This is a genomic window from Herbaspirillum sp. C7C8 (assembly GCF_022627875.1).
In the GTDB taxonomy this organism is placed as follows: Bacteria; Pseudomonadota; Gammaproteobacteria; order Burkholderiales; family Burkholderiaceae_D; genus Herbaspirillum.
In genome coordinates, this window is record NZ_JABXGG010000003.1 from 222,481 (window position 1) to 280,151 (window position 57,671).

At 57.2% G+C, this 57,671-nt stretch carries 44 protein-coding genes, 1 tRNA gene and 2 pseudogenes (1 of these 47 running past the window's edge); 18 read left to right on the forward strand and 29 right to left on the reverse strand.

What is annotated here, in order from left to right:
- The first annotated feature begins 100 nt into the window (after positions 1-100).
- The 6 genes and pseudogenes from HWE01_RS05610 (at position 101) to HWE01_RS05635 (ending at position 4,485) form a co-directional block, all read left to right on the forward strand.
- Entirely contained in the window at positions 101-844 is a 744-nt protein-coding gene (locus HWE01_RS05610) for an amino acid ABC transporter permease (RefSeq protein WP_008332909.1), read from the forward strand.
- A gap of 58 nt (positions 845-902) precedes the next feature.
- A complete protein-coding gene (locus tag HWE01_RS05615; RefSeq protein WP_241821276.1) occupies positions 903-2,201 on the forward strand; it encodes a TIGR03862 family flavoprotein in 1,299 nt (432 codons plus the stop codon).
- A complete protein-coding gene (locus HWE01_RS05620; RefSeq protein WP_008332911.1) occupies positions 2,198-2,407 on the forward strand; it encodes a SlyX family protein in 210 nt (69 codons plus the stop codon). Before HWE01_RS05615 ends, HWE01_RS05620 begins: the two co-directional genes overlap by 4 nt.
- A 45-nt stretch (positions 2,408-2,452) precedes the next feature.
- Positions 2,453-2,959: pseudogene (locus HWE01_RS05625) on the forward strand (DNA polymerase Y family protein); the annotation flags it as partial.
- Between the two features lie 204 nt (positions 2,960-3,163).
- Positions 3,164-4,309 carry a DNA polymerase IV gene (gene dinB / locus HWE01_RS05630; protein ID WP_241821354.1) on the forward strand — a complete coding sequence of 382 codons (1,146 nt, stop codon included), beginning with the start codon at positions 3,164-3,166 and terminating at the stop codon, positions 4,307-4,309.
- Between the two features lie 32 nt (positions 4,310-4,341).
- Complete coding sequence (locus HWE01_RS05635; RefSeq protein WP_241821277.1) at positions 4,342-4,485, forward strand: hypothetical protein; 144 nt, start codon at positions 4,342-4,344, stop codon at positions 4,483-4,485.
- Between the two features lie 269 nt (positions 4,486-4,754).
- Here HWE01_RS05635 and HWE01_RS05640 read toward each other — a convergent pair whose 3' ends face one another.
- The 5 genes from HWE01_RS05640 to HWE01_RS05660 form a co-directional block, all read right to left on the reverse strand.
- The gene (locus tag HWE01_RS05640) at positions 4,755-8,207 is read right to left on the reverse strand and encodes a hypothetical protein (RefSeq protein WP_241821278.1); all 3,453 of its coding nucleotides are present in this window, start codon (positions 8,205-8,207) and stop codon (positions 4,755-4,757) included.
- Between the two features lie 307 nt (positions 8,208-8,514).
- Positions 8,515-10,257, reverse strand: a complete 1,743-nt coding sequence (locus HWE01_RS05645; protein WP_241821279.1) for a hypothetical protein — start codon at positions 10,255-10,257, stop codon at positions 8,515-8,517.
- Entirely contained in the window at positions 10,254-11,411 is a 1,158-nt protein-coding gene (locus HWE01_RS05650) for a dsDNA nuclease domain-containing protein (RefSeq protein ID WP_241821280.1), read from the reverse strand. Before HWE01_RS05650 ends, HWE01_RS05645 begins: the two co-directional genes overlap by 4 nt.
- 325 nt (positions 11,412-11,736) lie before the next feature.
- The gene (locus HWE01_RS05655) at positions 11,737-15,468 is read right to left on the reverse strand and encodes an SIR2 family protein (RefSeq protein ID WP_241821281.1); all 3,732 of its coding nucleotides are present in this window, start codon (positions 15,466-15,468) and stop codon (positions 11,737-11,739) included.
- Between the two features lie 65 nt (positions 15,469-15,533).
- A complete protein-coding gene (locus tag HWE01_RS05660) occupies positions 15,534-16,229 on the reverse strand; it encodes a DUF4145 domain-containing protein (RefSeq protein ID WP_241821282.1) in 696 nt (231 codons plus the stop codon).
- 381 nt (positions 16,230-16,610) lie between these two features.
- Here HWE01_RS05660 and HWE01_RS05665 point away from each other — a divergent pair, with 381 nt between their 5' ends.
- Positions 16,611-17,183 (forward strand): hypothetical protein, encoded by a 573-nt coding sequence (locus HWE01_RS05665; RefSeq protein ID WP_241821283.1) that lies wholly within the window; start codon positions 16,611-16,613, stop codon positions 17,181-17,183.
- Positions 17,184-17,592: 409 nt separating this feature from the next.
- Here the strand turns inward: HWE01_RS05665 and HWE01_RS05670 are convergent, their stop codons facing one another.
- Positions 17,593-17,940 carry a helix-turn-helix domain-containing protein gene (locus HWE01_RS05670; protein WP_241821284.1) on the reverse strand — a complete coding sequence of 116 codons (348 nt, stop codon included), beginning with the start codon at positions 17,938-17,940 and terminating at the stop codon, positions 17,593-17,595.
- 629 nt (positions 17,941-18,569) lie between these two features.
- Between HWE01_RS05670 and HWE01_RS05675 the strand changes: the two genes are divergently transcribed.
- Together HWE01_RS05675 and HWE01_RS22955 are read left to right on the forward strand one after the other, a co-directional pair.
- Complete coding sequence (locus HWE01_RS05675; RefSeq protein WP_349640992.1) at positions 18,570-19,013, forward strand: HAD family hydrolase; 444 nt, start codon at positions 18,570-18,572, stop codon at positions 19,011-19,013.
- A 10-nt stretch (positions 19,014-19,023) separates the two neighbouring features.
- Positions 19,024-19,398, forward strand: a complete 375-nt coding sequence (locus tag HWE01_RS22955) for a HipA N-terminal domain-containing protein (protein ID WP_502798419.1) — start codon at positions 19,024-19,026, stop codon at positions 19,396-19,398.
- Between the two features lie 602 nt (positions 19,399-20,000).
- Here HWE01_RS22955 and HWE01_RS05680 read toward each other — a convergent pair.
- The 3 genes from HWE01_RS05680 to HWE01_RS05690 all read right to left on the reverse strand — a co-directional run bounded on the left by HWE01_RS05680 (position 20,001) and on the right by HWE01_RS05690 (position 24,384).
- Positions 20,001-21,494: a site-specific integrase gene (locus HWE01_RS05680; RefSeq protein WP_241821286.1), complete on the reverse strand. Its 1,494-nt coding sequence runs from the start codon at positions 21,492-21,494 to the stop codon at positions 20,001-20,003.
- A 176-nt stretch (positions 21,495-21,670) separates the two neighbouring features.
- On the reverse strand, positions 21,671-23,029 hold the full coding sequence (locus HWE01_RS05685) for a hypothetical protein (protein WP_241821287.1): 1,359 nt from the start codon (positions 23,027-23,029) through the stop codon (positions 21,671-21,673).
- Positions 23,026-24,384, reverse strand: a complete 1,359-nt coding sequence (locus HWE01_RS05690; protein WP_241821288.1) for a site-specific integrase — start codon at positions 24,382-24,384, stop codon at positions 23,026-23,028. Before HWE01_RS05690 ends, HWE01_RS05685 begins: the two co-directional genes overlap by 4 nt.
- A gap of 89 nt (positions 24,385-24,473) precedes the next feature.
- Between HWE01_RS05690 and HWE01_RS05695 the strand changes: the two are divergent.
- Both HWE01_RS05695 and HWE01_RS05700 read left to right on the forward strand, forming a co-directional pair.
- Positions 24,474-25,124, forward strand: a pseudogene (locus HWE01_RS05695) (DinB/UmuC family translesion DNA polymerase); the annotation flags it as partial.
- Between the two features lie 160 nt (positions 25,125-25,284).
- Positions 25,285-26,211, forward strand: a complete 927-nt coding sequence (locus HWE01_RS05700) for a recombination-associated protein RdgC (RefSeq protein WP_175345121.1) — start codon at positions 25,285-25,287, stop codon at positions 26,209-26,211.
- A gap of 54 nt (positions 26,212-26,265) precedes the next feature.
- Here HWE01_RS05700 and HWE01_RS05705 read toward each other — a convergent pair whose 3' ends face one another.
- On the reverse strand, positions 26,266-26,928 hold the full coding sequence (locus tag HWE01_RS05705) for a TetR/AcrR family transcriptional regulator (RefSeq protein ID WP_008332915.1): 663 nt from the start codon (positions 26,926-26,928) through the stop codon (positions 26,266-26,268).
- 231 nt (positions 26,929-27,159) lie between these two features.
- On the opposite strand from HWE01_RS05705, the gene fusA reads away from it, so the two are divergent.
- Entirely contained in the window at positions 27,160-29,265 is a 2,106-nt protein-coding gene (gene fusA / locus HWE01_RS05710) for an elongation factor G (RefSeq protein ID WP_241821289.1), read from the forward strand.
- A 302-nt stretch (positions 29,266-29,567) separates the two neighbouring features.
- Here fusA and HWE01_RS05715 read toward each other — a convergent pair.
- From HWE01_RS05715 to rpmH, 7 genes are all read right to left on the reverse strand, one after another.
- Positions 29,568-29,644 (reverse strand) — tRNA-Asp (locus HWE01_RS05715).
- Between the two features lie 110 nt (positions 29,645-29,754).
- Positions 29,755-30,348, reverse strand: coding sequence for a nitroreductase family protein (locus tag HWE01_RS05720; RefSeq protein WP_008332918.1), 594 nt, complete (start codon positions 30,346-30,348; stop codon positions 29,755-29,757).
- A 322-nt stretch (positions 30,349-30,670) separates the two neighbouring features.
- On the reverse strand, positions 30,671-32,071 hold the full coding sequence (gene mnmE / locus HWE01_RS05725; RefSeq protein ID WP_241821290.1) for a tRNA uridine-5-carboxymethylaminomethyl(34) synthesis GTPase MnmE: 1,401 nt from the start codon (positions 32,069-32,071) through the stop codon (positions 30,671-30,673).
- Positions 32,072-32,224: 153 nt separating this feature from the next.
- Positions 32,225-33,925, reverse strand: coding sequence for a membrane protein insertase YidC (yidC, locus tag HWE01_RS05730; protein WP_008332923.1), 1,701 nt, complete (start codon positions 33,923-33,925; stop codon positions 32,225-32,227).
- 16 nt (positions 33,926-33,941) lie between these two features.
- On the reverse strand, positions 33,942-34,298 hold the full coding sequence (gene yidD, locus HWE01_RS05735; protein WP_241821291.1) for a membrane protein insertion efficiency factor YidD: 357 nt from the start codon (positions 34,296-34,298) through the stop codon (positions 33,942-33,944).
- Between the two features lie 18 nt (positions 34,299-34,316).
- Complete coding sequence (gene rnpA / locus HWE01_RS05740; protein ID WP_175343975.1) at positions 34,317-34,730, reverse strand: ribonuclease P protein component; 414 nt, start codon at positions 34,728-34,730, stop codon at positions 34,317-34,319.
- A 26-nt stretch (positions 34,731-34,756) separates the two neighbouring features.
- On the reverse strand, positions 34,757-34,894 hold the full coding sequence (gene rpmH / locus HWE01_RS05745; RefSeq protein WP_006461360.1) for a 50S ribosomal protein L34: 138 nt from the start codon (positions 34,892-34,894) through the stop codon (positions 34,757-34,759).
- Positions 34,895-35,396: 502 nt separating this feature from the next.
- On the opposite strand from rpmH, the gene HWE01_RS05750 reads away from it, so the two are divergent.
- From HWE01_RS05750 to HWE01_RS05770, 5 genes are all read left to right on the forward strand, one after another.
- A complete protein-coding gene (locus tag HWE01_RS05750; protein WP_157174279.1) occupies positions 35,397-35,615 on the forward strand; it encodes a hypothetical protein in 219 nt (72 codons plus the stop codon).
- A gap of 539 nt (positions 35,616-36,154) precedes the next feature.
- A complete protein-coding gene (locus HWE01_RS05755; RefSeq protein WP_008332931.1) occupies positions 36,155-38,077 on the forward strand; it encodes a PrkA family serine protein kinase in 1,923 nt (640 codons plus the stop codon).
- A 102-nt stretch (positions 38,078-38,179) separates the two neighbouring features.
- Complete coding sequence (locus HWE01_RS05760; protein WP_008332932.1) at positions 38,180-39,448, forward strand: YeaH/YhbH family protein; 1,269 nt, start codon at positions 38,180-38,182, stop codon at positions 39,446-39,448.
- Positions 39,445-40,974: a SpoVR family protein gene (locus HWE01_RS05765; RefSeq protein ID WP_008332933.1), complete on the forward strand. Its 1,530-nt coding sequence runs from the start codon at positions 39,445-39,447 to the stop codon at positions 40,972-40,974. Before HWE01_RS05760 ends, HWE01_RS05765 begins: the two co-directional genes overlap by 4 nt.
- 22 nt (positions 40,975-40,996) lie before the next feature.
- Complete coding sequence (locus HWE01_RS05770; protein ID WP_008332938.1) at positions 40,997-41,650, forward strand: LON peptidase substrate-binding domain-containing protein; 654 nt, start codon at positions 40,997-40,999, stop codon at positions 41,648-41,650.
- Positions 41,651-41,714: 64 nt separating this feature from the next.
- Here HWE01_RS05770 and HWE01_RS05775 read toward each other — a convergent pair whose 3' ends face one another.
- The 4 genes from HWE01_RS05775 to metH form a co-directional block, all read right to left on the reverse strand.
- Positions 41,715-42,404, reverse strand: a complete 690-nt coding sequence (locus HWE01_RS05775) for a MarC family protein (protein WP_034351390.1) — start codon at positions 42,402-42,404, stop codon at positions 41,715-41,717.
- Positions 42,405-42,513: 109 nt separating this feature from the next.
- Positions 42,514-43,668 (reverse strand): MFS transporter, encoded by a 1,155-nt coding sequence (locus HWE01_RS05780; protein WP_241821355.1) that lies wholly within the window; start codon positions 43,666-43,668, stop codon positions 42,514-42,516.
- 308 nt (positions 43,669-43,976) lie between these two features.
- Positions 43,977-44,261: a WGR domain-containing protein gene (locus tag HWE01_RS05785; protein ID WP_008332962.1), complete on the reverse strand. Its 285-nt coding sequence runs from the start codon at positions 44,259-44,261 to the stop codon at positions 43,977-43,979.
- 140 nt (positions 44,262-44,401) lie between these two features.
- Positions 44,402-48,145, reverse strand: a complete 3,744-nt coding sequence (metH, locus tag HWE01_RS05790; protein ID WP_008332965.1) for a methionine synthase — start codon at positions 48,143-48,145, stop codon at positions 44,402-44,404.
- Positions 48,146-48,345: 200 nt separating this feature from the next.
- Here metH and HWE01_RS05795 point away from each other — a divergent pair, with 200 nt between their 5' ends.
- The gene (locus tag HWE01_RS05795) at positions 48,346-48,945 is read left to right on the forward strand and encodes a 5'-methylthioadenosine/S-adenosylhomocysteine nucleosidase (protein ID WP_241821292.1); all 600 of its coding nucleotides are present in this window, start codon (positions 48,346-48,348) and stop codon (positions 48,943-48,945) included.
- A gap of 89 nt (positions 48,946-49,034) precedes the next feature.
- Here the strand turns inward: HWE01_RS05795 and fmt are convergent, their stop codons facing one another.
- The 8 genes from fmt to hemE form a co-directional block, all read right to left on the reverse strand.
- Entirely contained in the window at positions 49,035-49,988 is a 954-nt protein-coding gene (gene fmt, locus HWE01_RS05800; protein WP_175343971.1) for a methionyl-tRNA formyltransferase, read from the reverse strand.
- Between the two features lie 33 nt (positions 49,989-50,021).
- Entirely contained in the window at positions 50,022-50,828 is an 807-nt protein-coding gene (locus HWE01_RS05805; RefSeq protein ID WP_241821293.1) for an SDR family oxidoreductase, read from the reverse strand.
- Between the two features lie 100 nt (positions 50,829-50,928).
- Positions 50,929-51,636, reverse strand: a complete 708-nt coding sequence (locus HWE01_RS05810) for a thiol:disulfide interchange protein DsbA/DsbL (RefSeq protein ID WP_241821294.1) — start codon at positions 51,634-51,636, stop codon at positions 50,929-50,931.
- A 108-nt stretch (positions 51,637-51,744) separates the two neighbouring features.
- Complete coding sequence (locus tag HWE01_RS05815) at positions 51,745-52,383, reverse strand: SPOR domain-containing protein (protein WP_241821295.1); 639 nt, start codon at positions 52,381-52,383, stop codon at positions 51,745-51,747.
- A 31-nt stretch (positions 52,384-52,414) separates the two neighbouring features.
- Positions 52,415-54,148: an arginine--tRNA ligase gene (gene argS / locus HWE01_RS05820; RefSeq protein WP_034351406.1), complete on the reverse strand. Its 1,734-nt coding sequence runs from the start codon at positions 54,146-54,148 to the stop codon at positions 52,415-52,417.
- Positions 54,149-54,415: 267 nt separating this feature from the next.
- The gene (locus HWE01_RS05825; RefSeq protein ID WP_241821296.1) at positions 54,416-56,578 is read right to left on the reverse strand and encodes a primosomal protein N'; all 2,163 of its coding nucleotides are present in this window, start codon (positions 56,576-56,578) and stop codon (positions 54,416-54,418) included.
- Between the two features lie 301 nt (positions 56,579-56,879).
- Positions 56,880-57,140, reverse strand: a complete 261-nt coding sequence (locus HWE01_RS05830) for a hypothetical protein (RefSeq protein ID WP_241821297.1) — start codon at positions 57,138-57,140, stop codon at positions 56,880-56,882.
- A gap of 155 nt (positions 57,141-57,295) precedes the next feature.
- Positions 57,296-57,671, reverse strand: the end of a protein-coding gene (gene hemE / locus HWE01_RS05835; RefSeq protein ID WP_008332974.1) for a uroporphyrinogen decarboxylase. Its footprint extends 722 nt past the window's final position; 376 of the gene's 1,098 nt are visible here — the last part of the coding sequence; its start codon lies beyond the right edge, outside the window; the stop codon is at positions 57,296-57,298.

Genomic DNA, 57,671 nt, shown 5'->3' on the forward strand with positions numbered 1-57,671 from the left:
GTCCGCAGACTGTCGGCAGCACCTCCCCGGCGACGGCGGCAGTTTGCCGCCGTCCTGTCCTTCCAGAAACTGATTTTTCCAATCACCAATCGAGTCCGACATGGATTTCCGCTGGAGCATCATCCAAGGCTACGCGCCGCTGTTCGCCAAGGGCGTTCTCATGACCTTGCAGGTGTCGCTGATCAGTATCCTGATCGGTACCGTGATCGGCTTGCTGGTGGGCATGCTGCGCCTGGCCGAGATGCCGCACGGCCCCTGGAAGTGGCCGCTGAAGGTGCTGCGCTGGCTGGCCGGCTTCTACGTCGCCTTCTTCCGGGGCACGCCGCTGTTCGTGCAGATCATGCTGATCCACTTCGCGGTGATGCCACTGCTGGTGCAACAGGAACACGGCCTGCTCATCACCGGGGAACTGGCACGCACCATCAAGCAGGACTACGGTGCCTTCCTCTCGGGCACGGTGGCGCTGTCGCTCAATGCCGGCGCCTACATCTCCGAGATCTTCCGCGCCGGCATCCAGTCCATCGAGCGCGGCCAGTCCTATGCTGCGGCCAGCCTGGGCATGAACTATGGCCTGACCATGCGCTACGTGGTGCTGCCGCAGGCGTTTCGCCGCATGCTGCCGCCGCTGGGCAACGAAGCCATCACGCTGCTCAAGGATTCCTCGCTGGTCTCGGCCATCGGCCTGGCCGAACTGGCCTATGCCGCGCGCACGGTGGCGGGCACCTATGCCCGTTACTGGGAACCGTACATCACCATTTCCATCCTGTATTTCTCCATGACCATCTGCCTGGCACTGGTGGTGGCGCGACTGGAAAACAAATACAGCACCCCGCATCGCCGCTGAACGCAGGGATGACGTGCGCTAGTGGCAAGCGGGCGGTATCATGCCGCGCATGACATCGATGCACACTCTTCCCCAACTCGCTCCCGGCAGTCGCCGCGTGGCCGTGATCGGCGCCGGTCCGGCCGGCCTGATGGCCGCCGAAGTCCTGGCCGCACAAGGCGCCGCCGTGGACGTCTACGACGCCATGCCCTCGGCCGGTCGCAAATTCCTGCTGGCCGGACGCGGCGGCATGAACATCACGCACTCCGAACCGCAACCCGACTTCCTGCCTCGCTACGGCAATCGCCGTGAACAGGTGGCGCCCTTCGTGCGCCGCTTCGATGCCGACCAGTTGCGCGCATGGATACACGCCCTGGGCATAGAGACCTTCGTGGGCAGCTCCGGCCGCGTCTTCCCGCGCGAGATGAAAGCCGCACCGCTCTTGCGCGCCTGGCTGCATCGCCTGCGCGAGGCCGGCGTGCGCTTCCACATGCGCCATCGCTGGCTGGGCTGGCAGGAAGACGGCGCATTGCGCTTTGCCCATCCTGATGGCCACACCGATGTCCAGGCCGATGCCGTGGTGCTGGCACTGGGCGGGGCCAGCTGGCCGCGCCTGGGCTCGGATGGCAGCTGGGTGCCGCTGCTGCAAACCCGTCAGGTGGAAGTCGCCCCGCTGCTGCCGTCCAACTGCGGCTTCGAGCTGGACTGGAGCGAACATTTCCGCAGCCGCTTCGCGGGCGAACCGGTCAAGCCGGTGGTGGCCAGCACGGCGCTGCCCAGCGGCGGCGTGCAGAATCGCCGCGGCGAATTCATCATCACCGCCGACGGCATCGAAGGCAGCCTGGTCTACGCGATGTCCTCGGCCTTGCGCGACACCATCACCGCAGAAGGCTCGGCGCGCCTGTACCTGGACCTGCTGCCCGACTGGCCGCTGGAAAAAGTGGAAGCCGAACTGGCCCACCCGCGCGGTGCGCGTTCGCTCTCCAGCCACCTGCAAAGCCGCCTGCATCTCAAGGGCGTGAAGGCCGGACTGTTGCGCGAGCTGGTCAGCAAGGACGACTTCGCCGACATGGGCAAGCTGGCGCGCACCATCAAGGCTCTACCGCTGACGGTGCTACGCCCGCGCCCCATCGCCGAAGCCATCAGCAGCGCCGGGGGCGTGAGCTTCGAGGCGCTCGATGATGCGCTGATGCTGCGCGCCCTGCCGGGCGTATTCTGCGCCGGCGAGATGCTGGACTGGGAAGCGCCCACCGGCGGCTACCTGCTCACCGCCTGCTTTGCCACCGGCCGCGCCGCGGCGGCTGGTGTCCTGCACTGGCTCATCAGCGACGACCGTGCCGCCAGTCTGAGCAACACCTCCAAGGAAGAACACAAGTGACCCAAGACGACCGCCTCATCGACCTGGAAATGAAGATTGCCCATCAGGAACACCTGCTGGACGAACTGAACCAGACCGTCTATCGCCAGGAAAAGAAGATCGAGGAACTGGACATGCTGCTGCATGCCCTGGCCAAGCGCTTCAAGGAATTGTCCGACACCAGCCAGGACCGCGCGGCCGCCAACGAGAAGCCGCCGCATTACTGATCGCACCGCTTACGCTTACGCTTTCTCTTCGCTGCCCGCACCACCATGGCCCACGAACGCCGCATCGCCCACCTCGACATGGATGCTTTCTATGCCTCGGTGGAACTGCTGCGCTATCCGGACCTGCGTGGCCAGGCCGTGGTCATCGGCGGCGGCTCGGCCACGCGGCCGGTGGAATTGCCCGACGGCACGCGCCAGTATTTCCGCATGCGCGATTACGCCGGGCGCGGGGTGGTCACCACCTCCACCTATGAGGCGCGCGCGCTGGGCGTGTTCTCGGCCATGGGCATCATGAAGGCGGCCCAGTTGGCACCGGACGCGATCCTGCTGCCGACCGACTTCGAGGCCTATCGCAAGTATTCGCGCCTGTTCAAGGAAGCGGTGCGCAGCATCGCCCCGCTGATCGAGGATCGCGGCATCGATGAGATCTACATCGATCTTTCTGCGTGGCCCGATACCGCGCATGAGGTCGCGCGCCAGATCAAGGATGCGGTGCATGCGGCTACCGCCCTGACCTGCTCCGTCGGTGTGGCCCCTAACAAAATGCTGGCCTTTTACAAAGTAAAGTAATCCTAGCAGCGTAACAATAATAATAAGGTATTTAACTTACGCTACCAGCATAAACTAAACACCTGAAATGTTGTCACTATAGAAATGCAATGCAAATACATTTCCATGACGAATCACATTTTGTGTACCGCCGATTCTTAAAGGTGACTCTGTACTGCATTTCGACCAATTGGAATAATGAAGATCATGTCTACTGCGCGGCGCATAGCTCATATCGATATGGATGCTTTTTTTGCGTCCTGCGAACTTTCTCGCTATCCAGAACTACGTGGTCTCCCAATGGTTGTGGCTGGCCGGCAAACACATGCTCCCAAACTGCGTGAAGATGGTGCACGTGAATTCGCACGACTGAAGGATTACGTCGGACGAGGTGTTCTAACGACTGCAACTTATGAAGCACGGGCACTGGGTGTGCATTCTGGTATGCCAACAATGAAAGCTGCGCGCTTGGCTCCAGAGGCAATTTTGCTCCCTGTCAACTTTGATCTTTATCGGCAATATTCGCGACAATTCAAAGATGCGATAAGAGCCATAAGTCCCATCATCCAGGATGTAGGTATCGATGAAATCTACTCGGACATTTCCGCACTTGAAGCGAGTTCGGAGGAAATTGCTGATGTGTTTAGAGCATCGGTCTTCGATAAGACCCAACTCACATGCTCAGTGGGAATCGCCCCGAACAAACTTCTCGCGAAACTTTGTTCCGATATTCAAAAGCCAAATGGATTTACCATCATTACGATGGCGGATATCCCCAATCGAATTTGGCCGATGTCCGTTAGGAAAATCAACGGCATCGGCCCCAAATCGGCCGAAAAGCTTGACTCATTAAATATACAAACAATTGGTCAGCTGGCCGCTTGCCGTGAAGAGTGGCTCCTCGAGAATTTTGGCCGAAGCTACGGCGCATGGCTACATCGGGTAGCCCATGGCCTCGATGATCGACCAGTTGTCACAGAGACTGAGCCGGTATCAATGAGCCGGGAGACAACATTCGAACGTGATCTACACCCATCCCGTGATAAGAACGAACTAGGGCGATTTTTTACAAGGCTTTGTGAACAAGTTGCGGCAGATCTCCAGCGTAAAGGCTATGTCTGCAAGAAAATAGGCGTCAAATTACGCTTCAAAGACTTTTCCACTGTGACCCGAGACACCACACTTAAAGCAGCAACCGCAGATGCTTTAGAGATTAGACGAGCCGCCGGTAACTGCCTTAAGAGAATCGTTCTCGATCAATCTATTCGACTTTTGGGTGTGAAAACTAGCGGCCTGCTGAAGTTAGGCTCATCCTCCCTCGAAGAGCCAATACAGTTTCTGTTAGATATTTAGCTAACTACTCGGAGATCTCGCGTGACTTCTCCATGCGTGGCGCCGAGTTGATAGTGCGCCGCCACGGCGACATGTATTCAGCTCGCGAGCAGAAAATGATGGTGCTCATGGGCCATCATTTGGCAGCATGGTATCCGAGTGTTGATTTAACCGCAGATTTGACCTTCTCCATTTGACCCACCTTCCACTCTCGTCCGAATGCCGCCACGCGCCGGAAATTTCCACTTTAGACCGCTACTAATTCTGGGGTACGGTCACAGCCAAAGCGGGTGAGCAAGCAGAGGAAGGAATAATTCCAGGTGGCTGAAAATGACAGCTAGAAAATTGATTTCATCTGTGCCCGGTGCATCTACAAGTGGAGAAATAGAAATCGCCCCTGATGGGCGATTTCTATCTTCATGGGCATCTAAATAGTCTGTGGTGCGAGAAGGCGTGGTGGATATAACTAAAATGAAGCCACGATGGAAAACTCAATGTTGAGAGTCTCAGGGTCGGGAACTTCGCGGTAGGACATAGCCACCGCAGAGTTTGCGTCATGGCCGTAGACCTTCAGCGTTGCTACCATGTCTTCGGGGACGACATAGTATTTATCGAAGTCTGCGTTAAATTCGATAACGGGAGTGTCATTCAGAGAGTAGACCTGGAATTTTCCATTATGCACGGGAATGGTTGATAAGGTCAGATGCTCTGGAAGCTGGGATATCCCATCATTCCATGACCAAGGACTCAAGTAAGTATGTGCGGACGATATTCCGCCGATGATGATGGGTGTCCGCCCTTGGTTTCTGATGCGACGACTTTGCTCCTCAAGAGCGACGACGAAGGCGACACGGTCGTCGTAGCTGGGATTAATTTCGTCATAGACCGTATTCGGTCCGACCGGCGCGATGCATTCACTTTCCAGTTTGCATTTCAGGACATGGTTGATGACAAAATCACGCATGTACCCGGCAAATGTCTCGACCGTGTCTAAGTTGACACCACTACCTATCTCTTCAAGCAGATAGCGCTTAGTTTCGGGATATGTGAATTCAGAAGGCGCAATGCCAGTGAGACTTGAGTATTCAATGCGCGTGATGAATATAGGTAGATTTTCCGCAGCTAGAAGAGCTGTGCAAAACTGGTTTTTATACGTTCGCATCAGATTAACACTGACGGCCAGCGACTGAATCTTCTCAACCCATGTGTCGTGCGCTGTCGTAGCTAACAGATGAAGAGCAGCTTTTGTCCGCGTGATTGCTAGTTTTCGTGAATGGTGAGTGTTAAAGAGACTCCTCAGGCGCCCCCAAATAGAGAAGTTTTCCACGAGGAATTCGCGCGAAGAAATTGCCTCATGCAGACGCTTAAGATGATGTTCAATCATCTGTAGCCGGTCAACATTGTCCCTCCACAATTTGATGAAGGCAGCAGATTCACGAGTTCCGCCGCCACGGTCTGGCGAGACTATCAGGAGCAGGAGGACTTGTGCTGTGAGCATGGTCTCTATCGTGGCGTGTATCCCCGTCCAGGAATAGGTCCATCCTGGAATGAGCGTTTCATTATTTTGATTATTACTCTCCCACTCTGCAAAAGTGTCGATTCTCGAACTGCCGCGGTCGGAGCTGTAAATCTCGCTCAGAATGGAACTGAGTGCTTGGTCAAAAGAAAGTAGTCTTTTGGCATCAATTTTTCCTCCAACGAAAAAGCCCTTGCCTTCAATTAAGCCTACGGCAAGCTTTAGTCGGTGCTCGTCAATGTTAGTGCCATTTTTTGCATTATGTATGAACTGCAGGAGCAAGTAGAGTCGCATCGACTCCCAATATCGCTTGATAACAATAGTAAGCGCGGTGCAGCTTGCCTCCACTGGAAGAACTTTTCCAGTCTGGCTCAAAGTGATTTGAACCTCTTCCCAAGACTGATTGGCGATTTGAATTGTCAAATTCTGATTTTGAGTTATTGGTTGAGTACCTGGAACTTGTAGAGAATACGCACGTGTTCCCCACCATTTCATGAAGCAGTCGGCGTAGCGTAGAGATGCTGTAACGTCGCGTCTCGATACCGAGGCGATGAGAACTGATGCAAGATTCTCGACGTGCTTTGCATAGAAAAGTGCACGACTGCTGTGAGCCAGCCACATCTCGGCATCCGATGTTGATGGGTCCCGAGTTTTATCCCAGCGAATAGTTCGATTGCCCCAGCGGCCAATTAAGACGCGTAGTGCTCTATCATAGATTTTGTCGAAAAGAGGAGGAAGGACTCCTGTGAAACTTTGAGCGCCGTTCAAAGATGTTTCATCAATTTTTTGTGCCCACCACTTACCAATGTTAGTTGCAAGCATAGTCCCAATAAATTGAGCATCGATGTGGGGCTGAGGCGGGCTCATAGGTAGGTCGTCTGTAATAGCGCCATCTGCGCCTGAGAGCTCAGTAAAGACGCTAAGGTCTTCGCTGATTCTGCTAATTGCTTGGATGCCGACATCGCGATAGAGCCGTAACCACTGCATGCTCAAAGTTTCACTCCAGAAGGACCCAGGATTTGTCCCAAGAATGGTTGCGTTTGAGCTTTCGCCATCTATATGTATCGAACTGGCATTGAGAAGTAAGTTATGAGTGCTAATCAGGCGCTTAAGGGCTGCTAAAGCCATTTCGGAACGGTTTTCATCCATCAACGCACGAATCTCAGATGACACTTCCGAGAGCATTTCGGTTGTCGTTAGCTTAGATGAAGAATTCCGAGATGAGCGAAGAATAAATGCGTACCAAACGAGGCATTTCTCATACCATCTTAGTGAAGGGCCGTCCGAAACGCGGCAGAGGTGAATTTTCCCGCTATAAGAGTTGTGTAGCGAAAGATTGAATACAAGTGCAGGCTTCGCCGCACCTGCGACTGGATTTGCGCGTTTAAGCCACTGTCTTGCGACGAAAATTAGCACTCGTCCGCGTACGTCGTGTACCGTCTTTTTCTTTTTCAGTGTTCTGGCAACCTGTGGCAAGCCACCCATCGGGAAGCCGATTATAACTAGCGGCGCATTGTCTGGTGCATCGTCGGCGTTTCTGAACTCAAATAGTGTGCTTGCGTAGTGACGGCGATGGCTTATCGCTTTTAGCTCTTGACTCAGCGCAATTCCAACTGCCGCGCGTCGGAAAGCATTATCGCGCTCGCTATCGCGAAGGAAGTGAACGGTTCTTGTGAGATAGTATCCTGTCAGGAGAACATTGATAGTGAGCCAGAAGAAATCGATGAGGATGGTCGAGGCGAATAGAATAGGATGGCTATCGGCTTCGAAGTATGGAGTCAAGAAATACTGAAGTCCGAGAAAAACAAGAAGAGCAATCGAGCTCGCTCCTGAAGGCATCACTCCCGACTCGATAATGTATACACGCATCATCCCGCCAAACTGCGAATTTCGCTGCAGTAGAACTCCCACAAACGAAAGAACAATTGGATAGACCAATGCAATCAGAGTAGCTTGGACTGTCCAGGGGACACCGGTGAAGGCAGCGATATCAAAGTCGTCCTTTTTCAGTTGCGGGAAGCTCCATTGAATTGATTGAAGCCACGCGCGAGAGGAAAGCCATTCTGGGATAAAGGGCCCTTTACTGGAAACGCTAAGGCCCAGCAGATTCGCGATATTGTCGGTGCACTCGCTGCCAGTTATTTTGCTGAAGAAAAGCGTCAGTTCCAGAGATTGAGTGGGAAGTAGTACGAGTATGGCCAGCGTTGCTGAGAGTAAGAAGACCTGGAATGCGAACCGAAGAGGATGGTCTGTGCCGGCGTTAAGGATGCGCTGGCGCCGTCCATATTGTATTTCCTGCCGATGCGCATTTTTCTTTTCCCAGCTACCTGCTTCCTGACTGGCATGTGGCAGCGAGCGACCCGATACATTGGTGAGGTAGCTCCAGATATTTGTCTTTGACACTCGACCTCCATATAATTTTTGGCATGTTTTTGTATCTCATTCGCCGTCCCACGGGCGAAATGTGCGCGGTTTGCTTGGTCGCCTTGCTTGCATGTCGCGAATGCAAATTTACCTCAAGCACTCTAGTCATTGGTAATGAGGTCGCAGAAACTGATTTTTGTGCGTCTTCGCACGCCAAAAGGAGAAATCGCCCCATCAGGGGGCGAGTTCTCCTTTTGGCGGCAATCTAGGATGAATCCTTAATCAGGAGCTATCAATGTGGATGCGATGACGAGCAGGACCATCAAGAGATGTCCAGCTCGTCGCATCAATCTTCCGTCAGTTCGTCTGCTTCGTCATCTTGGTTGATGGCTTTCTTGAGTGTTCCCATCATTTCAGCCAAAAATCCGACATTCTTGAAGTCGTCCGGATTGAGTAGCGCGCGGTCTTCGGTAAGATTCACCACGTTGAAATTGGATATATCAACGGTCGGCGGTAGCATTTCTACTGCTAAGATGATTTGCTGGTTGATGCCCACGTTACCATTCAATATTTCAACCATTGATGACAAATTCTTCAAATCTTGCCCTGACTGTTGAAGCGTATCGATTACCAAGGGAAAGAGTGGTGTGTCGCCATAGGCGGCATTAGACTTCACCATTGCTAGGTGAACGGCTAACAGAGAGCGAGGGCCTGAGCTACCACCAGAATTACCTCGGTCGCCGGGCTTGGTCTTTTTGATTTGCTCCTCGGCTGGAACATTCAACTTATTTGAGAACCAAGTTACGCTGGTGCTGAAATAATCCCCGACTTCAGTGGTGCGTGCACGGTCTTCAAAAATTTTGTAGCCGCCTTTTAAGGTTTCGACTTTCGCTGCGTAGGCGGAAATCTCTTCTGACAGCTCAGAAGTAACTGCCTCGAATGCGTTATCCAACGTTTGGGCACTGTGTGCTGCCAGAAGCAGTTCCTTGGCTTGAAGGCCGGCTTGTTCTTCACGAATCGTAGATGTTATTTCACGGCTTTGCTTGCCAATATCTGCCAGTTCTGCGAGGAGCTGTTCGTGGCGAGCAACGGCCTGTGCTTTTTCAGCTCGAAGCTCAGCAACCAGTAGTGCAAAAGCATGGGCGTCCTGCGTCAGCTGCAGTCGAGCGTGGAAGGAGTTCTCATGCAACGTCCCGCATGTCGGGCACTCGATGTTCTCTTCGTTACGCTCGCTTATAAATCCTAGGTCGTCTGTCAGATTGCGATGGTTTTCAACCGCCAACCTCAATGACGATGAAATCTGCTCTTTGCGATTGACCGCCGAAACGAGCTTTGCCCTCAACTCATTTTGACGCTGCTGCAGGTCTCGCGCCTTCTCGCCAAGGTCGACTAGCTCATTCTCGAATTGTGCGTCGCTAAGCACAGGCACATTCTTCGGCAGTATTTCCCGCACGCGTTTGAATGCAGATTTCTGCGTATCAAACTTTTCCTGCATTCCCTTGAGAACATCGGAAGCTTCCTGCCAAAGTTGCTTGGCGGCGAAATATGCATTCGGCCTGAGGCCAATATATGCCTCAAAGACAGGCTTCTTCCAGGCCTTGAACTGAGATAGATTTTTAAATGAGCTCCAGGTTGCTCCCCAGCCACCGTCCTGGTCGATGTAGGTCGGCAGCGTAAGGTACTCAACGCCAAGACGAGATGCGGTCGTGCTCTGCGGTCGTTGGAGCATCAACTTGTAGCCAAACTTATCGGCCATGATGCGATTCCATGTGCCCATGTTGTTAGCACAAGCAATAAGTGCACCGTTCTCAGCAAACAGGCCGAGGTTCTTACGTTGGCGAACCACGGTGTACGTCTTGCTTTCATATTCAAACTCCAACACGCCGATGAAATCAGGGTCCCAGCCAGCGGAGAGTTGCTTTTCTGGCGTGCATCCCAAGGTCCAGAACAGGTTTTTGGTGATACGTGATTTACCCGTCCCGTTTGTTCCGAACAGAATCGTACGCTGCGTCGGGAAGGTCTGTTTCCTTGCCTTTTGCTCGGTCTCCGAGACGAGCCAGAGCGTCTTGAAGGTTACGTTGCGGTTCATTCTTCACCCTTAGGTTGCGAATTAGCCGCAACAGTGAATACGTTGACGTCGATTCCATTCCGAATCACCATGAGAGAAAGTGCATGAATAAAAGGCATTTCAACCGCCACGAAGTCTTGTTTGTTTTTCTTGAGGGATTCCGCTGTAAGGCGTTCCATGAAGCTGCCCAGTTTTTGGGTATCAGGTCCACGCTCCACTTTGAGCGCTTTGTAGCAATCAACTAGTGTTGTCACCTGGCGTTTGAACAACGCGTTCGTGCGGTCCGACATCGCCGACAGTAGTGGCACCTTCTGCATCCTAATGTCATCGACCATTGCAAAATCGTGGCCTTCTGCGTCCAGACGATTTAAGACAGCATTGAACACATCGTCGATTCCAGGAGGTGGCTCAGAAACTTGGATGAGCGTTTGCAGTGCGTCTTGGCGCGTCATCAGGCGTTTCACCTTGAGCTCCTCGAATGTCGAAGCGAAGCCCGTGTTCGAGCCTCGCTTGCGCATTTCCGAAGCGAGCATCGTTGCAGCAATGGCCGGCTGGGAAACCTTGAACTCGAACTTGCGGCGGTGAGCTAGGTCACTCAGCTTACCGCTGATGAAAAGGTGCTGCTGGCCCAAAGGGAGGTCAGAGCGGTGCAGCCGGATTTCATCGAGCGTGATCGCGCTTGCGTCTAATTCCAGCTGTTTCGCAAGAGCGGTAGAAACAGCTTTCTTGGCTGTTTCCGCAAGACTCTCAAGCCGGTATTCATGCAGATTTACCGAACCCGTAGTCTCCTTCAGCTTAATGCTTGTATTGGTTACGAAGCGCAGTTTGGTCGGCGCGCCGGCGAACTGATGCCTTCTCTTGTATAGCTTGGCCAATATGGAAAGCGGCAACGTCCCATCCTGTAGCCTACGGCTGGACGCTTTATGAAGTTCCTCAAACGTCCAGGCGGTGGCCTGTTCATTCGTTTTGACCTGGCAAAATTCAACGGAGGTAGGTGCGGTGGCTGAATTCAAGACAGCGATATCCTCTTTCACTTCCATGCCGACAGCGAAATCGTCTTCTTTTTCCAGTAGCTCCGCAATTAGAAGAACGGCGTACCACTCTTGATACGTGAAACCTTGAGCTGCTACTTGCCCGGCCTTGTCGTCCCCAGGCTTGTCCGCGAGTAGCTCCATGAGCGACTTCTGCACTGTATGCCTCCCCAGGCTTCGTGATTTTTGGAAGATGTGCGAGCTCTTCGATGAAGCTTCGTCACTCTAGCAAAATGTTTTTACATGCATTTCAGGCAAGGATTTTAATTCAAGATGACAAGATTGTCCTATACGCTGGGAAAACGGCGTGATGTTCGAATGGCGTGAATAGGGCAGTTTTTCTGCCAAGACAGTGCTTCCGCTATCGACTCTTGATTCAGGCTTGGTCTGCATGTGTACGTAAAGAAATAGGACAGATTGAGTTCCTGACGATAAGCCGAGATCCGCAATTCGCAGCAGGGGGCGGTTCTCAATAGGGGTGCTGATTTAGGTGATTCCGCAGGCGGCGCATCCTCGAATCTGCAACTAGCTCGGGCTTTGCTTCAACAATTTTCTGCAGAATGTCTTCTACTTTGTAAGGAGCCGGTGTGGTCCGCTCCCCCACCGCCGCATTCAGCAACGCCAACATAGAATCAGGATATCGGGAGGCTTGTTCACTGGGCGATCCACGGCTCGAATGGTAAAAATGAAGGTCTCCTTGGCCCAACGGTGTCAGAAATGGCAAAACGGTTGCAACGGCTTCTGGAAAGTCCTCGCCACTAGCCATCGCTAACCTTACGAATGCAGACGAGATTCGGGAATTCTGAAACCGCAATTCCCTCGGCCAAGCCTCCGTAATGAATGGCTTGGTCCGACTGCCCCACTCGTTTAGTTCGGTGAGTTGATAGAGCACAGTATTTCTTCCCTTATCAGTTGTCTTCTTTAATAAGTCCCGGACCTCTGAGTATGAAAGGAGTTCGCTTGTATTAGCACTCTTCGGGCAATAGAAGACAAGGTGCTTATGCAATGTCTGCGACATTGATGGTGCCCAGGGCCATTTGGATGCATCCGCGATCAGACTGGAAAAATCTTTTTTTAAATTTGTGAACAACTTGGGTAGCATGGCGCTCCGCAAAAACTTGAAGCCTGCCCATGCTGCTTCTGAATTTTCTGCGTCAACGTTAAAGCAGGGAAGCAAATGACTTGATGTCCAGGACGGGAATGTGTCAAACAACCAGTTAAGAATTCGTGCGCAAAGATAGATAGCCACCTTCCTTGTCTTGTCCGAAGCCACTAGCATTTTCTCCAAGCGGGGAAGCAAATCTTCCTCATATGCATCTGTGAAGGTTTCATTCCTGACTCTCACGAGGTCAAAAAGGGATGAAACCAAACTCGCAATTGGCTCATTGAGGGAGAATTCTTTTCTGGTGCCTGCCTGTGCTTCGCTATCGAGGATGGCTTGCTGAGCCAAGCCGAGAAGTTCGAGGTGTCTATCAAACAGAATGAGGGTCGCATGATAGTTTTCTGATGCAATTGCTGGAAGGGATTTTGCCAACCATTGAACTGCTGGGTATCGAAGCTCCACATATCTCTCGGGAGAAAGCTCGAGAAGGCGATATGCCAGAGCTGCATTGAATCGATTTCCCATTCCTTCAGGGACGTAGTTAAGGAGGTCTCGCCAAAGCTGTTGATGGAAAGTGTCCTGATTAAGTGCATATACCAACGCGCGGTATGCCATGAGCGGCCTATTCCGAACGAGGCCTTCAAAGGGTTCGAATTGTGTTGCGGAATGGAAGTCCTCCCGTCTTGCTGTGACCGCGATGGCGACAATGTCCTCTATCGGTACATTCTTAAGCTCGTCGTATTGAGTGTCTTTTTGAATACTGCGTATTCGAGGGAAGCGTGATAATTGGTTATCGGAGTCGTAGGCGTCGTCCCAATACTTGCTACGGCGGACCGTCGCAAGAACTTTCTTCGCAGAGGCGTTGAGCTCGCACCCGCGGCTTTCAAGAAGGCGGAGAAGAGGCGCCACAAAATGGATTTGGTTCCAGATTCTCTTTTCCAACGCGCGGTGATACGAATCGGAGGGGCCTCGGACGACCAGCGAAAGTATTTTTCTTTTATCCTTTTCGGTGATGCCATTCCACTGATTAATTATCAGATTTGCGACGTAAAGATGGTTATCCCAGAAAACCTCTTCGCTGATAGAGCATAGCTGCTCAATCACCTTTTCGGATGAAAATAGATTTGGTTGGGATAGCGCATAGAGACGTAGCGGGCCAAAAAATTGTGCGTCATCTGGGTTCCAGGAAAGATATTCTTGCACAGCCGTCCGCGGACTGTATGCAGCTAGCTTCGCGAACAATTCTTTGAACCAGTGAACGTACTTATAGAGGTTATCGCTGTGTATTGACGGCTCTTCAAGAAAGTCAGTGAGCGGAATCTCTTCGATTTCGGAGGCCAACATCGAATATCGCTCAATGCCGACACGATAGCTAGCAACAACCTCTCTAAGAAACTCATCCGGTATAGCAATTTCAGTCGAGCTCATGTGCGGAATACCGATTATTTCGCGCAACTCTGAGTTTTCAGTTGAAGGTGGGACTGCACCTTGGACACATATGCCAAGGGTCGGCCAGAGGGCTGCTCCAATTAACCTGGCCAGATGGGCATTCCATCCATGTACTTTAAGCGACTGTGCGATGTTGAAGAGTCGGCCGTCGTGCATCTCATCACCTACAACACCTCCGTCCAGATAGTTCCACCATAGACGAATGAGAGGATTGTCTTTCTCTCGATTGCGCAACGTATTTTCAACAACGGCTATCAACGTATCTGATACTTTGCCCTTGTGAGCCAACCACCAAAGCGAAATTGGCTCGTCCAAGACGTTCGCGAACCATTTCACGAGATGGAATAGTCGCGTAGGAAGAATGTTTCTGGTTACGAAGAGGCCAGTCGGCTCACGCCGAGAATTATCCTCTGCTAATTCCAGCAAATAATTCACTCCAAGTGAAATCGATGGCTCCTCTCTATCCGTGTCAGCATCGATTTCCGTGCTATAGAATTCGGCATCTTCGAATCCGAAGTTTTCTTGAAAAGAGAAATAATCATGTTGGTTTGGAAAAGGACGTTTGACAGGACGCCTATTCCTAAAAGATGAGTCGAAAACACAAAGCCATTTCGCTGGCGGCGCTGGAGTCGCATCTGCGAATATCCTCGCCCCTTCAAGTGTCCCGACCGTGAAAGCGACTTGTCCTCTCTCGTACGGTTCTAATGACTCTGGAGGCTTCTGCGAATTTGCGACCGTAGATTGATACCAGGAACTTGGGTCTTCGCTGAAATCCGCCCATAGTGATAACGAGTTCCATAGGTCCTTGTGCTCCGTATATGCGATACCAGTTACTCCACGATATTGCCAATCTTGGTTGACCTTTTCTTGGCTACCTCTAGCGAAGGCGTAGATGCGCTGATTTGGCGTACCCCCTTGGGAGTGGAGGCCTTCAAGGAGATATCGGACAGGAGGGTCTTCTGCGCTATATCCGAGCAAAACGATGACGTATCGGTTGGCTAGCTCCTTGATAAAACTACTTGCCCATCCCTCAGCGAGGTAGGCTCTTCCAAAGTCAGCACTGCTGATGACGAGGTTATTGGCTACGGGCATCAGGTGGCTTGGCTTTTCCCATTGTCCATGGAGATAGACCACTCCTTCTATTTTTTCTCCATTGCTGAGAGCTGGAAGACGAGGTGGTACGTAGCTTTGTACAGTGCTGTCTGCATACTCGAAAAGCCGGTCGAAGTTGGTTGTTACGACTTGTGATTTCCCCGCAGGGTTTCTCGCCAACCTCAGAATCGTCTTATGATTGAGTAGAGGGACATCTTCACCAACTTTTACTGAATCCAATACTTCGTAAGCGACCGCTTGCTTTCCGTATTCTTGTTGAAGTAAGTAGAAAGTCTGGTCTAGCGAAAAGGGTAGGTTGACCTTTCGATTCGATGGCGCCTTTATTGCCCGCTGTATTCTTCTTAGCTGAGTAGATAAAGCGACACTCGACGCTGGTGAAACCCCTAGTTTCAACATGACGTCTTGAGTAAGTTGTAAAAAGGAAGGCAGGTTTGCTGGTACGGAAACCCCTGCTCCACAGAAGAACACTACTTCGCCACGCAATTGGGCTGAAATGAGTTCGTCCGGAATATTCGCACCTGACTTTTGAAAGCGCATGTTTCCCCAGTGTTTTCGAACCAGTTATGAAGCGGCTCTGCCGCTTTCTTTCGGAAGGGAGGAGGCTATTTGGCGCGTCGCGCATCTCTCCGTGCTTTTGCCTCGGCTAGCTTGGCAGGTTCTGTGTAGAGCCTCTCCAGCAACGTCAAGCAGAAATCCAGCAGGTCTTCCGCATCTACACGCGTCAATGTGCCGGCGTGCGCCCCGTCGTTGCCGTCATCCTTTATGCAAGCGGAAAGCTCTCTCAATGCCTCAGGCAGGAAACCATTGTCGAAGAGCCAGGGAAGTCTTAAACCAAGATCCCTTCGAACCCGATGGTTCAGGCCGTTGTGTTCCTCTTCGGGAAGCATGTTTCGCGTAGCAGCATCCAAGCAAAGCCGAAACATCGTGCCTGCAGCATTGAAGCATCCGACGGCCAAGCATGTTGCCCCCTCTGAAAAGAAAGCCTGAATTTCAGGTGGGAGATGTTCGGGGGGAGCTATAGCATGCTCATTCTTTAAGCTGATGTATCCCCGAATATCAACAAAGTCGTTGATGGCGCCATTTATTTTAAGTAACCCCTTTTCATGAACAAAGTCATGATTGGCGCCCATAGCATCACATACTAAAAGGATTGTGCTTACGTGGCATCTGCGACATATTGAGAAAACTTCGTACCAGAGTTGCCAGTCATATTCTTTTCGCACGACCTGTGAGGCAAGTACATCAAACGTAATATGCTTCGCGCCGCAGCGTGGACAATTTGCTACTATCTCTGCCATTTCCCCTCCCCATAATGCTGGCAAACGAATGGTGTTCGATTACTGGATGACGTTTTCGTCCAAAATTAGCGGGTGAGAGATGCCTACCGGTGGCCACGCCTCTCTACATGTCGCAAGTGTGCCTGTGCCAAGACATGACTTAAACGATTTGGCCATGCTGGCGGAGGCGAACGCATACACCACTTGGCCGATTACTACTTCATTCTCACCGTCTCCACGCATGCTTTCTCCTATAAGCATGGAATCTTATCACCTCAGATGAGGTTGTCTTTTCGTAGTAGTTTGTTCAGATCGCGTATGTTGACATATGGAAATTTCTGGGCGATCTTGCTATTTTTATTTCTATAAATTCACATACAGGGGGAAAGTTTGTCGAAAAAATTGCTGATTGCTCTGGCCGCAAGCGCCGTTTTATTGACGGGGTGCCTGATCCCAGAATCGTTCAAGGCTAAAGCCGATTTCGCCTCAAATGGCGATTACACCTTCAGTTACGATGGCACGGCGGTGCATGCCATGGCGGCCGCAGAGGAAAAGCAAAAGGGCTCCTTACGCGAGAAGGACGAAGAGGGACTGAAGTCCGAAGCCATCAAGATGAAGAAAGACCCGATGGTGCAGTCGGCCGAGTACCTGGGCCATGGTCGTTACCAGCTAAAGCTGCTGGCCAAGAAGAAAGCCGGTGAGAATCTGAAGATGATGGACATCTTCTCCGTGACCCACGGCAAGGATGGCGTCATTACAATCTCCTCACCAAAACTGGCAGCCAAGGATGTACAGGAGCTGTCCAAGCTAGGAATCAAGATTGACGGAACGCTCGAGGTCATCTTGCCGAAGAACGCAACCATCATTTCGCACAATGCGACATCTGAGCCAAAATTCTTCGGTTTGTTCGGGACTTACTCCTGGAAAATCGGCTCGCTGGACCAGCGACCTGAAATGAAAATCACGCTGAAGTAAAAGCACTTCGGTTCAAAACGACGCCGACCAAATTGGTCGGCGTTTCTTTTACGCTGTGGCGTCAAGACTGCTCTACCGAACTATTCCTTTGTCCCCGTAGCCGAGTGGTTCCACCTCCATTGCAACCAGCCGTTCGAGTATCCACATGGCTAACTGCTGAAGCAGCTAAATCTCGAAAGCAAAGACGAGTCTTGAAGCAGATGTTCATTGATTTGAAAGAACTGGAATATGCGGGGAGTACGACCGTGTGGGCACCGTGGGAAGGAAATGGCCGGGGGGGGCAATTCTGCGAGAAGCCCAGCAGCCGTGAGAGAGGGTTAGAACGTGCGCATATCTAGGAATAGTCACGCATATCACGGAATTTCACACGCGAAAAATCCAATCACGCGAACAAAGATCTCCTGAAATATCAGTCTGATCGCAGATTGCCCCTTTCTCCGAGAGCTTCCTTGAGATATGAGGTCAATTTTTTCAAATCATCCTTCGTAAGCCTCGAGGCTAAGAGGACAAATTCGGCCAATTGTTCATTTGGCTCGAAAAGGTAACTGACCGGTACATCTAAGGCCTTCGCTAAGCGGAGGGACGTTCCCTGATCAGGTATGTGAACTCCTCGTTCGTACTGATTGATTCTCGGGCTTGCAGAATATTCGTCTATACCAGCAGAAACGCCCAAACCAAATTGAGTGAGACCAGCAGCCCGCCTGGCGCTCTTAAGCCGCCGGGGGAAAACGCCAGAAGTGTCTTTTCTCGAATTCATCCTAAGAGTGTCTTAGGATGCTATTGACGTTGTACTAAGACTTACTTAGTATCCGTTCTTCCTTTCTTCCACGAAGAATATTGAGCGCCCTGATTTTCCCTGTGATTCTCAGTTGGCTATATTGTCTGATTACTGTACCCAATGAACGTCTGTGATATTCGGCCACTTTCAACTTACATCGGAGTTGGCGGTGCCTCTAAGAGAGTTAAAGCCATCTCCATGAAGGTCGATGGTAGTTTGACGGTGGAGTGGCGTCGAGAACCTGGAAACCGAAACAATCGCAATATCCCGCTGCGAGGAAGTGAGCCAATAGAGCAATTTGCGCAATGGGCAAAATTGCTAATCGACACATGGTCTCACGACCTGGAGCATTACCTTTTTGAATCTGACATAACCACCCCGGATCCGATCATTGGCAATTCGGGAACAGGTTTCGCAATTCATCCTTCCTTGCCTGCGACCGAGCTTTGAGCACTATTGCGATTGACGTCGATGGAGTCCTGCTGAACTATAACGCTGCGTACGCTGTTGCTTGGCAGCGTGCATTCGGTGCTCTACCAGATCTACACAATCCTGATGCCTATTGGCCCAGAGAACGGTGGCGAGTCGAACATATTACAGGCTCGAGATTGGAGTACTTTCGTTCTCATTTCGATGAAGAATTTTGGAGCTCTCTGCCGGCTTATGACGGTGCGATCGATGCATGTCTGCGATTAAAAAATGCAGGATTCAACCTGGTCTGTGTGAGCGCCATAGCCCCCCGCTTTAGACAAGCCCGGGAAAGAAACCTGTACGAACTAGGTTTTCCTATTGAACGGGTATTCTGCACCGATGGAATTGATGGCCCAGTTAGCCCCAAAGCCCCAGCGCTGACTGAAATAGCACCTGTTGCTTTCGTTGACGACTATTTGCCCTTCATGCGGGGAATTCCTTCGGAGATTCATACAGCCTTAATTTCACGTGATTCTTTAGGCAGCCCAAACGTCGGTGACGATCTAGGTCTAGTGGATTCTAAGCATGCTTGTTTTGCCGAGTTCGCTGATTGGTGGTTAGCGCGTCCCATCTATCTGTAACGAAGGCAATGTGGCTGGCATTGACACCGCCATCAACTCTGGCCTCACTGTTCTTTCAGGAACTCATCAGACTCAAACTTCCGGATTCCTGTTGAATAAGACACTATCACATCGCTATCTGGAGATATGGCTTCAGAATGTGCATGTTGGTTGGCTATGCGAGCTTGAGGGCGCTAGCCGATTCATCGCCACCGAGGAGTATCTAGATGACAGGCATCGATCCACCTTATCCGCATCTATCGTAATACCTGGTGGTGACGCACTTTCTCGTAGCGCAGTAGACGACTATGCTGATCCAAGCCTAGATCGCGAACGTAAGGAGATGCCGCCCTTTTTCGCGGAATTGATGTCCGAACGTTGTCGCGAAGTTACCAAAGATCGATGACGACTCCCAGGTAAGAAACGAGTAGCCGTGCTACCCGCAGACCTCTCTAACGTCCCCCAGATGGTAATCAAACTGGGAAGCCACTAGGCTCCGGGATCCTGAGGTTGCCTGAGCACCTTTAGAGAGATCACATCTACAATCTTGCCAAGATAAATTATCTCAAGCTTCCTATCTTCTCGACCAGAATCTCATCTCTTAATCGATTATTTGCAATTCGCTCTACTCTAATGGAATCTTCCAAGCTCACTATCTTCGCAATAAGTTCTGCTTTCGTCATTCTAAGCAGATAATACAGTCTGCGGATTTCCTTCTCAGATGGATCACGCTGCAACTCCCTCTTCAAAACACCTCTCGGCGTATCGCTTCTTCTGAGTGGCTTAGCGTCTCTCTGGTAAAGCTCTCGACAAAGCTGATTTCGAAGAATTGTCGATTCGGCGATACATTGTCCGTTTCTCGTAAATCGCTTCGACTCTGACGAAATCTTCTCCAGGGTTATAGATTGACTATTTTCCTTAAGCGCAATGATAGTTTTTTCGATTACCTTTACCGTTTCCATTCGCCTTTTATCATGACTCTTTCTCAGCCCATCTAGATCAGACTCTTTACGATTGTTTTTTCGTGGTCCGCCCATTCGCCTTCCTCCTTTCAGGATAGATTTCCACCGGCGCTTCTGCAGCCTCCGCTGCGGACTCAATCAAGTCCATCTCAGCAAGAACATCATCGCAACTCGCCATGATTTCTATCGCTTTACGACGCTCAGCTGGAAGTTTTTGGTCTTCAGCCATTTTCTGCATCCGGCCGTATGCCGCTTTGAGCTCGATTACTTGAGGCCGCTTCTTTGGATCGGGAGCGTTACCTGCGCATCCTATGCAGGCGAACTTTGCAGGACACTCATTAGCCACCGTACAATTCCCCCCGACGACCGGAATAAGAGCGCCAATCTTCTCAAGAGCATCGTCCACCTGCTGTTTTATTTGTGCTGGAGCACGGCGGTGCAACTTCGACAAATCCATGCGATTTGCGAATATTTTTCGCTGTAGAGAGATAATCTGCGCTGGGGTAGGTTTGGAATAGTAGCCTGTAACCTCAACGTCGCGCTGCTTTAAGAGGAGCGCTAAAATATCCATAGGGGTTCCAAGAGATCTAAGCTCTGTTGCGAACCCATGGCGAAATAGATGTGACGTCAAGGCAATCGTTTTACCGTCTTGATCCACCAAATGAACGTCATGTAAAAGCCATTTGATGCTGGCATTTATATCGATGTGAGAAAGGTGACGCTTGGCATATTGCCATAAAAATGACGCAGGCCTTATCTTGGGCCTTAGAGTCAAATCCGGCTTCACTTCTTCAAATTTATATCCTTGCGACCGCTGATATGTCCACCAATCGTGAAGCGCTTTCAAACAATGCTCGTCGATATAAAACGGCTCCTCGACTTTTCTTCCCTTTGGCATCGCAGTAAATACAATTGCTTCATGATCGTTAGGAAGCGAGATTCGATACAAATTCTCTTTGGTTAAGCGAATCTGCATGAATTCGTTAACTCGAGCGCCTGACTTTGTAAATGTTTGAATCGCCCCGTGCCCAACCAATGCCATCCTCATAAGAGCTTCAATTGGTAAGAACACCAACCCCAAATCTTGGTACATCTTCTGGTGCCACCATCTAACTGCCATTCCCCAATCGGGAACACTCAATATGTTTTTCGTCAGTTGATTTATCGAATATCCATATTCTGCGCGAAATCTTTCGTGATCTGGCTCTACTAGCGTTTTAGCCTTCAACACGTCCACGAACCAATAAGACATTTTTGAATTAGGCTCGCCCTCCTGATGTCCTCCTTCATAGCTGAGAAAATATTCGGCACTCATCTCTCCGATTGTTTTTTGATGCGTGAGACCTGACCTATAAAAATCAGGATCTTTCTTTTCATGCAATGACCGCAGAGTTGCAGCATCCCATAATTGAAAATGGTGGCGAACCTCTCTCACTGCCCCGTTCGATTGAGGTGATTCGTCTAAGATGGAAAATGCGTATGGAAGGTTGAATCGATCTTGCTTATGCCGTTCAATAACCTCCAGATAAGCATCATTCAATCTGCGAATCTGAGTGCGCCTCCTGTCGGCAACATCTCGTAGCAAGTAGAACTTATTGTGAACTACATCAGTAGACTTCTTACGTCTTGCGATCTGGTCTTGGCGTACAACGAAATGGTACGGTGATTCTTCCCAAAAATGCGTATCGATAATCTTAGGAAGACGAAATTCAGAGATTATTTTTTTTGCTGCGAGGTCAGTTTTCGAACATAGTTTTCCTGTTGTCTTATTAACCTGAAATAAGATTGCAAGAAAGCCACGACAACTCCTGCTTGTAACTCAGGGAAGAGTTCTTTGTCATGTATCTTTTTTAAAAAGCGATTGAAATCGACGGCATTGATGTCTGGAATATTTAGTTCCAATAGAAACCTATCAAGTTTGGTAAAGAAACGAATGTCATTTTTACGATTTCCATCGGCAAAAGCCATCACAAAAAATGCCGTATTTCTCAAATTTGGATGAACCAAGTTGTATAACATTCTTAGTTGAAATGGCAAAAACGGCTTTCCCATCTCCGGGGATTCCAACACCGTCAATGGAAGCTCGTGAAGCTCTGGTGAGACTTTCTCCAGCACCATCTGAAGCGTAATTTCCTTCCAAGCTTGAGCCCTTTCAACTCGCTTTCCGGTCGACATCTCCCATTCGGCGAGCGCACTCTGAATTATTTTTGTTCCGCATCTAGTCTTGCGACTGAGTTCAGAGTATGAAATTGGAATCCCCTGCCTTCCAAGTTCATCAATCGTCAAACGCAAATATTTAGACAAAATATAATTGCGCTTTCTTGTATTGGATAAAAAAACTCGAAAGGTTAAAAAGTCTTTCTGCCAGGCCAAATAGTCTTCTTGCGTTTTTACATTCTTCTTCAACAGTTCGTCTGCTAGTTCGCGAATCCAAAGGTTGCCGTAGTTGGAGATCGTTCCTACCGATGGCCCCAGATATTCTGCAATCTCCTTTTGGAGACAGGGAAGACCAAGCTCACGTCGACGCTCAAATTCACGAAATACTATGTCTTTAGTCAGCGGAAGATTCTCCGAGGATGCATCATCCTGATAGAGATCTCCAGTACCCATGCGCCATGGGTCGCGGCGTGTCACAACGTTTCCTGTCTCGCGTTCCCACTCAGTGAGTTCCTCCGCAAGTCGCCCTTTTTCTCTGCGAGTCAAGGCGAACACTTTTGAAAAGGTTACTTTGCCATTTCTATGGATTTCCTCGATCGACTCCCTATAAAATTTTTTCTTTAGGCTCCTCCCACGTTCCGACCGTAGAATTAGTCTAGCAAACGTCTCAAAATCTTTTCGCCAGGCGGCGTAGTCCGATGACGTGCGTATTTCGCGAGATATTAGTTCTTCTCTCAGCTCAGAAAGATAGGGCTTGGCATAGCGTTTTATTGTTGTCTCTGCACTGCGCAAACGCGATGCAAGATCATCCATGCGGAATGGCTTTCCAATTTTTCGAAGTCTTTTTAACTCGTCGACTATCCGCTTTAGTAGCGGAAGATTAAGCGCAGAACGACGCTTTTTGATATCGTCTTTCATGACTTGAGCATCTCCTCCAAGAGACGCTGGCCTTCGGTCTTTTTCGTCTCCGTGGCTGAAATTTTCCTTTCGCGGAGCTCAGCTACTGCACGATCATGTTGCTCTTCAATTCTCTCCTGAAGTTTGGCTGCGAGCTCCGGCAAGTTGTGCCTCGTTCGTGCTTGATCATAGACAGGAAGCATGTCGCTTCGCCAGGCGAGAAGTTCGCGAAACTCTCCCCGCAGACGCAGCAATTCCTCATCTGATTTGGCGCATTGATGGATGTCGTTCAATCCCATTGTGACAAACCAGTGCCTGCATTGATGTGGCCTTAACTGTATGCCGCTAGCTTTAAGTGCTGGATGCCAGAAATTTCTTCGGAAGTGATCGGGAGCCAGAGCGGTCTTTTGCGTAGTGATGAATAGTGGGATCTTGTCCAATTCGCACTTTTCCATCAACTCAAAGTCTGGCAACCGCCTCGAATAAGGATCAAGCAAGGAGCGCTGCCCTGAGACATACGATTGCAGGATTTTCACCGTACGGTCGGTGATGAAAAGCTTCTTCGCTCTTATTCCATGACTACCTTTGTTAATAGACCGAAATGATCGCTGAAACTGACTATCTAACCAATCACCCATAGTGAGCGCGCAAGCCTCATGGATACGGCATCCACTATCAAAGAGTAATTTCGCAATTCCTATTTCTCGTAGGCTCCAACCCCATTCTTCTCCGGCCGCTAACACTTTCGCGAAAAGGCTTGGATCATCAATATATTCAGGAATCCATTCGTCGTTCCGAAGCCGGAAGTAAGCAGCACTTTGCCGCTGCCTTTTAACGTCATCTACACCACTGTCGGGATGCATCGGCGGACGACCATGCTCTTGGATGAATCTATCTCGTGCCCGCTGTCGTTCTCCATCAATGAGTTCTCTTGCCTCATCTCCCTCGAGGGGATTGGCATACGAATAACGCTGATTCTTAATTAGAACTGAATAAAATGACCGTAACGCCGCCAGCAGCATTTCTAAATTGCGTGTTGTATTCAGCGTCGGAATAATCTTTCTTGTCTCAAATCCTAGTGGATCACTCCCTAAAACTTCCACACATTTCATTTCTACGGTTAAAAAATACGAAAGCGCCGACCTGACTGCGTCTGGTGGCGCCACGAGAGTCCAACATTGGCGCCGCGCTATCGAGTTATCAGATATCCAGCTTGCATATTTGACAATTTCTCGTGTGTAGGCCAGAGCGCTCCTCGGTGAAAGATAACGCTCGCTTAAGCATGCATAAAGGGTCATTTCGCTGTGAGGCAAGCCAGCCTGATCAACGACTTGGTACGGATATGCCCCTTCACTTCTGAGCAAGCGATAGGTCATCAAACACCTCCGTATTTATGCAACTAGCACAAGTAAAAACCCTGTATTTAAACTATATTTATGCTAGTTGATATTTTCTGCATTACCAGGCCAAGATCTCTTCCGAACTGGACAAACCCGATGGGCTCACCATTCTCACGCCCGCGGACATCGAGCGCCGCATCTGGCCGCTGCCGGCGCGCAAGATCAATGGTATCGGGCCGAAGGCCGCCGAGAAGCTGGCAGCATTGGGCATCGAGACCGTGGCCGACCTGGCACGTGCCTCGCCTGAATTGCTGCGTGCGCATTTCGGACGCAGTTATTCGGAATGGCTGGGACGCGTGGCGCAGGGCGTCGATGATCGCCCGGTGCAGACGTATTCCGAACCCAAATCCATCAGCCGGGAAACCACCTTCGAACGCGACCTGCATGCGCGTGCCGACCGCGCGCAACTCTCCGAAATCTTCACGGCCCTGTGCGTGAAGCTGGCCGGCGACCTGGAGCGCAAGGGCTATGTCGGCCGCACCATCGGCATCAAGCTGAAATACGCCGATTTCCAGGGTGTGACGCGCGATGTGACACTGCCCTCGCCCACCGGGGACGCCGCCACCATCCGCCAGGCGGCCGGGGAATGTCTGAAGCGCGTACCACTGGAAAAGAAGCTGCGCCTGCTCGGTGTGCGCGTGGGTGCGCTCTCGCGCAAGGATGAGCTTGCGGCGGCCGCACAGGCGGTGCAGGCGGAATTGCCGTTTGCCGGCTGATCCATTTCCCCGCGAACTTTCTGTGCGTTTTTCCGGCGAGCTCTGCGGCCAGCCCGGCCATGGAAAATTTAACTGCAAGCGTGGACAATCCGACATCGCTTGCGGCAGGACGGGCGTGTAAAATCTCCTCCTTTCCCTCTTTGCCCTGCTCCGGAAACCTATGTGGTTCAAGAATCTCCAGATCTACCGTCTGCCCGCACCGTGGGCGATCCATGCCGACGAACTCGAATCCCATCTCGCACCGCAGGCCTTCACCGCCTGCTCCAGCCTGGACATGCAGAGCCAGGGCTGGGTGCCGCCGCGCAACAATGAAAAACTGGTGCATGTGGTCAACCGCCAGCTGCTCTTGAAACTCGATACCGAGAAGAAACTGCTGCCCTCGACCGTCATCAACCAGGTCACCAAGGCCCGTGCCGCCGAGCTGGAAGAACAGCAAGGTTTCCCGCCGGGCCGCAAGCAGACCAAGGAATTGAAGGAGCAAGTCACGGATGAGCTGCTGCCGCGCGCCTTCTCGGTGGTGCGCAGCACCTGGGTCTGGATCGATCCGGTCAATGGCTGGCTGCTGGTCGATGCCGGCTCGCCCTCCAAGGCCGAGGAAGTGTTGAAGCTGCTCTTCAAGGCCATCCCCAAGTTCCCGCTGGAAACGCTGCGCACCGTCATGTCGCCGGCAGCGGCCATGACCGACTGGCTGGCCAGCGACGAAGCGCCCAATGGTTTCACCGTGGACCAGGATACCGAGCTGCGCTCCACCGCCGAGAGCAAGGCGACGGTGCGCTACGTGCGCCACACGCTCGAAGCCGACGACATCCGCCGCCACATCGAAGCCGGCAAGCAGTGTACGCGCCTGGCGCTGACCTGGGCCGACAAGGTCTCCTTCGTGTTGACCGAGAACCTGTCGGTCAAGCGCATCGCGCCGCTGGACGTGCTCAAGGAAGACAGCGAGATCGCCGGCAAGAACGACGATGAGCGCTTCGATGGCGACTTCATGCTGATGACCGGTGAGCTGGCCAAGCTGCTCTCGGCGCTGGTCGATGCGCTGGGCGGGCAGTTGAAGGAGAACGACGGGACGCTGGCGCAGGCTGCCTGAACTCAAGCGGCCCTATTTGCATCACGACAACGGGAGCCCATGGGCTCCCGTTTTTCATGCGCGTCGTTGCGCCTCGGTGATCCTGGCAGGGGGCGCCACGAGCACATTTTCCAGCGGCAGCATCGCATGCGGCAGCGTGGCGGCCAGTCGCGCGCTGGAGACACCATCGCGCGCACCCAGCGCCAGGCCATTGAGAAAGCTGGTGTAGAAATCGCCCAGCGCCGTGACATCGGCATCGGCGCGGATCTCCCCTTCGCGCTGCGCCTGCAACAGGCGGGCGCGAATTTCATTGCGGCGCTTGTGGCGGCGTTGCGAGAGCGCATCACTGTGCTGGCTGTTCTCGGGCGCACAGTTGATGGCTGAAATCACGACCATACACCCCTTTCCCGCCGGCAAGCCCGGCACCGTCGTCTTGCCCGAATACATGCGTACGCTGGCGCGCAGCATGGCTTGCAGGTCTTCGCGAATACCCTTGCCGGCCTGCAACAGGCGCAGCGGTTCGGCACTGATGGTGCGCGAGTAAACCTCCATGACTTCGCGGAAAAGCGCATCCTTGTCGCCGAAGGCCGAGTAGAGACTGGGAGCCTTCACGCCGATGGCCTCGCACAGATCGGCCATGGTGGTGCCTTCATAGCCCTTGCTCCAGAACACTTGCATGGCCTGCTGCAGCGCCTGGTCGCGGTCGAAGCTGCGCGGACGGCCACGGGTTTTTATCATCGGTTTCCTTTGCGGGGCATTACCCCTGGCGGTAATGGTGTTGCGCAGAAGTGTAGTTTAATTTAGTCGACATTACAAAATTAAATCGCCAGCCCTTGAACTTTGGGGAAGACGTTCCTATTATCTAATGCTCATTACATAAATAAACGGTAATGAGCAACATCATTAATCAAACATTAACCCAGCAGTACTGAATCCAGCATTTGACGGCACCCATCGAAAGGACATGCCATGAGCCGCAAGACCCGAATAGAAAACTACCGCAACATCGGTATCAGCGCGCATATCGACGCGGGCAAGACCACGACCACCGAGCGCATTCTTTTTTATACGGGTGTGAACCACAAGATCGGTGAAGTGCACAACGGTGCGGCCACCATGGACTGGATGGAGCAGGAGCAGGAACGCGGCATCACCATCACCTCGGCGGCCACCACGGCCTTCTGGAAGGGCATGGCCGGCAATTATCCCGAGCACCGCATCAACATCATCGATACCCCGGGCCACGTGGACTTCACCATCGAGGTGGAGCGCTCCATGCGCGTGCTCGATGGCGCGGTGATGGTGTATGACTCGGTGGGCGGCGTGCAGCCGCAGTCCGAGACCGTCTGGCGCCAGGCCAACAAGTACAAGGTGCCGCGCATTGCCTTCGTCAACAAGATGGACCGCATCGGCGCGGACTTCTTCCGCGTGCAGAAGCAGATCGAGGAACGCCTCAAAGGCAAAGCCGTCCCCATCCAGATTCCGGTGGGCGCGGAAGACCATTTCTCGGGCGTGATCGACCTGGTCAAGATGAAGGCCATCATCTGGGACGAAGCCAGCCAGGGCGTGCTGTTCAAGTATGAAGACATCCCGCTGGAGCTGGAGGACACCGCACGCCACTGGCGCGACCTGATGGTCGAGCAGGCTGCCGAGGCCAATGAGGAACTGCTGGAGAAATATCTCTCCGGCAATCCCCTGAGCGAAGACGACATCAAGCGCGGCCTGCGCCTGCGCACGGTGGCCAACGAGATCGTGCCGATGCTGGCCGGCAGCGCCTTCAAGAACAAGGGCGTGCAGGCCATGCTGGATGCGGTGATCGATTACCTGCCCTCGCCCGTGGACGTGCCCGCCATTGCCGGCCATGCCGAGGACGACAGCGAGATCGAGCGCCATCCTTCGGACGAGGAACCGTTCTCGGCGCTGGCCTTCAAGATCATGACCGATCCCTTCGTGGGGCAGCTGACCTTTTTCCGCGTGTATTCCGGCATCGTCAATTCGGGCGACACGGTCTACAACCCGGTCAAGGGCAAGAAGGAACGCCTGGGCCGCATCCTGCAGATGCACGCCAACGAGCGCAAGGAAATCAAGGAGGTGTTCGCGGGCGATATCGCGGCCGCCGTGGGCCTGAAGGATGTGACGACCGGTGACACGCTGTCGGATCCGGAACATCCCATCATCCTGGAACGCATGATCTTCCCTGAGCCCGTGATCTCGCAGGCGGTGGAACCGAAGACCAAGGCCGACCAGGAAAAGATGGGCATCGCCTTGAATCGCCTGGCGCAGGAGGATCCGTCCTTCCGCGTGCATACCGATGAGGAATCGGGCCAGACCATCATGTCGGGCATGGGCGAGCTGCACCTGGAAATCCTGGTGGACCGGATGAAGCGCGAATTCAACGTCGAGGCCACGGTGGGCAAGCCGCAGGTGGCTTACCGCGAAGCGATCCGCAAAGGCGTGGAAGATGTCGAGGGCAAGTTCGTCAAGCAGTCCGGTGGACGCGGGCAGTATGGCCACGTGGTGATCAAGCTGGAGCCGCAGCCGGCCGGCAAGGGCTATGAATTCGTCGATGCCATCAAGGGTGGCGTGGTCCCGCGCGAGTTCATCCCGGCGGTCGACAAGGGTATCCAGGAGTCGCTGAAGGCGGGCGTGCTGGCCGGTTATCCGGTGGTTGACGTGAAGGCTACGCTGACCTTCGGTTCGTACCACGATGTGGACTCCAACGAAAACGCCTTCCGCATGGCCGGCTCCATGGCCTTCAAGGAAGCGATGAAGCGTGCCGGTCCGATGCTGCTGGAACCGATGATGCAGGTCGAGGTGGAAACGCCCGAGGAATTCATGGGCAACGTGATGGGCGACCTGTCGTCGCGGCGCGGGATGGTGCAGGGCATGGAAGACATCGTGGGCGGCGGCAAGCTGGTGCGTGCTGAAGTCCCGTTGTCGGAAATGTTCGGCTACTCGACCACGCTGCGCTCGCTCTCGCAGGGGCGCGCGACTTACTCGATGGAGTTCAAGCACTATGCCGAAGCGCCGAGGCAGGTGGTGGAGCAGTTGTCGGGGAGCAAGGGCAAGGGTTGATTGGACTTGCTGGCTGCTGGCTGTATGAAGAAGCCGATGCGTCTTGGGGTGCATCGGCTTTTTTCTTATTGCAGATGGCGCAGAAAAGAACGCGCAAAAACAAAAACGCCCCATTCTTGCGAATGAGGCGTTTTATCTGGCGGAGCGGACGGGGCTCTCCTACACAAGCGCAGGCCGCGGAATCGCTTGCAAGCGATTCCCTTCTCGCCCCGCCGGGAGCCGCGCAGGCGGCTCCCTCCACTCCGCAGTTTTTGCTTCGCAAAAACAAAAATGCCCCGTTCTTGCGAACGGGGCATTTTATTTGGCGGAGCGGACGGGGCTCGAACCCGCGACCCCCGGCGTGACAGGCCGGTATTCTAACCAACTGAACTACCACTCCTAAAACCGTTTCAGCTGTCCTTGCTTGCTGAAAGATCGCTATTATAGGAGAGACTTTTTCAAAAAGCCAGGCCTTTTTTAGAAAATTGCGAAATATTTTACGAGCAGGCCTTACGCCTTGAACTTGCCCTCGAATGCCAGCTTGGAGAGCGGCTCACGCGGGCTGGGCACTTCACGTGCCTGCAACCCTTCCGGCAGGACCGACTTGTCACCCAGCTTGCCCACCACCACCATGGCTTCCACCGAGAATTCAGCCGGCACATTCAGTTCAGTGCGGGCGCGGTCCTTGTCGAAACCGGCCATGCCGTGCGCATGCCAGCCCGACAGCGACGCCTGCAAGGCCAGATAACCCCAGGCCGAGCCGGTGTCGAAGGAATGGGTCGGCGCCGGTACCGCGTCGGTGGCACCCGGCGGCACCATCACGGTCCGCGACAACACCACGATCAGCGCCGAAGCATTGGCACACCAGCTACGGTTGAATTCGTTCAACAGACCCAGCAGGCTGTCCCAGGCCGGCGTGCCACGACGCGCGTAGACGAAGCGCCAAGGCTGCGCATTGTAGGCCGAGGGCGCCCAGCGGGCGGCTTCCAGGAAAGTCAGGACGGTTTCTTCAGAGATCTCGGCACCGTTGTAGGCGCGCGGAGACCAGCGGTTCAGGAATTGCGGATCAATGGGATAGTCAGCGTTGCGCGGATTGGCGGACATGCTCTTTTTCCTATGGTGATGTGAGAGGGATGAATTCAGGCAGCTGGCATCTTAGCAGCGCCGCCCCTTTGCTGCAGAGCCTGGACAGATCGGTATGGATATAAAAAAACCCGCGCACCTTGCGGTGGCGGGTTAAATCCAATTCTCAGGGGTGATGAATTGGAGGGGGAGGAACTTCAGAATAACGATGCCCCTCTTGCGCCTCCAACGTTTTTACACGCTGTAACATCCGTTGCAATTGTGCAGTGGACTGTGAGCTATCTGTCAGGATTGGGTAACTTGTTGTCGCCCTAACACGACATGCTCCGATTTGGGAGCAAGCTCATTTCCCGATACAGAAGCGCGAAAAGATCACCCCCAGCAAATCATCCGGCGTGAACTTGCCGGTGATGCTGGACAAGCGCTCCTGCGCCAGCCGCAGTTCTTCCGCAAACAGATCCAGCGCATGTTCACCGGCCTCATTGTCCAACGCCGCATGCGCCGCCGCATGGGCCAGGTGCTCATCGGCCGCCTTCAACGCCAGCAAGTGACGCTCGCGGGCCAGATAGCGCGACTCCACTGTCTGCTGCCAGCCAGCAATGCGCAGCAATTCGGCCCGCAACAAGTCCACGCCCTGTCCTTCGGACGCCGAAAGGTAAACGTGCGTGGCATCGGGCATGGTATCCACGGCCGGCTTGTGGCCGGAGCGGTCGATCTTGTTCCAGATGCGGATGATGGGTACGCCTTCAGGAAAGCGCGCGGTGATCTTCTCATCTTCCAGCGTAGGGCCACGGTCAGCGTCCAGCATGTGCAGGATCACATCGGCCTTGGCCACCTCGGCCCAGGTGCGCTCGATGCCGATGCGCTCGACTTCATCCGGGCCGCTGCCATCCTCGCCGGCCTCGCGAATGCCGGCGGTATCGATGATGTTCAGCGGCATGCCCTCGATCTGGATGGTCTGCGTCACCTTGTCGCGCGTGGTGCCAGCGATGGGCGTGACGATGGCCACATCCGATCCGGCCAGTACGTTCAACAGCGAGGACTTGCCCACGTTGGGCTTGCCGGCCAGCACCGCATTCAATCCATCACGCAGCAAGGCCCCCTGGGCCGCATGCCTGAAGACCTCTTCCAGCGTGGCGCGGATGGTGGCCAACTGACCGCGGGCGTCACTCTGCTTGAGGAAATCGATTTCTTCCTCGGGGAAATCCAGCGTCGCTTCCACCAGCATGCGCAGGCGCGTGACCTGGTCCACCAGCTCATGAATCACCTTGGAGAAGGCGCCCGAGAGCGATTCGGAGGCCGACTTGGCCGCCGCCTCGGTAGTGGCTTCGATCAGGTCGGCCACGGCCTCGGCCTGGGCCAGGTCGATCTTGTCGTTCAGGAAGGCGCGCTGGGTGAATTCACCCGGCTCGGCCAGGCGCAGACCGATCTCGCTGCCGGCCTGCACACAGCGCGCCAGCAACATCTGCATCACCACCGGGCCGCCGTGCCCCTGCAGCTCCAGCACATCCTCCCCGGTGTAGGAATGCGGGGCCGGGAAATGGATCGCCAGGCCCTGGTCGATCGGACTGCCATCCTCGTTGAGGAAAGGCAGATAGGTGGCATGACGCGGCGACAGGCTGTCGCGACCACATACGGCGCGCATCACCGGCGCCAGGTTCTTGCCGGAAATGCGGACCACGCCAATGCCTCCGCGTCCGGGTGCGGTGGCGATGGCGGCAATGGGAGAAGAATCGAAAGTCATCTGCGAGTACTTGTTGTTGTGTTGAGGTGAGACCGCCGCTGCTCCCCCTCGGAGCAACGACGTAAAGCCATGTTAAACCTGCCTGCCCGGTACGACCGAAAAAAAACCCGTGGATTCCACGGGTTTTTCCTTTGATGGCCTGCAAGAACCGGATTACTTGGTCTTGCCGCTCTCGATGTTGCGGGTGATCACCCATTGCTGCGCGATCGACAGGATGTTGTTCGTCACCCAGTACAGCACCAGGCCGGACGGGAAGAAGAAGAACATGAACGAGAACACCAGCGGCATGAACATCATCACCTTGGCCTGGACCGGGTCCGGCGGGGTCGGGTTCAGCCTGGTCTGCAGGAACATCGATGCCGCCATGATGATCGGCAACAGGCCGATGGGCATGTTGAAGTAAGGGATGGTGCCGAACAGACGGTCAGGTGCGGTCAGGTCATGCACCCAGCCCAGCCACGGCGCGCCGCGCATTTCCACCGATGCCAGCAGCACCGAGTACAGCGAGATGAACACCGGAATCTGGATCACGATGGGCAGGCAGCCCCCCAGCGGATTGATCTTCTCGGTCTTGTAGAGCGCCATCATCTCGCGGTTCATGGCTTGCGGATCACCCTTGTGGCGTTCGCGGATGGCCTGCATCTTCGGCGAGACCGCCTTCATCTTGGCCATGCTGCGATAGCTGGCGGCCGACAGCGGGAAGAACACCAGCTTGATCAGCACCGTCAGCAGGATGATGGTCCAGCCCCAGTTGCCCACCAGGTTGTGGATGTGGGTCATCAGCCAGAAGATGGGCTCGGCGATCACGGTCAGGTGGCCGTAGTCGCGCACCAGATCCAGGCCCGGGGCAATGGCCTGCAGGGTCTTGGAAATGGTCGGGCCGGAATACAGCTGGCTGTCCATGGTCACGCTGGCGTTCGGTGCCACGGTGCCCAGCGGCAGGATGGAACCGACCGCATACAGGTTGTCGCCGACCTTCTTGCTGAAGATGTCGCGCTGCGCCTTCTCGGGCGGGATGAAGGCCGAGACGAAGTAATGCTGCACCATGGCGAACCAGCCATTGTCAGCCTTGTTGACGTGCTGCTGCTTGCCGTTGGCGATCTTCTCGAAGTCCAGCTTCTCGAAATGCTCGGCGTTGCTGTACACCGCAGGACCGGTGAAGGTGCTGTAGAAGTGCGATTCGCCACCGGGCTTGTTGCCGTCGCGCACCAGTTGCAGGTACAGCGAAGGATTGATCGCCGCGCCCGTGGTGTTGGTCACGGTGTGCTTGACGTCGATCAGGTAGCTGTCGCGCTTGAAGGTGTAGGTCTTGGTCAGCTTCACGCCACCCTGCTCGGCCACCAGCACCAGCTGGATTTCATTGCCATTGTCCAGCGTACGCGGACCGGCCTGGGCAGTGAAGAGGGTCTTGTGGTTGGGGAAGGGACCGCCGATCAGGCCCGACTCGGCCAGGTACATGTGGCCCGGTTCGGAATCGAACAGCACCACGTTCTTGGTCGGGTCGACCACGTCCGGTTGCTTCAGCAATTCCAGGCGCTTCAACTCACCGCCCACGGTATCGATGCTGGCCTTGACCAGGTCGGTGGTGATGGTGATGGTTTCGCCCTTGGTGGCGGCAGCCACGTCAGCCCCCGGCACGGCGCCAGGTGCCGGTGCGGGCGTGCCGGCCTGCGGCACGGGGGAGCCGGTCGGGCTGGCGGTGGGTGCGGCCGGATTGGCGGCGGCTTGCTCCTGAGTCGGGGTGGCCGACGGGAAGAACATCGACTGATGTCCGTTATGGCGCATCCAGCCATCCCACAGCAGTAGCAGGGAGAAGGAGAATACAACCCACAGGACGGTACGTTTGATATCCATATGCGTATTGATGAGTTCAGGAGTGGCTGCAACCGTCAGCGGCCACAGGGGGAGACAGCCGCGCTACCGAAGACGGCAGCGCAGTGGTCGGGGAATCGGGAACGGCAATCGAAGAAGACGGGCCTCTTGCCTCTGCCTCGGCATGCGCACGTGCCTCGGCCGAACCCGGCACGAAATCCAGGCCGCCGGCATGCCAGGGATGGCACTTGCACAGGCGCTTGCCGGCCAGCAGGCTGCCCTTGAGCGCGCCATGCAGGCGCACCGCCTCGGCGGCATAGTCGGAACAGCTGGGATAGAAACGGCAATTCTGCCCCAGGAAAGGGCTCACTCCCAGCTTGTAGGCACGTAACAGCAGGAGCAGAGGGGTCTTCATCACTTCCTGTTTTCCTGGCTATTTCCTGGCGAACGCGGGGGCGCTCGGCAGGAAGGCGAACAATTGCGTCAGTTCGGCGCGCAGCATGAGCTTGACTGCCACACTGCGGGCAGGATCCTTCCTGGTATTGACCGGGCGCGACAGCCGCACGATGCAGTCCACGGCAGGCAGCTGGGCCTGCCGAAACAGCTCGCGGGTAGCCCGCTTGATCGTGTTGCGGGTGACCGCACGGGGTGCCAGCCGCTTGGCCGCCACCACACCCAGACGGGCTTGCGGCAGGCTGTTGCGGCGTGCGTACAACACGAAATGCTCGGTACGATACACGGGGCGCAAACGAAAAACGGATGAAAACTCATCCGTTTTAACGATTCGCCGATCGCGTGGGAAGTCGCCTGCTTGACGTGCTGGAAGCGATGTACGGACGTCCGTCACACGAAACGGCTGCGCAAGGCCCCGGCTTAAACAGCAGCCAGACGCTTGCGGCCCTTGGCGCGACGGGCGTTGATCACGGCACGGCCGCCACGGGTGGCCATACGGGCACGGAAACCATGGGTACGCTTGCGACGCACGACGGAAGGTTGGTAAGTACGTTTCATGTTGGACTCGCTAAGTTGGGCTGCCTTGGAGCAAACAGCAAAAATAAATCGGAATTCTGGAACCGCTTTCGGTGTGCCTGTTCCGCATCACCGATGCCCTGCCGCCCAACAAGCCGGCAGCCCCTGCATCGCTGACACCATTAACTCTGTTGGCCTCTGCCGCCTCCCGGTGCAATACCTGGGTAATCGACCGGTGGGCAACTGAAACAGCACTGCGTCGGCACCGCGCGCAATTCTTCAGATGGTGAACCCTGAATTAGACTGCATTTTCCCCTTGGCTGTCAATGACTTATGCGCTTTTGCGCCCTCCCCGCCCCCGCAACGGCCGGCGTCAGAGGCAGAACGTGGCGGAATTGCCGCATCCCCTCACAATCCCGGCCTCTCACGGTGCCCCGCCTGCCCGGGAAAAACACGATATGAAGTTGCTTGCAAGACATCTCCCGTAATCCTGCCAATACCTTCATCGGATGGGGAGGAGGCATGAAGAAAACGCAAACAGTCCATGCGCCCGGCGCATGAACAAATCTGTAAATCATCTAAAGCATTTTTTCAGCGGCGCTGGACATCGGTGCGCCGGGGATGCGCACCGGCTGGGGATGAGGCGGATCAGCAACAGAGCAAGAGCGCAATCGTCGCCGTTACAAAAAAGATGGTTCATGCGGGCGGCACCCTGCAATATGACAAACATGCCTGGCACGATTCCAGCTATAAGGGGATATGAAGGAAAGAGATCGGTGCACAAGCATGCGCAAAAGGCACCGGGAGGAGGAGGACCACCGCATCGGCAGGACCAGCCCGTCCGGCCTGCTCTGAATGGCCCCACGGGCATTGTCCGCCTGTTCTCTTGCGTCGGCTATCAGGGATTTCACCATGGTGTCCTGCGCGAAAATAGCGCACCGTATGGTCAACCGCTGACGCGCTGCGCACATTGAAAGAGCATGATGTGAACGAGGCTTCCAATATCCCTGTGTCGGCAAGGGGATCAGAGCGTCAGCTCAACGCACGGGAACATGCAGGGAAAATCCTGGGCTTGGTGAACGAAGCTGCACTAATGGGATCATCAAGAGGAAGCAAAAAAAGGAATAGAATAAAAACACGATCCGAAAAGATCTTCGCATCACGCTGTGGATGCTACGGCTTTCAAAGAACACACCGGCAATGACGCAATACAGAGTCACCGACGCGTTCTTCGATAACCGCAGATGGCAAGTCCAGACATATGAATCTGTTTCGTACTTTTTTGAGAGCGACGGAGGTGGTATGGATATCTACAGCAGCTTTGCAAGCCGGTTCGACAAGACCAGAGAAGAAGAATTATCGCTTGAAGAGTATCTGAATCTTTGCAAGAACGACCCGGCAGTCTACGCATCGGCTGCCGAACGGATGCTGATGGCCATCGGCGAACCGGAGAAGGTCGACACCCGGGAAGATCCGCGCCTCTCGCGCATCTTCGCCAACAAGGTCATCAAGGTCTATCCCGCCTTCAAGGAGTTCTATGGCGCGGAAGAAGTCATCGAGCAGGTTGTTTCGTATTTCCGCCATGCCGCGCAGGGCCTGGAAGAGAAGAAGCAGATCCTTTATCTGCTGGGCCCGGTCGGTGGTGGCAAGTCTTCCATCGCCGAGCGCCTGAAGCAGTTGATGGAGCAGGTGCCCTTCTATTCCATCAAGGGTTCGCCGGTCAATGAATCGCCGCTGGGCCTGTTCGATTACGACGAAGACGGCCCCATCCTCGAAGAGCAGTACGGCATCCCGCGCCGCTATCTCAAACCCATCCTGAGCCCCTGGGCGGTCAAGCGCCTGCACGAGTACAACGGCGACATCCGCCAGTTCCGTGTGGTCAAGCGCTACCCGTCCATCCTGCGCCAGATCGGCATTTCCAAGACCGAGCCGGGCGATGAAAACAACCAGGACATTTCCACCCTGGTCGGCAAGGTCGACATCCGCAAGCTGGAACAATATTCGCAGGACGATGCCGACGCCTACAGCTATTCGGGCGGCCTGTGCCTGTCCAACCAGGGCCTGCTGGAGTTCGTGGAAATGTTCAAGGCCCCCATCAAGGTGCTGCACCCGCTGTTGACGGCCACGCAGGAAGGCAACTTCAAGGGCACCGAAGGTTTTGGTGCGATCCCCTTCGATGGCGTCATCCTGGCCCACTCCAACGAATCGGAATGGAAGGCCTTCCGCAACAACAAGAACAATGAAGCGCTGCTGGACCGCATCTTCATCGTCAAGGTGCCTTACTGCCTGCGCGTATCCGAAGAAATCAAGATCTACGAAAAGCTGATCCGCAGCTCTTCGCTGGGCAAGGCCACGTGCGCACCGGGCACGCTGAAGATGATGGCGCAGTTCTCGGTACTGACGCGCCTGAAGGAGCCGGAGAATTCGAGCCTCTTCTCCAAGATGCAGGTCTATGATGGCGAGAACCTGAAGGACACCGACCCCAAGGCCAAGTCCTACCAGGAGTATCGCGACTACGCCGGTGTGGATGAGGGCATGAACGGCATCTCCACGCGCTTCGCCTTCAAGATCCTTTCGCGCGTGTTCAACTTTGATACCACCGAGGTAGCGGCCAATCCGGTGCACCTGATGTACGTGCTGGAGCAGCAGATCGAGCGCGAGCAGTTCCCGCAGGAAGTCGAGCAGAAATATCTCTCCTTCGTGAAGGACACGCTGGCCTCGCGCTATGCCGAATTCATCGGCAAGGAAATCCAGACCGCGTATCTGGAATCGTATTCGGAATATGGCCAGAACGTCTTCGACCGTTACGTGACCTATGCCGACTTCTGGATCCAGGATCAGGAATACCGCGATCACGATACCGGCGAAAGCTTCGACCGCGCGGCCCTGAATGCGGAACTGGAAAAGATCGAGAAGCCGGCCGGCATCAGCAACCCCAAGGACTTCCGCAACGAGATCGTCAACTTCGTGCTGCGTGCGCGGGTCAACAACGGCGGCAAGAATCCGCTGTGGACCAGCTATGAAAAACTGCGCGTGGTGATCGAGAAGAAGATGTTCTCCAACACCGAAGACCTGTTGCCGGTGATTTCCTTCAACGCCAAGGGCTCCACCGAAGAAATGCAGAAACACGAAGACTTCGTCAACCGCATGGTCAGCAAGGGCTACACGCCCAAGCAGGTACGCCTGCTGTGCGAATGGTACCTGCGCGTGCGCAAGTCCTCGTAAGCGCCGCTGTTGCGCATCGCCCGCTCCAAGCACGGCGATGCGCGCGGCGACCCTTCGGCGCCGTGCGCCTGGCGCACCGCCGACCACTAGCAGGAGAACCGAGTGCTGCATCAGATCATCGACCGCAGGCTGGCTGGCAAGAACAAGAGCATCGCCAACAGGGAGCGCTTCCTGCGGCGCTTCAAGGGGCATATCCAACGTTCGGTGGCGGACGCCGTGCGCGACCGCAGCATCACCGATCTGGAAAAATCGAAGAGCATCAGCATCCCGCGCAAGGATGTCTCGGAGCCCTTCTTCCATCACGGCAAGGGTGGCAAGCGCGAAGCCGTGCATCCCGGCAACCAGGATTACCTGCAGGGTGACCGCATCCCGCGCCAGAACGGCGGCAGTGGCGGCGGTGGCGGCAGCAGTGCCAGCAACGAGGGGGAAGGACAGGACGATTTCACCTTCGAGCTGACCCGCGAAGAATTCATGCACTACTTCTTCGAGGATCTGGAACTGCCGCGTCTGGTGGAAACCAATCTGCTGCAAGTACCCAACTGGAAGAACCAGCGTGCCGGGTATTCGGTCGATGGATCGCCCAACAATATCGACGTGGTGCGTTCGCTGCGCTCTTCGCTGGGCCGCCGCATCGCCCTGGGCGGGCCGCTGCAGCGCCAGCTCGATGCCGCCGAAGAAGCGCTGGCCGAGATGAAGCGCAAGCCTCAGGAGCACAGCGCCGACATCCCGCTGCTGGAAGAGGAAGTGAAGCATTTGCGCGCCCGCATCCTGCGCATCCCCTTCATCGACCCTTTCGATCTGCGCTATGTGAACAGGGTGCGCCAGCCGCAGCCCTCCAGCCGTGCGGTGATGTTCTGCGTGATGGACGTATCGGGCTCGATGGATGAGCAACGCAAGGATTTGTCCAAACGCTTCTTCATCCTGCTGTATCTCTTTCTCACGCGCAATTACGAACACATCGAAGTGGTCTTCATCCGCCATCACACCCGCGCCGATGAAGTCGATGAAAACACCTTCTTCCATTCGCAGGAAAGTGGCGGCACGGTAGTCTCCAGCGCGCTGGAGCTGATGCACGACATCATCACCAAACGCTACTCGCCCAGCGAATGGAACATCTACGGCGCGCAAGCCTCGGATGGCGACAACTGGAACGACGATTCCCCCAAGTGCCGTGAACTGCTGGAGTCCGCCATCCTGCCGCTGACGCGCTACTTCGCCTACATCCAGGTGGCCGAGCCGGAACAGAACCTGTGGACCGAGTACATGCAGCTGATCGAATCGCATCCGCACTTCGCCATGAAGAAGGTGCAATCGGCCGCCGAGATCTATCCGGTCTTCCGCGAACTCTTTGAAAAGCAGGTGCACGCATGAACAGCCGCTTCAAGCATGACCCGCTGCCTTGCCCCTCGGACTGGAGCTTTGATCTCATCGAGCGCTACAACGAGGAAATCGCACGCGTGGCCAAGGGTTACGAGCTGGACATCTACCCCATCCAGCTGGAGATCATCTCGGCCGAGCAGATGATGGATGCCTATGCCTCGCACGGCATGCCGGTCAACTATCGCCACTGGTCCTACGGCAAGCATTTCATGCTGACCGAGCGCGACTACAAGCGCGGGCAGATGGGCCTGGCCTACGAGATCGTGATCAATTCCGATCCCTGCATCGCCTACCTGATGGAAGAGAACACGATGACCATGCAGGCCCTGGTCATCGCCCATGCGGCCTATGGCCACAACTCCTTCTTCAAGGGCAATTACCTGTTCCAGCTGTGGACCGATGCCAGCGCCATCATCGATTATCTGGTGTATGCGCGCAATTACATCGCCGAGTGCGAGGAACGGCATGGCTTCGAACGCGTGGAGGAATTGCTGGACTCCTGCCATGCGCTGATGAATTACGGCGTGGACCGCTACAAGCGTCCGCAACGCCTGTCGCTGGCACAGGAGAAGGCGCGCCAGCGCGAACGCGAAGCCTATATGCAGTCGCAGGTCAACGAGCTGTGGCGCACCTTGCCGGCAAAAAAGGAAACGGCGGCCGCCGCCGTGGAAGGCCGCTTCCCTTCCGAACCGCAGGAAAACCTGCTGTACTTCGCCGAGAAGAATGCGCCCCTGCTGGAGCCCTGGGAACGCGAGGTGATCCGCATCGTGCGCAAGGTCGGGCAGTATTTCTATCCCCAGCGCCAGACCCAGGTGATGAACGAAGGCTGGGCCACCTTCTGGCATTACACGCTGTTGAATACGCTCTATGACCAGGGCCGCCTGACCGATGGCTTCATGATGGAATTCCTGCACTCGCACAGCAATGTGGTGTTCCAGCCGCCCATCACCAAACCGTATTACAACGGCATCAATCCGTATGCACTGGGCTTCTCGATGATGAGCGACATCCGCCGCATCTGCGAGAATCCCACCAATGAAGACCGCGAGTGGTTCCCCGACATCGCCGGGCGCAACTGGCTCGATACCCTGCAATACGTGATGCGCAACTACAAGGACGAGAGCTTCATTGCGCAATATCTCTCGCCCAAGCTCATGCGCGACATGCGCATGTTCGCCGTGCTCGATGACGAGGCGCGCAGCGAGATCGAGGTCTCGGCCATCCACAACGAGCGCGGTTTCCAGTACGTGCGCCAGGCCCTGTCCCGGCAGTACGACATCAACCATCGCGAACCCAACATCCAGGTCTGGTCGGTCAACACGCGCGGCAATCGCAGCCTCACGCTGCGCCACTTCCGCAGCGATGGCCGCTCGCTGGGCGACAGTACCAACGAGGTGCTGCGCCACATGGCGCGGCTGTGGCAGTTCGACGTCTATCTGGAGAGCGTGGACGACAACGGCTACATCGTGCAGCGCTATGAATGCGTGGCCGAGAACCGGTATGCTCTGCGTTCGTGAGTGACCGCCGCCAGGAGTAACCATGCCCGCCGCCCCCGCTACCCCGCGCCCGCCGATCTCGGCCCAGACCATCCCGCTGTTTCCGCTGGCCAGCACGCTTTTCCCGGAAGGGCGGCTGCCGCTGCAGATCTTCGAGGTGCGCTACCTGGACATGATAGGCAAGTGCATCGCCGAGGGCAGCAGCTTCGGCGTGGTGGCCCTGACGGAAGGATCGGAAGTGCGGCGCCCCGGCCAGAGCGAACGCTTCGTCGGCGTGGGCACGCTGGCGCGCATCCAGGAATGGAGCACGCCCTCGCCCGGTCTCATGCGCATCGCCTGTCTGGGTGGCGAACGCTTTCGCATCGTGCAGGCCGAGCAGCAGAAACACGGACTATGGACCGCGCAAGTGGAGATGATGGAAGCGGACCGCGCCGTGACAATCCCCGAGGAGTTGCGCAATACCGCGCAGGCGCTGGAGAATCTGCTGCAATCGGTGTTGCGCCAGGGCCTGCCGGATAGCGAGGTGCCCATCGCCGCGCCTTACCGGCTGGACGATTGCGGCTGGGTGGCCAACCGCTGGGCCGAGATGATGCCCATTTCCGTGAACCTCAAGCAGAGCCTGCTGGCGCTGGACAACCCGCTGTTGCGGCTGGAGCTGGTGCAGGATGCACTGGATGAGTTGGGCTGGCTGAAATAGTTAGTTATTTCCATATTGCAACTAACTATCCCGTTTCAGATTTTTTGGCTTTCCCGCATTCCCATCACGGCGCCACGCCACTGATCCCCGCCTCGGCCAGCAGCGCCGACATCCCCGACCAGAAGATCTGGATCCCGATACACAGCAGGATGAAGGCCGACAGGCGCAGCACCACCATGGTGCCCAGGCGCCCCATCAGCAGCACCAGCTTGTGCGCATAGTTGTAGCAAAGGAAGATCACCAGCGCCGTGAGCGCCGCGCCCAGGGCGGCACTGCCGACCGAGATGACCCAATCCAGCAGGCGGGTCGGCGTATTGGCGCCCAGCGTGATGGAAGCGGCGATGGTGCCGGGGCCGACGGTCAGGGGGAAGCTCATCGGATAGAAGCTGCGCGCCTTGATTTCGTCGTCGGGCAGGTCTTCGTCATAGGACTTGGCCACTTGCGTGGGGATGGAGCTGTCCTGACTGTTGTCGTTGAGCAGTTTCCAGCCCGAGACCGCCACCAGCAGGCCGCCCCCCACGCGCACGATGGGCAGCGAGATACCGAAGAAGGTCAGCACGTGCGAGCCGATGAAGATGGCCGCCACCAGCATGAACCAGCAATTGATGGCGACCTGGCGCGCGATGCGCTTTTCGGTGCTGCGGCTGACGTTGCCCAGCAGGTTGGCGAAGACCGGCGCGATGCCCAGGGGATTAAGGATGGGCAAGAGCGTGATCGGGATCAGGACGACCGCCTTGAGGAAAAGGATGAACATGGCGCGATGAGAAGAAACGGCATTGAAGGTTGACCCGGCAGCGTAGCTGAAAGCCGCTACGCTGCCAACCACGGCGCCATCTGCCGTTGCGCCGTTGCGCCCTTTTCTCTCAGGCGGCGCGCAGCTGCATGCCGCGCACCCTTGTCAACAGCAGCACGGCGATGCTCAGGTTCAACAGGTTCCAGGCGATGCCGTTGGCAAAGGCGGCGTGGTAATTGCCGGTGAGGTCAAAGATTTTGCCCGACATCCATCCGCCCAGGGCCATGCCGAACATGGTGGCCATGATGACCGCGCCCACGCGCTGACCCGCTTCGGCGGCGGGGAAGTATTCACGCACGATGATGGCATACGAGGGCACGATGCCGCCCTGGAACAGACCGAACAGGGCCGAGATGAGATAGAGCGAGGCCAGGCTGTCGAAGGGGATGAACAGCAGCAGCGACAGGCCCTGCAGCGCCGAGCCCAGCAGCAGCGTGCGCAGGCCGCCGATGCGGTCGCAGATGGCGCCGGAGACCAGACGGCTGACCACGCCGCAGGCCAGCATCAGCGAGAGCATCTGGGCACCGCGCGCCGGGCCGTAGCCGAGGTCGCCGCAGTAGGCGACGATATGGACCTGGGGCATGGCCATGGCGACGCAGCAGGCGACACCCGCCACGCACAGCAGCAGCTGCGCCGAGCCCGGTGCCAGGCCGAAGGGGCGCGGGCCGCCGCCGGGGCGGGCGGTGACAGTCGCGCTGTCCTGCACCGGCGGGCGGGCGCGCATGAGCAGGGCCAGGCTGCACATGATGAGGCTGCAGGCGATGCCCATGCCGATGTAGGTGTGCTGCCAGCCGACGCTATCGACAAAGTGCTGGACGATGGGCGGCCACAGCGCGCCGCCCAGGTAGTTGCCGCTGGCGCACACCGCCACGGCGATGCCGCGCCGCTTGCGGAACCACAGCGAGGTATCGGCCACCAGCGGCGAGAAGGTACAGGCCGTGCCCAGCAAGCCGATCAGCAGGCAGTGGGCGGCCATGAAGCACCAGATGTTGGGCGCCAGCGCGGCCGCGATGAAGCCTGCACCCAGGCAGGCCCCGCCCAGCAGCAGTGGACGCATGATGCCGTAGCGGTCGGCCATGCGGCCCATGAAGAGGCCGCCGACGCCCACGCCCAGCATGGTCAGGGTGTAGGGCATGGAGGCCAGTCCGCGATCTACCTGGAAATGCGCCTGTACCGCCGGCAGCACCACCGCCATCACGTACATGCCGCTGGCGCCCACGATCATGAGGACCAGGGTGATGCACAGGCGCAGTACGGCATAGGAGGAATCGACCTGGTAACGGTCAGCGGCAGAATGGGACAATGAAGAAGGCACGGCTGTCTCCGGACTAATTTTTTTACATTATTGATGATTTAGTTTTTGCGTCGGCATTTCTAAGTTTTTTTACCGGCCGCGCAACAAACTGCACCCGATAGGTGCAAATTCCAGGCTGACTAGCCTATCACGCAGCATGCCGGCTTGCTGGTGGACGTACAAAAAAGCCGCCCGGACCAGCAAGGCGCGAACGGCGATCAAGAACGAAGACGACGGCCTCACCCCACGTGATAAAGATGCACCGGCCGAAACCCCAACCGCTCCTTGTGCCGCGCAATCTTCTGCAGCATCCGCAAGCCCTCCTCATGCCCGGCCACCACCACCCGGCGCACCGCGCTGCGGCCTTCGATGCCGTCCCAGGCTTGCGTGAGCACCCAGTCGCCCAACAGATCCTGCACCAGGTCGACGGTGAAGATGGCGCGCGTGTTGCCATCGGTGAAGTGCAGGCGCGTAGCCACGGTCACGGGCAGTGCATGGGTGACGTGGTCAGCAGAATCAATCATGGAAAAAACGAGGCGACGGAACGGCGGGCGTGGATGATAGCAGGACGACGGCGCAATACAAGAACCAGCGAGAAAGGTTCAGGAATGAAACAAACCGTCCGGCACAGGGGCCGGACGGTTTGCTTCATTCCGTAAATCATTTACAGATTAGGGGCCAGCCAGCGTTCCACGTCTTGCTTGGGCACATGGCGGCGCTCTGCCATGTCGACCACCTGATCCTCGCCGATCTTGCCGACCACGAAGTACTTCGACTGCGGATGCGCGAAGTAGAAGCCCGACACCGAGGCACCGGGGAACATGGCGTAAGACTCGGTCAACTGCATGCCGATCTCGTCGCACTGCATGACGCGGAAAGCGTCCGCCTTGACGGTGTGCTCCGGGCAGGCCGGATAGCCGGGCGCGGGACGGATGCCGAGATATTTTTCCTTGATGAGATCGGTGCTGCTCAGGTTCTCGTCAGCCGCATAGCCCCACAGGTCCTTGCGCACGCGCTCATGCAGGTATTCGGCGAAGGCTTCGGCCAGGCGGTCGGCCAGGGCCTTGAGCATGATGGACGAGTAATCGTCATGCGCATCCTCGAAACGCTTTTCGTATTTCTCGATACCGAGGCCAGCGGTCACGGCAAACATGCCGATGTAATCCTGCACGCCAGACTCCTTGGGTGCGATGAAGTCCGACAGGCACTGGTTGGGACGCGCCACGCCATCGACCACCGGCTTCTCGGTCTGCTGGCGCAGGCCGTAATAGGTGAAGGCGACCTGGCTGCGGCTGTCGTCGGTGTAGATCTCGATGTCGTCATCGTTGACGGTGTTGGCCGGCAAGAGCGAAATGACGCCATTGGCCGTGAGCCAGCGGCCATCGATGATCTTCTTCAGCATCGCCTGGGCTTCCTGGAAGACCTTGGTCGCGGCTTCGCCCACGACTTCATCGGTGAGGATGGCAGGGTAAGGACCGGCCAGGTCCCAGGTCTGGAAGAACGGACCCCAGTCGATATAGTTGGCCAGCAAACCCAGGTCCACATTCTTGAACAGGCGACGGCCGATGAACTTGGGCTTGACCGGGGCGAATTCCAGCTTGGTCTTGTTGGCACGGGCTGCGGCCAGCGACAGCATGGGCGCGGCCTTCTTGCTGGCGTGCTGTTCGCGGATGCGTTCGTAGTCAGCATTGAGGTCGGCCACGTACTGCGTCTTCTGCTCGTCGGCCAGCAGCGATTGCGCCACCGACACGGCGCGCGAGGCGTCCGGCACGTAGACCACCGGGCCTTCGTAGTTGGGGGCGATCTTGACCGCCGTGTGGGCGCGCGAGGTCGTGGCACCACCGATCATCAGCGGCATCTTCAATCCGGCGAAATACGGATCGCGCTGCATTTCCTTGGCGACATACGCCATCTCTTCCAGCGAGGGCGTGATCAGGCCGGAGAGTCCGATGATGTCGGCCTTCTCTTCCTTGGCCTTGGCCAGGATCTCGGCGCAGGGCACCATCACGCCCATGTTGACCACTTCGAAGTTGTTGCACTGGAGGACGACGGTGACGATGTTCTTGCCGATGTCGTGCACGTCGCCCTTGACGGTGGCAATGACGATCTTGCCCTTGGGCTTGGCGACTTCACCGGTGGCGATTTCGAGCTGGCGCTTCTCTTCTTCGATGAAAGGGATCAGGTGCGCCACGGCCTGCTTCATCACCCGCGCCGACTTGACCACCTGCGGCAGGAACATCTTGCCCTGGCCGAAGAGGTCACCGACCACGTTCATGCCGTCCATCAGCGGACCTTCGATCACGTGGATAGGACGACCACCATCGGCAGCGACCTGCTGGCGCACCTCTTCGGTGTCTTCCACGATCCACTGCGTAATGCCGTGTACCAGCGCATGCGAGAGGCGCTTGGCCACCGGCAGGTTGCGCCATTCCAGGGTGGCTTCTTCCTTCTTGTCGCCAGCCTTGAGCGTGGCGGCGTACTCGATCATGCGCTCGGTAGCGTCTTCGCGGCGGTTCAGGACCACATCTTCGACGCGCTCGCGCAGCTCGGCCGGCAGGTCGTCATAGACGCCGATCATGCCGGCGTTGACGATGCCCATGGTCATGCCGGCCTTGATGGCGTGATACAGGAAGACGGTGTGGATCGCTTCGCGCGCCGGGTCATTGCCGCGGAAGCTGAAGGACACGTTGGAGACACCGCCGCTGATCTTGGCGTAGGGCAGGTTCTGGTGGATCCAGCGGGTGGCTTCGATGAAGTCGACCGCGTAGTTGTTGTGTTCCTCGATACCGGTGGCGACCGCAAAGATGTTGGGATCGAAGATGATGTCTTCGGGCGGGAAGTCCAGCTTGTCCACCAGCAGGCGATAGGCGCGTTCGCAGATCTCGATCTTGCGGGCGAAGGTATCGGCCTGGCCCACTTCGTCGAAGGCCATGACGATGACGGCGGCGCCATAGCGACGGCACAGCTTGGCTTCGCGCAGGAATTTTTCCTCGCCTTCCTTCATCGAGATGGAGTTGACGATGGACTTGCCCTGCACGCACTTCAGGCCCGCTTCGATCACTTCCCACTTGGAGGAGTCGATCATGATGGGCACGCGCGCGATATCGGGCTCGGAGGCGATCAGGTTGAGGAAGCGCGTCATGGCGGCGACCGAATCGAGCATCGCCTCATCCATGTTGATGTCGATGATCTGCGCACCGTTTTCGACCTGCTGGCGCGCCACGGCCAGGGCTTCATCGTACTGTTCGTTCAGGATCAGGCGGGCAAAAGCCTTGGAACCGGTGACGTTGGTGCGCTCGCCGACATTGACATACAGCGAATCGTCATTGATGGTGAAGGGCTCCAGGCCCGACAGGCGCATCTCGTGCGTGGGCTCGGGGAGCTTGCGCGGCGCAATCGTGGCGACCGTCTCGGCAATGGCCTTGATGTGCGGCGGCGTGGTGCCGCAGCAGCCACCGGCGACGTTGACGAAACCGCTTTCGGCGAATTCCTTCAACAGGGCCGAGGTGACATCGGGGGTTTCATCGAAACCGGTGTCGCTCATCGGATTGGGCAGGCCGGCATTCGGATAGATGCAGACGAAGGTGTCGGCGATCTTGGAAAGCTCTTCCGCATAGGGACGCATCAGCGCCGCACCCAGCGCGCAGTTCAGGCCCACGGTGAGCGGACGCGCGTGGCGGATGGAGTTCCAGAAGGCGGTCACGGTCTGGCCCGAGAGAATGCGACCGGAGGCGTCGGTGACGGTGCCCGAGATCATGATGGGCAGGCGCTTGCCGCTCTCTTCGAAGAAAGTATCAATGGCGAACAAAGCCGCCTTGCAGTTGAGCGTGTCGAAGATGGTCTCCACCAGCAGCACGTCGGCACCGCCTTCAACCAGCGCGCGGGTCTGCTCCAGGTAGGCGGTGACCAGTTGATCAAACGTGACGTTGCGGGCAGCGGGGTCGTTGACGTCCGGCGAGATGGAAGCGGTCTTGGGCGTGGGGCCCAGGGCACCGGCCACGAAGCGCGGCTTGTCCGGGGTCGAGTACTTGTCGCAGGCGGCGCGTGCCAGACGGGCCGATTCCACGTTCATCTCGTAGACCAGATGCGCCATGTGGTAGTCGTCCTGGGCCACGCTGGTGGCGCCGAAGGTATTGGTCTCGATCAGGTCGGCACCGGCGGCCAGGTATTGCTCGTGGATTTCCTGGATGATGTGCGGCTGGGTCAGCGAGAGCAGTTCATTGTTGCCCTTGACGAACATCTCCTTGCCGGGAACGCTGAAGTCTGCGAAACGCTGGCCGCGATAATCCTCTTCAGTCAGCTTGTAGCGCTGGATCATGGTGCCCATGGCGCCATCGAGGATGAGGATGCGCTGCGACATCAGGTCGCGCAGCAGCAATTCGGTCTGGCACAGTTCGTTCGGCTTCATCTGGCGTTTTTCTCTGGTTACGGCAACAATGCGAGGCCTGTTCCCGCGCGCAGGCGCGCTGCGGATAAAAAAACCGGCCAGAAACGGACCGGTTCAACAGGCAAAAAGTGAACCCGATTATACGTCAAAGCACCCTTGCCCCGCCTCCCGGCAGGCTTTGCGGGCTGTGCTTCGTTGCAAACCGTTAACTATTTATACCGATGCCCGATCAAGCGCCCATCCTCATCCTGACCGCCCTGGAAAGTGAACTCGACGCCGCAGCGGCCCCGGCAGGCGTACAGGTGGTCTATTGCGGCGTGGGCAAGGTCAATGCCGCGCTGCATACGACGCAGGCCATCCTGACGCATCGTCCGCGCGCGCTCATCAATTTCGGCACGGCCGGCAAGATCGATCCCCTGCATGATGGCTTGCTGGAAGTGGCCGCCGTGCTCCAACGCGACATGGATGCCACTCCGCTGGCGCCGCGCGGGGTGACGCCGCTGATGAACCAGGAGCAACAACCCTCCCGATTGGTCTCCGGCTATCCGGGCGTCTTGTGCGGCACCGGCGACAGCTTCGTGACAGCCGCCGATGACTGGCTGCGGCAGCAGAAGGTGGATCTGGTGGATATGGAATTGTTTGCCATCGCCCGGGTGTGCAGCCACTTCGGCATCCCTTGGCGGGCCTTCAAGTTCATCACCGATGGCGCCGATGACGATGCTGCCGATGACTGGCAGGCGCGCGTGCATCTGGGAGAGGAACTGTTCTGGCGGCATCTGCCGCTGGTGCTCAGGCAGTTCGACGGAGAACGCGCAGGTTGAGTCGCGCAGGCATTCAGGCCCGGATGGAAGACTTTGTCCGCGTTTGAAACTAAGTCATCATTCGCGCCGAAAATGCCTGCCGGATGGGCTCAGGCGAAGCGCCCGCCTTCGAGTGGGAAGCCCTTGAGGAATTCTGCGGCGGCCAGGCGCTTGCCGCCCGGCTTCTGCAATTCGGTCAGCAGCAACGCCCCTTCACCGCAAGCCACCACGATGCCGCCCTGGGCATCGGCCGACAGCACCTGTCCCGGCTCGCCCTGTTGCGCCACCTTGACCGGACGCGCCTGCCACAGCTTGACGACCGTATCGCCGAAACGACCGGTGGCGCCGGGGAAGGGATTGAAGGCGCGGATGCGGCGGGCCAGCTGGTCGGCGCTCTGGCTGAAGTCGAGCGCGGCCTCTTCCTTGGCGATCTTGGCGGCGTAATTGGCGCCCTCGTCGGGCTGCGGGGTGGCTGAGAGCTCGCCGCGCTCCAGCTTGGCAATGGCTTCCACGATCATCTTGCCGCCCAGCGCGGCCAGCTTGTCATGCAGGCTGCCGGTGGTGTCGTCCTCGGCGATGGGGACGCTTTCAATCAACATCATGGGGCCGGTATCGAGCCCCTCTTCCATCTGCATGATGGTGATGCCGGTCTCGGCATCGCCCGCCTCGATGGCGCGATGAATGGGCGCGGCACCGCGCCAGCGCGGCAGGAGCGAACCATGGATGTTGATGCAGCCGTAACGCGGGATGTCGAGCACGCTGCGCGGCAGGATCAGGCCGTAGGCCGCCACCACCATCACGTCATGCGGGGTCGATTGCAGCAGGGCATGGGCCTCCTGCGCCACCTCCGGATACTTGCCGTTCAGACGCAGCGAGACCGGCTGCGCTACGGGTGTGCCATGCTTGATCGCGCATTGCTTCACGGGCGAAGCCTGCAGCTGCATGCCGCGTCCGGCCGGGCGGTCGGGCTGGGTCAGCACAAGGGTGATCTCGTGACCGGCGGCGTAGAGTGCTTCGAGCGCAACGGCGGCAAATTCCGGCGTGCCGGCAAAAATGATCTTCATGAAAAACTCCAAAGGCGAGCAAGGCCGCCAGATTTACGGATTGCGTTGCTTGTGCGGGGCGCGGGCGAAGGCCATATCGTACAGCCAGTTCGGCAGCAATCTCAGCAGCTTGGCCACCACGCCCATCTGCCAGGGAATGACGCGATAGCTCACGCCCTCGGTAATGCTCTCGACAGCGCGCTCGGCAAAGCGCTCCACCGGCATCAGGAAGGGCATGGGATAGGTGTTCACGCGCGTCATCGGGGTATCGATGTAGCCGGGCGCGATGGTGACGACCTGGATGCCGCTGCCGCGCAATTCCACCCGCAGCGATTCGCAGTAGCTGATGACGGCGGCCTTGGAGGCGCTGTAGGCGCCCGCCCCCGGCAGGCCGCGAATGCCGGCCACGCTGCCGATGCCGACCAGGCGGCAGCGGCGGCGCTGGTCCTCGGGCGCCGCCTTCATGCGCGCCACGAAGGGCGTGAAGGTGGCAAAGGTGGCTGTGACGTTGACGGCCAGGATGCGCTCAAAGGCGGCCAGGTCTTCCTGGTATTCGGTCAGCGTGCCCTGCGAAATGCCCGCATTGGCGATGACCACGTCGGCCCCGCCGAACTCGGCCAGGAAGGCGTCGGCGGCCGCGGCCAGCGCGGCGTGGTCGGTCACGTCGACGGCATAGACACGGTGCCGCTCAGCATGTGGCAGGCTGGCGCACAAGGCCTCCAGCTCGACCTTGCGCCGTGCGACCAGGCCGAGGATGGCGCCACGCCGGGCATAGGCCCGCGCCAGCGCCATGCCGATACCGCTGGAAGCTCCGGTCAGGAACACGCGTTCCTGGGCTGCAACGACGGGAAGGTTGGCCATGCCTGCTCCTGAGGTGATATGAAGGTTTAGGTAATTCCTGCTGCCCAAATGACAACGGTCCGCGGCCTTGCGGACGCGGACCGTGCGGAACGGGTGAAGCTTATTTCTTTTTTGCGTGGCTGCTGCCGGCGGCCTTCTCGGCGGCCACCTTGGCCACCAGGTGGTCCATCACCTGCAGGGCAGCGGCTTGCTGCATCGATTCCGGCTGATTGGCCAGGGCCACGCCGACCACGGCGGGCGAGGTGACATAGCGGCCATCGATGGCAATCATGGGTACGCCGTCGACCTTGTAGGCTTCCTGCAACTGGGCTGCGCGGCGAGCCTTGGTCTGGATGCCGAAGGAGTTGTAGAGGTCGAGGAATTTCTGCTTGTCCAGGCCGATCTTTTCGATGTAGGCCAGGATGGTCTTGTCGGTATTGATGCGCTGGCCTTCGACGTGGATGGCGTGGAAGATCTTGGGGGTCAGCTCTTCAGCCTTGCCCATGGCTTCCAGGGTGTAGTAGAGCTTCTGCTGCGGCACGAAGCTGTCGCGGAAGGCCACCGGCACCTTCTTGAAGTTGATCTTGTCACCCTGCTTCTTGACCCAGGCCGTCAGCGACGGGTCCCAGACGGCGCAGTGCGGGCAGTCGAACCAGAAGAATTCGGTCACTTCGACCTTGTTGCCGGAATCGGTCGGCTGGGCCTGCTCCAGCACGCGGTAGTCGCTGCCCACTTGCGGATTGGCCGGCGAGGCCGAGGCGCCAACGCTGGCGGTGAAGGCCAGTACGCCGAAGCTGACCGCGGCCAGCAGCTTTTGATGGAAACGCATGGTATTACCCTCTCTGATGGATAGTCGGTGGGACAGGCCGGTAGCCGTCCCGCGCCCGTCGTGCCGGTCGGTCATCCCCTGCCGCCGGCATCCACGGGTGCATTCTGATTATTTGGGAATGCGCACGATGGCAGCATCGACCCCGTTATCGGACAGCTTGCTGCGCGTACGGTTCATCGCGTCGGCATGCTCGAAGGGACCGATGCGCACGCGATAGAGCACGCCGCTGTCGCCAGTGCGCTCGCTGACCTTGGCCTCAAAGCCCAGCAGGGCCAGCTTGGCACGGCCACTTTCGGCGTCGGCCTGGTCGCGGAAGGCACCGGTCTGCAGGAAGTAGGTCCACTTGTCGTCGTTGGTGTCGTTCTTGGAGGTAGCAGACGTGGCCGCCGGGGCCTTGGCGTCGGGCCTGGACGGTGCCGGGCTGGCCTGCGGGGTCGGCGCCACCGGCGGGACCGGCTGCGCCGATGCCGTGTTGGGCGGCACCGGCGTCTGCGACTGCTGCTGGTCGCGCGCGGCATCGCGGGCGATGTCGCGGTTACCGTAGAGCGGCCGGTTGGGGTCGGCCGCCTGGGCCGGGGTCGGATCGGTGCGCTCGGGGCGCGCGACCTTGTTGACGAAGGGGATGGGCGACTTGGTGATCATCAATGCCACACCCACGGCGATCCCCAGGCCGACGATCAAACCCAGGATCAGGCCGAGCAGCGTACCGCCGGCCTGCTTGTGATATTTCGCGTTCAACGGTTTCACGTTTCTCTTTAGCTGCTTGTTTTAGCTTGTTTTACATTCTGGCCGGAGCCGATACGCCCAACAGTGCCAGGCCGTTGCGCAGCACCTGGCGGGTGGCGGACAACAGCGCCAGGCGTGCGGACCTGGTTGGGACATCATCGACCAGCACGCGTTCCGCATTGTAGTAGCTATGCAGTTCGCCTGCCAGATCGCGCAGGTAGAAGGCGACCTGGTGCGGTCCCAGCTCTTGCAGGGCGTGCGCCAGCATGTCCGGATACTCGGCCAGCTTGGCCAAGAGCGAGGCTTCGCGCGGGGCCGTCAGCAGCGACAGGTCAGCCGTGCTCTTGAGCGCCTCTTCATCCACGCCCGACTTGCCCAGCACGGTGCAGATGCGGGCGTGCGCATACTGGACGTAATAGACCGGGTTTTCATCGGACTGCGCCAGCGCCAGGTCGACATCGAAGACGAACTCGGTATCGGCCTTGCGCGAGATGAGGAAGAAGCGCACCGCATCGCGGCCACGCGTGAGGTCGCGCTGCTCGCCCTCGACCGGCTCGCCGGCGGACCATTCGATGAGGTCGCGCAGGGTCACGTAGGAACCGGCGCGCTTGGAAATCTTGACCTCTTCACCATTGCGCATGACGGTGACCATCTTGTGCAGCACGTAGTCGGGATAACCCTGCGGGATACCCACACCGGCGGCCTGCAGGCCGGCGCGCACGCGCGCGATGGTGCCGTGGTGGTCGCTGCCCTGGATATTGATGACCTTGCCGTAGCCGCGTTGCCACTTGTTGATGTGATAGGCGACGTCGGGCACGAAGTAGGTATAGGTGCCGTCGGTCTTCTTCATGACGCGATCCTTGTCGTCGCCATAGTCGGTGGTACGCAGCCACAGCGCGCCATCCTGTTCATACGTCTTGCCGGCGGCGACCAGCGCGTCCACGGCGGCGGCCACCTTCCCGTCGGCGTAGAGCGAGGATTCCAGATAGTAATTGTCGAACTTCACGCCGAAGGCCTGCAGGTCCAGGTCTTGTTCATGACGCAGGTAGGCCACGGCAAAGCGACGGATCGATTCGATGTCGTCGACCTCGCCGCTGCCGGTGACGGGCTCGCCATCGCTGGCCGAGACGGTCTTCTTGTCGAGGAAGTCGCGCGCGATGTCGGCGATGTAGTCGCCGTTGTAGGCCGACTCGGGCCACGCGGCGTCACCCGGCTTGAAGCCGCGCGCACGCGCCTGCACCGAGGTGGCCAGCGTCGCGATCTGCACGCCGGCATCGTTGTAGTAGAACTCGCGCAGCACATCAAAGCCCTGGGCCTCCAGCAGCGACGACAGCGCATCGCCCAGCGCGCCCTGGCGGCCATGGCCCACGTGCAGCGGACCGGTGGGGTTGGCCGAGACGAACTCGACCAGCACCTTCTTGCCGGCGCCCAGGCTGCCACGGCCGAAGGCCTCGCCCTGTTCATGGATCACCTTGACCACCGCCTGCTTGGCAGCGGCCGCCACGCGCAGGTTGATGAAGCCCGGGCCGGCGATCTCGACGGATTCCACCAGCCCCTCGCGCGCCGGGTCGGCCATGACGGCGGCGACGATGGCTTGCGCCAGCTCGCGCGGATTCTTCTTGAGCGGCTTGGCCAGCTGCATGGCGATGTTGCAGGCGATGTCGCCGTGCGAGGCATCGCGCGGACGCTCCAGGGTGATGGTCGGGGTCAGGCCGCTATCAGCCAGCAGCGGCTGCAAGGCGGACGAGAACAGGTCGGAGATGCGTTGTTTCTGTTGTGCGAGCATGGGAATGAGGGGTAAAGCGGAAGCGGCCGAGGCGCTGGTCTGGCAGGCTGCGCCGCGCGGAGGGATCGCTTGCAATTGGTTGAGCAACCGAGATTATACCGGCTAGGCGCACCCTGTAGACTGCCCGAGCAAGCAGCTTGCGTGCGGGCAAGCTCTCTGCGCCAGAAAGATGCCTCAATCACAACAAATCTGTTACCCCGATTTTTGCAAAAAGCTTCACCCGCAACTTCACAACCGCCCTGCCGCCCGCCTGCTGCGGCCCTGTCTTCATATATCGACCGGATCGACTTCCAGCGACCAGCGGGCGCGGGTTTTCAGCTGCCGCAGCGCGGCCAGCCATTGTTTCAGGAAGCCCTGCAGGGCGGGGCGTGACGGGCACTCAACGAGCAACTGCGCGCGCTCGACATTGGCCACCCGCATCAGGGTCATCGGGATGGGCTCGTTGATGGTGATGACGGGCGCCTCCAGCAGGGTGGCGGCTTGCTTCAGGAAGGCCAGGGCCGTGTCCAGCTCGCGCGCCTCGGCGCGCAGCAGCGCCTGATACATGAAGGGCGGGAAATGGGCCTGGCGGCGCTCCTCCAGCAGCTCGCCGGCAAAGCCGTCGTAGTCGTGGCGCATCACGGCCTGGTACAGCGGGTGATGCGGGTAGCGGGTCTGGATCAGCACCTCGCCCGAGCTGCCGTCGGCCGACAGCCCGGCCCGGCCGGCGCGGCCGGCCACCTGCATGAGCTGGGCGAAGAGCCGTTCGCTGGCGCGGTAATCGTGCGAGAACAGCGCCGTATCCGGATTGAGCACGCCCACCAGCGTGAGCTTTTTGAAGTCATGCCCCTTGGCCACCATCTGGGTGCCGACCAGGATATCCACCTCGCCCCGGTGCACGCTGTCGAAGGCGCTCTGGGCCGAGCCCTTCAGGCGGGTTGAATCGGCATCGATGCGCAGCACGCGGGCGCCGGGGAAGATCGCCTGCAAGCCCTCTTCCACCCGCTGGGTGCCGCGCCCCAGCGGCTGCAGATCGACATTGCCGCAGGTCGGGCAGGCACGCGGGATGGCCAGTTCCAGGCTGCAATGGTGGCAGCGCAGGCGCCGCTCGGGGCGGTGCACCACCATGAAGGCATCGCAGCGCATGCAGTTGCTGATCCAGCCGCAGGCATCACAGGCCAGCACCGGGGCATAGCCGCGGCGGTTGAGGAACAGCAGCGACTGCTCGCCCTGCTCCAGGCGCTTGCGCACGGCGGCGATCAGGCCGGCGGTGAGGCCATCGACGGGCTTGTCGCGCTCCATGTCGATCACCTTGACGGTGGGCAGCACCGCCTGCTGGGCGGCGCGCTGGCGCAGCTCCAGGCGGCGGTAGCGGCCGGCCTGGGCGTGATGCCAGGTTTCCAGCGAAGGCGTGGCCGAGCCCAGCACCACCGGGATGCCGAGCTGGTGCGCCCGCCACACGGCCAAGTCGCGGGCGGAATAGCGAAGACCCTCTTGCTGCTTGTAGGAAGGATCGTGCTCCTCGTCGATGACGATGAGCTTGAGCGCAGGCAACGAAGACAGGATCGCCAGCCGCGTACCCAGCACGATGTGGGCCTGCCCCAGGTGCGCGGCCAGCCAGTTGCGGGCGCGCTCGCCCTCGGCCAGGCCGCTGTGCAGCGCCACCACGTTCAGATGCGGGAAGCGCGCGCGGATATTGCCTTCCAGTTGCGGCGTGAGGTTGATTTCCGGCACCAGCACGAGGATCTGGGCCGGGGCCACGGCGGGGTCGACGGGCGCAGCTTGCGATGCGGCAGCCTCATCGGCAGCGCGACGCAGGATGGCGGCAGCCGCTTGCAGGTAGACCTCGGTCTTGCCGCTGCCGGTGACGCCGTACAGGAGCAGGGGCGCAAAGTCCTTTGCGCCGGCGATGGCGTCCACGGCCTGCTGCTGCGCCGGGTTCAGCGCAGGCGCTTCACCCAGATGCAGCGGATCAGGGGCATCCGGCGGCACTAACTCCGCCACCGCCGGGGGAATGGCTTCTGCCTCGGTGCGGGTCTTGCGCCTGGCCTTGCTCTTCTTGGGTGCGGCCAGACGGCCCAGGGCCTTGAGCGCCTTGTCCAGCGCGACCGTGGTCAGGGCGCGCAGGTTCTTGGGCAGGCCCGGCAGCATCACCTCGCCCAGCGGGCGCTGGTAATAGTCGGCAGCAAAGCCGCACAGCGCCAACCAGTGCGTTGACATCGGCGGCAACTGATGGCGCACGGCAATGACATCCTTGATCTTGTCGGCCTGCAGGTCGGTCTGCGCCGCATGACCGACCACCACCCCCACCGCCTCACGGCGGCCGAACGGTACCACCACCAGTTGGCCAATGGCCGGCATGGGTTCGTCCGGCGTGGCGGGTTGCCAGCGGTAATCGAAGACGGTATGCAGGGGCGTATCGAGCGCCACCTGAAGCAGACATTGTTCCACGAACTTAAAGTCAATCCTGAAAAACCCGGCTAAGCCTCGGTTTCATCATCATTTTTGGACCTATCCACACAGGCTGTGGATAACTTTGGGGACAAGTACCCCTTGACATTTCGCCACGCAGACTGGCTCTGGCCTGCGGCGCACTGCTCAACGGCGAGGCAAAAAATAAAGCCAACAAAATCAATGACTTGGACTCATCTCTTATCCTGCAGAAAAAAAATTTGCAGCGAAGTATTGTGCAGGTGCCAAAATCATCCAGTGTGCATAAGTCCTTCCAGCGGCACCACGCAGCCGGCGTTTGTCAAGCCCTGAGCGGCAAAAATTTGTCGGCTTTGGCTTGCAGGCTGCCGCCTCCTTGTCCTACAAACTTAAAGTAAACCTTCAAAGATTTCGATAAGCGGCGGTTTTGTAAACGCTTTTCGATCTTATGCACAGCATCTGTGGATAACTTTGTGGGCAAGTGCCTCTTGACAAAGCCGAAGCCCACGGCCAGCGCGGTTTCCCGCAAAAACGCGTCAAGACGCCGAAAAAATAAACCCAATAAAATCAATGACTTGTGCAACACCCTTCTGCACAATCCTTCATATTCAAATAAATTTGATTCTCAACAAGAAAATGGGCCGCCATGTGCATAAGTCCCGGTGCACTGGCAAGGATGTGCATCGGGACTTGCCCATCCGCACAAATACGAACAGATAACGACAGATATACGCACGTTCAACCGCGCAGAGCGCGGCTGATCTCGTGGACGGCCTGGGCGAGGGTTGCCACGGCTTGCGGCGGGGTGTGCTGGGAGATGCCGTGACCGAGGTTGAAGACATGGCCGCTGCCGGCGCCGGGGCGGCCGAAGGATTCCAGCAGCTTGCGCACTTCCGCCCGGATGGCGTCGTCGCCGGCGAAGAGCACGTTGGGATCCAGATTGCCTTGCAGTGCCACCTTGTCGCCCACGCGGCGACGGGCCTCACCCAGGTTGACGGTCCAGTCCAGGCCGACGGCGTCGGCACCGATGGCGGCGATCTGCTCCAGCCACAGGCCACCGCCCTTGGTGAAGACGATCACCGGAATCTGCTGACCATCTTGCAGGCGCTGCAAC

Excerpts from the sequence above, each read along its gene's own strand:
- HWE01_RS05690 (WP_241821288.1), bottom strand. The coding sequence starts at position 24,384 with ATGACCTATCGCTTGCTCAGAAGTGAAGGGGCATATCCGTACCAAGTC.
- HWE01_RS05810 (WP_241821294.1), bottom strand. The coding sequence starts at position 51,636 with ATGCGTTTCCATCAAAAGCTGCTGGCCGCGGTCAGCTTCGGCGTACTG.
- rpmH (WP_006461360.1), bottom strand. The coding sequence starts at position 34,894 with ATGAAACGTACTTACCAACCTTCCGTCGTGCGTCGCAAGCGTACCCAT.
- HWE01_RS05775 (WP_034351390.1), bottom strand. The coding sequence starts at position 42,404 with ATGTTCATCCTTTTCCTCAAGGCGGTCGTCCTGATCCCGATCACGCTC.
- HWE01_RS05645 (WP_241821279.1), bottom strand. The coding sequence starts at position 10,257 with ATGAACCGCAACGTAACCTTCAAGACGCTCTGGCTCGTCTCGGAGACC.
- HWE01_RS05795 (WP_241821292.1), top strand. The coding sequence starts at position 48,346 with ATGCCCGATCAAGCGCCCATCCTCATCCTGACCGCCCTGGAAAGTGAA.
- HWE01_RS05805 (WP_241821293.1), bottom strand. The coding sequence starts at position 50,828 with ATGGCCAACCTTCCCGTCGTTGCAGCCCAGGAACGCGTGTTCCTGACC.
- HWE01_RS05670 (WP_241821284.1), bottom strand. The coding sequence starts at position 17,940 with ATGAATTCGAGAAAAGACACTTCTGGCGTTTTCCCCCGGCGGCTTAAG.
- fmt (WP_175343971.1), bottom strand. The coding sequence starts at position 49,988 with ATGAAGATCATTTTTGCCGGCACGCCGGAATTTGCCGCCGTTGCGCTC.
- dinB (WP_241821354.1), top strand. The coding sequence starts at position 3,164 with ATGTCTACTGCGCGGCGCATAGCTCATATCGATATGGATGCTTTTTTT.
- yidD (WP_241821291.1), bottom strand. The coding sequence starts at position 34,298 with ATGAAGACCCCTCTGCTCCTGCTGTTACGTGCCTACAAGCTGGGAGTG.
- HWE01_RS05685 (WP_241821287.1), bottom strand. The coding sequence starts at position 23,029 with ATGAAAGACGATATCAAAAAGCGTCGTTCTGCGCTTAATCTTCCGCTA.
- HWE01_RS05635 (WP_241821277.1), top strand. The coding sequence starts at position 4,342 with ATGCGTGGCGCCGAGTTGATAGTGCGCCGCCACGGCGACATGTATTCA.
- HWE01_RS05770 (WP_008332938.1), top strand. The coding sequence starts at position 40,997 with ATGCCCGCCGCCCCCGCTACCCCGCGCCCGCCGATCTCGGCCCAGACC.
- HWE01_RS05705 (WP_008332915.1), bottom strand. The coding sequence starts at position 26,928 with ATGATAAAAACCCGTGGCCGTCCGCGCAGCTTCGACCGCGACCAGGCG.
- HWE01_RS05650 (WP_241821280.1), bottom strand. The coding sequence starts at position 11,411 with ATGGAGCTACTCGCGGACAAGCCTGGGGACGACAAGGCCGGGCAAGTA.
- HWE01_RS05755 (WP_008332931.1), top strand. The coding sequence starts at position 36,155 with ATGGATATCTACAGCAGCTTTGCAAGCCGGTTCGACAAGACCAGAGAA.
- HWE01_RS05785 (WP_008332962.1), bottom strand. The coding sequence starts at position 44,261 with ATGATTGATTCTGCTGACCACGTCACCCATGCACTGCCCGTGACCGTG.
- HWE01_RS05655 (WP_241821281.1), bottom strand. The coding sequence starts at position 15,468 with ATGCGCTTTCAAAAGTCAGGTGCGAATATTCCGGACGAACTCATTTCA.
- HWE01_RS05700 (WP_175345121.1), top strand. The coding sequence starts at position 25,285 with ATGTGGTTCAAGAATCTCCAGATCTACCGTCTGCCCGCACCGTGGGCG.
- HWE01_RS05660 (WP_241821282.1), bottom strand. The coding sequence starts at position 16,229 with ATGGCAGAGATAGTAGCAAATTGTCCACGCTGCGGCGCGAAGCATATT.
- mnmE (WP_241821290.1), bottom strand. The coding sequence starts at position 32,071 with ATGACTTTCGATTCTTCTCCCATTGCCGCCATCGCCACCGCACCCGGA.
- HWE01_RS05765 (WP_008332933.1), top strand. The coding sequence starts at position 39,445 with ATGAACAGCCGCTTCAAGCATGACCCGCTGCCTTGCCCCTCGGACTGG.
- metH (WP_008332965.1), bottom strand. The coding sequence starts at position 48,145 with ATGAAGCCGAACGAACTGTGCCAGACCGAATTGCTGCTGCGCGACCTG.
- HWE01_RS05610 (WP_008332909.1), top strand. The coding sequence starts at position 101 with ATGGATTTCCGCTGGAGCATCATCCAAGGCTACGCGCCGCTGTTCGCC.
- HWE01_RS05720 (WP_008332918.1), bottom strand. The coding sequence starts at position 30,348 with ATGTCCGCCAATCCGCGCAACGCTGACTATCCCATTGATCCGCAATTC.
- HWE01_RS05750 (WP_157174279.1), top strand. The coding sequence starts at position 35,397 with ATGCGCCCGGCGCATGAACAAATCTGTAAATCATCTAAAGCATTTTTT.
- fusA (WP_241821289.1), top strand. The coding sequence starts at position 27,160 with ATGAGCCGCAAGACCCGAATAGAAAACTACCGCAACATCGGTATCAGC.
- HWE01_RS05780 (WP_241821355.1), bottom strand. The coding sequence starts at position 43,668 with ATGATCGTGGGCGCCAGCGGCATGTACGTGATGGCGGTGGTGCTGCCG.
- argS (WP_034351406.1), bottom strand. The coding sequence starts at position 54,148 with ATGCTCGCACAACAGAAACAACGCATCTCCGACCTGTTCTCGTCCGCC.
- yidC (WP_008332923.1), bottom strand. The coding sequence starts at position 33,925 with ATGGATATCAAACGTACCGTCCTGTGGGTTGTATTCTCCTTCTCCCTG.
- HWE01_RS05615 (WP_241821276.1), top strand. The coding sequence starts at position 903 with ATGCACACTCTTCCCCAACTCGCTCCCGGCAGTCGCCGCGTGGCCGTG.